Annotated in this window: 78 protein-coding genes, 2 tRNA genes and 2 rRNA genes (1 of these 82 running past the window's edge); 66 read left to right on the forward strand and 16 right to left on the reverse strand. The window is 37.7% G+C overall.

From position 1 onward, the window contains the following. A 23S ribosomal RNA gene (locus ACFO3P_RS05495) occupies positions 1–85 on the forward strand; the annotation flags it as partial. A gap of 132 nt (positions 86–217) precedes the next feature. Next, positions 218–333 (forward strand): 5S ribosomal RNA (gene rrf / locus ACFO3P_RS05500). A gap of 378 nt (positions 334–711) precedes the next feature. Here rrf and ACFO3P_RS05505 read toward each other — a convergent pair. Further along, positions 712–1,074, reverse strand: a complete 363-nt coding sequence (locus ACFO3P_RS05505) for a DUF1697 domain-containing protein (protein ID WP_319022592.1) — start codon at positions 1,072–1,074, stop codon at positions 712–714. A gap of 195 nt (positions 1,075–1,269) precedes the next feature. Between ACFO3P_RS05505 and ACFO3P_RS05510 the strand changes: the two genes are divergently transcribed. Beyond that, positions 1,270–1,644 carry a hypothetical protein gene (locus ACFO3P_RS05510; RefSeq protein ID WP_042532511.1) on the forward strand — a complete coding sequence of 125 codons (375 nt, stop codon included), beginning with the start codon at positions 1,270–1,272 and terminating at the stop codon, positions 1,642–1,644. After that, complete coding sequence (gene yidC / locus ACFO3P_RS05515) at positions 1,590–2,372, forward strand: membrane protein insertase YidC (RefSeq protein ID WP_042532513.1); 783 nt, start codon at positions 1,590–1,592, stop codon at positions 2,370–2,372. The genes ACFO3P_RS05510 and yidC overlap by 55 nt, the downstream gene beginning before the upstream one ends. 163 nt (positions 2,373–2,535) lie before the next feature. Here the strand turns inward: yidC and ACFO3P_RS05520 are convergent, their stop codons facing one another. Further along, positions 2,536–3,330, reverse strand: coding sequence for a hypothetical protein (locus ACFO3P_RS05520; RefSeq protein ID WP_379542232.1), 795 nt, complete (start codon positions 3,328–3,330; stop codon positions 2,536–2,538). A 315-nt stretch (positions 3,331–3,645) separates the two neighbouring features. Here ACFO3P_RS05520 and ACFO3P_RS05525 point away from each other — a divergent pair. From ACFO3P_RS05525 to ACFO3P_RS05560, 8 genes are all read left to right on the forward strand, one after another. Then, positions 3,646–3,722, forward strand: a tRNA-Met gene (locus ACFO3P_RS05525). 53 nt (positions 3,723–3,775) lie between these two features. Next, positions 3,776–3,852 (forward strand) — tRNA-Asp (locus ACFO3P_RS05530). A 216-nt stretch (positions 3,853–4,068) separates the two neighbouring features. After that, the gene (gene thiL / locus ACFO3P_RS05535) at positions 4,069–5,028 is read left to right on the forward strand and encodes a thiamine-phosphate kinase (RefSeq protein WP_042532517.1); all 960 of its coding nucleotides are present in this window, start codon (positions 4,069–4,071) and stop codon (positions 5,026–5,028) included. A 12-nt stretch (positions 5,029–5,040) separates the two neighbouring features. Further along, the gene (tsaE, locus tag ACFO3P_RS05540; protein ID WP_042532518.1) at positions 5,041–5,487 is read left to right on the forward strand and encodes a tRNA (adenosine(37)-N6)-threonylcarbamoyltransferase complex ATPase subunit type 1 TsaE; all 447 of its coding nucleotides are present in this window, start codon (positions 5,041–5,043) and stop codon (positions 5,485–5,487) included. A 10-nt stretch (positions 5,488–5,497) separates the two neighbouring features. Continuing rightward, positions 5,498–6,202, forward strand: coding sequence for a tRNA (adenosine(37)-N6)-threonylcarbamoyltransferase complex dimerization subunit type 1 TsaB (gene tsaB / locus ACFO3P_RS05545; protein WP_042532520.1), 705 nt, complete (start codon positions 5,498–5,500; stop codon positions 6,200–6,202). Continuing rightward, on the forward strand, positions 6,166–6,648 hold the full coding sequence (rimI, locus tag ACFO3P_RS05550) for a ribosomal protein S18-alanine N-acetyltransferase (RefSeq protein ID WP_306432763.1): 483 nt from the start codon (positions 6,166–6,168) through the stop codon (positions 6,646–6,648). Before tsaB ends, rimI begins: the two co-directional genes overlap by 37 nt. Beyond that, the gene (gene tsaD / locus ACFO3P_RS05555; protein ID WP_042532524.1) at positions 6,645–7,655 is read left to right on the forward strand and encodes a tRNA (adenosine(37)-N6)-threonylcarbamoyltransferase complex transferase subunit TsaD; all 1,011 of its coding nucleotides are present in this window, start codon (positions 6,645–6,647) and stop codon (positions 7,653–7,655) included. The genes rimI and tsaD overlap by 4 nt, the downstream gene beginning before the upstream one ends. A gap of 161 nt (positions 7,656–7,816) precedes the next feature. After that, on the forward strand, positions 7,817–8,989 hold the full coding sequence (locus ACFO3P_RS05560) for an FtsW/RodA/SpoVE family cell cycle protein (RefSeq protein ID WP_042532526.1): 1,173 nt from the start codon (positions 7,817–7,819) through the stop codon (positions 8,987–8,989). Positions 8,990–9,086: 97 nt separating this feature from the next. Here the strand turns inward: ACFO3P_RS05560 and ACFO3P_RS05565 are convergent, their stop codons facing one another. After that, positions 9,087–10,247, reverse strand: a complete 1,161-nt coding sequence (locus tag ACFO3P_RS05565) for a CBS domain-containing protein (RefSeq protein WP_212928806.1) — start codon at positions 10,245–10,247, stop codon at positions 9,087–9,089. Positions 10,248–10,364: 117 nt separating this feature from the next. Beyond that, entirely contained in the window at positions 10,365–12,299 is a 1,935-nt protein-coding gene (locus tag ACFO3P_RS05570; protein ID WP_042532528.1) for an ABC-F family ATP-binding cassette domain-containing protein, read from the reverse strand. Between the two features lie 357 nt (positions 12,300–12,656). On the opposite strand from ACFO3P_RS05570, the gene ACFO3P_RS05575 reads away from it, so the two are divergent. After that, complete coding sequence (locus ACFO3P_RS05575) at positions 12,657–13,292, forward strand: redox-sensing transcriptional repressor Rex (RefSeq protein ID WP_042532530.1); 636 nt, start codon at positions 12,657–12,659, stop codon at positions 13,290–13,292. Positions 13,293–13,410: 118 nt separating this feature from the next. Here the strand turns inward: ACFO3P_RS05575 and ACFO3P_RS05580 are convergent, their stop codons facing one another. Both ACFO3P_RS05580 and ACFO3P_RS05585 read right to left on the reverse strand, forming a co-directional pair. Continuing rightward, positions 13,411–13,605, reverse strand: coding sequence for a DUF4305 domain-containing protein (locus tag ACFO3P_RS05580; protein WP_042532532.1), 195 nt, complete (start codon positions 13,603–13,605; stop codon positions 13,411–13,413). A 1-nt stretch (position 13,606) separates the two neighbouring features. Further along, a complete protein-coding gene (locus tag ACFO3P_RS05585) occupies positions 13,607–14,311 on the reverse strand; it encodes a CPBP family intramembrane glutamic endopeptidase (protein ID WP_042532533.1) in 705 nt (234 codons plus the stop codon). A gap of 448 nt (positions 14,312–14,759) precedes the next feature. Between ACFO3P_RS05585 and groES the strand changes: the two genes are divergently transcribed. Both groES and groL read left to right on the forward strand, forming a co-directional pair. Then, positions 14,760–15,041: a co-chaperone GroES gene (groES, locus tag ACFO3P_RS05590; protein WP_042532535.1), complete on the forward strand. Its 282-nt coding sequence runs from the start codon at positions 14,760–14,762 to the stop codon at positions 15,039–15,041. A 61-nt stretch (positions 15,042–15,102) separates the two neighbouring features. Continuing rightward, complete coding sequence (gene groL, locus ACFO3P_RS05595; protein WP_379542234.1) at positions 15,103–16,734, forward strand: chaperonin GroEL; 1,632 nt, start codon at positions 15,103–15,105, stop codon at positions 16,732–16,734. Positions 16,735–16,811: 77 nt separating this feature from the next. On the opposite strand, the gene ACFO3P_RS05600 is transcribed toward groL, so the two are convergent. From ACFO3P_RS05600 to ACFO3P_RS05640, 9 genes are all read right to left on the reverse strand, one after another. Next, the gene (locus ACFO3P_RS05600; protein WP_379542235.1) at positions 16,812–18,014 is read right to left on the reverse strand and encodes a site-specific integrase; all 1,203 of its coding nucleotides are present in this window, start codon (positions 18,012–18,014) and stop codon (positions 16,812–16,814) included. Next, a complete protein-coding gene (locus ACFO3P_RS05605; protein WP_379542236.1) occupies positions 18,014–18,139 on the reverse strand; it encodes a hypothetical protein in 126 nt (41 codons plus the stop codon). Before ACFO3P_RS05605 ends, ACFO3P_RS05600 begins: the two co-directional genes overlap by 1 nt. Before the next feature lie 132 nt (positions 18,140–18,271). Further along, entirely contained in the window at positions 18,272–18,448 is a 177-nt protein-coding gene (locus ACFO3P_RS05610; RefSeq protein ID WP_379542237.1) for a hypothetical protein, read from the reverse strand. Positions 18,449–18,484: 36 nt separating this feature from the next. After that, positions 18,485–18,970, reverse strand: a complete 486-nt coding sequence (locus tag ACFO3P_RS05615) for an ImmA/IrrE family metallo-endopeptidase (protein ID WP_379542238.1) — start codon at positions 18,968–18,970, stop codon at positions 18,485–18,487. A 116-nt stretch (positions 18,971–19,086) separates the two neighbouring features. Next, positions 19,087–19,287, reverse strand: a complete 201-nt coding sequence (locus ACFO3P_RS05620) for a hypothetical protein (protein WP_339183235.1) — start codon at positions 19,285–19,287, stop codon at positions 19,087–19,089. A gap of 32 nt (positions 19,288–19,319) precedes the next feature. Further along, entirely contained in the window at positions 19,320–20,684 is a 1,365-nt protein-coding gene (locus ACFO3P_RS05625) for a tetratricopeptide repeat protein (protein ID WP_379542239.1), read from the reverse strand. 21 nt (positions 20,685–20,705) lie between these two features. Then, entirely contained in the window at positions 20,706–20,783 is a 78-nt protein-coding gene (locus tag ACFO3P_RS05630) for an SHOCT domain-containing protein (protein ID WP_379542304.1), read from the reverse strand. A 33-nt stretch (positions 20,784–20,816) separates the two neighbouring features. Next, positions 20,817–21,812: a hypothetical protein gene (locus tag ACFO3P_RS05635; protein ID WP_379542240.1), complete on the reverse strand. Its 996-nt coding sequence runs from the start codon at positions 21,810–21,812 to the stop codon at positions 20,817–20,819. A gap of 45 nt (positions 21,813–21,857) precedes the next feature. Next, positions 21,858–22,250 (reverse strand): helix-turn-helix domain-containing protein, encoded by a 393-nt coding sequence (locus tag ACFO3P_RS05640; RefSeq protein WP_339183240.1) that lies wholly within the window; start codon positions 22,248–22,250, stop codon positions 21,858–21,860. A gap of 161 nt (positions 22,251–22,411) precedes the next feature. On the opposite strand from ACFO3P_RS05640, the gene ACFO3P_RS05645 reads away from it, so the two are divergent. The 22 genes from ACFO3P_RS05645 to ACFO3P_RS05750 all read left to right on the forward strand — a co-directional run bounded on the left by ACFO3P_RS05645 (position 22,412) and on the right by ACFO3P_RS05750 (position 32,978). Further along, positions 22,412–22,636 carry a helix-turn-helix domain-containing protein gene (locus ACFO3P_RS05645; RefSeq protein ID WP_339183242.1) on the forward strand — a complete coding sequence of 75 codons (225 nt, stop codon included), beginning with the start codon at positions 22,412–22,414 and terminating at the stop codon, positions 22,634–22,636. A 166-nt stretch (positions 22,637–22,802) separates the two neighbouring features. Beyond that, complete coding sequence (locus ACFO3P_RS05650; RefSeq protein ID WP_379542241.1) at positions 22,803–23,045, forward strand: helix-turn-helix transcriptional regulator; 243 nt, start codon at positions 22,803–22,805, stop codon at positions 23,043–23,045. 210 nt (positions 23,046–23,255) lie between these two features. Next, positions 23,256–23,990, forward strand: a complete 735-nt coding sequence (locus tag ACFO3P_RS05655; RefSeq protein WP_379542242.1) for an antA/AntB antirepressor family protein — start codon at positions 23,256–23,258, stop codon at positions 23,988–23,990. Next, positions 23,990–24,310: a hypothetical protein gene (locus ACFO3P_RS05660; protein ID WP_379542243.1), complete on the forward strand. Its 321-nt coding sequence runs from the start codon at positions 23,990–23,992 to the stop codon at positions 24,308–24,310. The genes ACFO3P_RS05655 and ACFO3P_RS05660 overlap by 1 nt, the downstream gene beginning before the upstream one ends. A gap of 13 nt (positions 24,311–24,323) precedes the next feature. Next, positions 24,324–24,632, forward strand: a complete 309-nt coding sequence (locus ACFO3P_RS05665; protein WP_256705833.1) for a helix-turn-helix domain-containing protein — start codon at positions 24,324–24,326, stop codon at positions 24,630–24,632. A 115-nt stretch (positions 24,633–24,747) separates the two neighbouring features. Beyond that, positions 24,748–25,011: a helix-turn-helix domain-containing protein gene (locus tag ACFO3P_RS05670; protein ID WP_379542244.1), complete on the forward strand. Its 264-nt coding sequence runs from the start codon at positions 24,748–24,750 to the stop codon at positions 25,009–25,011. Continuing rightward, positions 25,008–25,250, forward strand: a complete 243-nt coding sequence (locus ACFO3P_RS05675; RefSeq protein WP_379542245.1) for a hypothetical protein — start codon at positions 25,008–25,010, stop codon at positions 25,248–25,250. Before ACFO3P_RS05670 ends, ACFO3P_RS05675 begins: the two co-directional genes overlap by 4 nt. A gap of 93 nt (positions 25,251–25,343) precedes the next feature. Further along, positions 25,344–25,562 carry a hypothetical protein gene (locus ACFO3P_RS05680; RefSeq protein WP_193065310.1) on the forward strand — a complete coding sequence of 73 codons (219 nt, stop codon included), beginning with the start codon at positions 25,344–25,346 and terminating at the stop codon, positions 25,560–25,562. Next, positions 25,562–25,741, forward strand: a complete 180-nt coding sequence (locus tag ACFO3P_RS05685; protein ID WP_379542246.1) for a hypothetical protein — start codon at positions 25,562–25,564, stop codon at positions 25,739–25,741. Before ACFO3P_RS05680 ends, ACFO3P_RS05685 begins: the two co-directional genes overlap by 1 nt. A 5-nt stretch (positions 25,742–25,746) precedes the next feature. Then, entirely contained in the window at positions 25,747–25,995 is a 249-nt protein-coding gene (locus tag ACFO3P_RS05690; RefSeq protein WP_193065311.1) for a hypothetical protein, read from the forward strand. Beyond that, positions 25,961–27,937 carry an AAA family ATPase gene (locus tag ACFO3P_RS05695; protein ID WP_379542247.1) on the forward strand — a complete coding sequence of 659 codons (1,977 nt, stop codon included), beginning with the start codon at positions 25,961–25,963 and terminating at the stop codon, positions 27,935–27,937. The genes ACFO3P_RS05690 and ACFO3P_RS05695 overlap by 35 nt, the downstream gene beginning before the upstream one ends. Continuing rightward, the gene (locus tag ACFO3P_RS05700; RefSeq protein ID WP_339236825.1) at positions 27,938–28,078 is read left to right on the forward strand and encodes a hypothetical protein; all 141 of its coding nucleotides are present in this window, start codon (positions 27,938–27,940) and stop codon (positions 28,076–28,078) included. A gap of 32 nt (positions 28,079–28,110) precedes the next feature. Continuing rightward, positions 28,111–29,064: a recombinase RecT gene (locus ACFO3P_RS05705; RefSeq protein WP_379542249.1), complete on the forward strand. Its 954-nt coding sequence runs from the start codon at positions 28,111–28,113 to the stop codon at positions 29,062–29,064. Continuing rightward, a complete protein-coding gene (locus ACFO3P_RS05710; protein WP_379542251.1) occupies positions 29,064–29,765 on the forward strand; it encodes an MBL fold metallo-hydrolase in 702 nt (233 codons plus the stop codon). The genes ACFO3P_RS05705 and ACFO3P_RS05710 overlap by 1 nt, the downstream gene beginning before the upstream one ends. Positions 29,766–29,783: 18 nt before the next feature. Beyond that, positions 29,784–30,647 (forward strand): DnaD domain-containing protein, encoded by an 864-nt coding sequence (locus ACFO3P_RS05715; RefSeq protein WP_379542252.1) that lies wholly within the window; start codon positions 29,784–29,786, stop codon positions 30,645–30,647. Further along, positions 30,580–31,461 carry an ATP-binding protein gene (locus ACFO3P_RS05720; protein WP_379542253.1) on the forward strand — a complete coding sequence of 294 codons (882 nt, stop codon included), beginning with the start codon at positions 30,580–30,582 and terminating at the stop codon, positions 31,459–31,461. The genes ACFO3P_RS05715 and ACFO3P_RS05720 overlap by 68 nt, the downstream gene beginning before the upstream one ends. Before the next feature lie 2 nt (positions 31,462–31,463). Then, entirely contained in the window at positions 31,464–31,634 is a 171-nt protein-coding gene (locus ACFO3P_RS05725; RefSeq protein WP_379542254.1) for a DUF6011 domain-containing protein, read from the forward strand. Next, entirely contained in the window at positions 31,624–31,788 is a 165-nt protein-coding gene (locus tag ACFO3P_RS05730) for a hypothetical protein (protein WP_379542255.1), read from the forward strand. The genes ACFO3P_RS05725 and ACFO3P_RS05730 overlap by 11 nt, the downstream gene beginning before the upstream one ends. Further along, positions 31,788–32,060 carry a hypothetical protein gene (locus ACFO3P_RS05735; RefSeq protein WP_339183266.1) on the forward strand — a complete coding sequence of 91 codons (273 nt, stop codon included), beginning with the start codon at positions 31,788–31,790 and terminating at the stop codon, positions 32,058–32,060. Before ACFO3P_RS05730 ends, ACFO3P_RS05735 begins: the two co-directional genes overlap by 1 nt. Before the next feature lie 12 nt (positions 32,061–32,072). Continuing rightward, on the forward strand, positions 32,073–32,333 hold the full coding sequence (locus tag ACFO3P_RS05740; RefSeq protein WP_339183268.1) for a hypothetical protein: 261 nt from the start codon (positions 32,073–32,075) through the stop codon (positions 32,331–32,333). A 104-nt stretch (positions 32,334–32,437) separates the two neighbouring features. Beyond that, positions 32,438–32,743, forward strand: coding sequence for a hypothetical protein (locus tag ACFO3P_RS05745; RefSeq protein ID WP_339183270.1), 306 nt, complete (start codon positions 32,438–32,440; stop codon positions 32,741–32,743). 1 nt (position 32,744) lies between these two features. After that, positions 32,745–32,978: a hypothetical protein gene (locus ACFO3P_RS05750; protein WP_339183273.1), complete on the forward strand. Its 234-nt coding sequence runs from the start codon at positions 32,745–32,747 to the stop codon at positions 32,976–32,978. 62 nt (positions 32,979–33,040) lie between these two features. Here the strand turns inward: ACFO3P_RS05750 and ACFO3P_RS05755 are convergent, their stop codons facing one another. Then, positions 33,041–33,325, reverse strand: coding sequence for a transposase (locus tag ACFO3P_RS05755; RefSeq protein ID WP_339183275.1), 285 nt, complete (start codon positions 33,323–33,325; stop codon positions 33,041–33,043). Between the two features lie 138 nt (positions 33,326–33,463). Here ACFO3P_RS05755 and ACFO3P_RS05760 point away from each other — a divergent pair, with 138 nt between their 5' ends. The 29 genes from ACFO3P_RS05760 to ACFO3P_RS05900 form a co-directional block, all read left to right on the forward strand. Further along, positions 33,464–33,703 (forward strand): hypothetical protein, encoded by a 240-nt coding sequence (locus ACFO3P_RS05760; RefSeq protein ID WP_339236860.1) that lies wholly within the window; start codon positions 33,464–33,466, stop codon positions 33,701–33,703. Next, positions 33,703–33,978: a hypothetical protein gene (locus tag ACFO3P_RS05765; RefSeq protein ID WP_339236863.1), complete on the forward strand. Its 276-nt coding sequence runs from the start codon at positions 33,703–33,705 to the stop codon at positions 33,976–33,978. Before ACFO3P_RS05760 ends, ACFO3P_RS05765 begins: the two co-directional genes overlap by 1 nt. An 81-nt stretch (positions 33,979–34,059) precedes the next feature. After that, positions 34,060–34,368 carry a MazG-like family protein gene (locus ACFO3P_RS05770; RefSeq protein WP_339183280.1) on the forward strand — a complete coding sequence of 103 codons (309 nt, stop codon included), beginning with the start codon at positions 34,060–34,062 and terminating at the stop codon, positions 34,366–34,368. A 204-nt stretch (positions 34,369–34,572) separates the two neighbouring features. Continuing rightward, on the forward strand, positions 34,573–35,109 hold the full coding sequence (gene recU, locus ACFO3P_RS05775; protein WP_339183282.1) for a Holliday junction resolvase RecU: 537 nt from the start codon (positions 34,573–34,575) through the stop codon (positions 35,107–35,109). A 60-nt stretch (positions 35,110–35,169) separates the two neighbouring features. Then, on the forward strand, positions 35,170–35,364 hold the full coding sequence (locus ACFO3P_RS05780) for an XtrA/YqaO family protein (RefSeq protein ID WP_379542256.1): 195 nt from the start codon (positions 35,170–35,172) through the stop codon (positions 35,362–35,364). A 31-nt stretch (positions 35,365–35,395) separates the two neighbouring features. Then, positions 35,396–36,277, forward strand: coding sequence for a hypothetical protein (locus tag ACFO3P_RS05785; protein ID WP_379542257.1), 882 nt, complete (start codon positions 35,396–35,398; stop codon positions 36,275–36,277). A gap of 112 nt (positions 36,278–36,389) precedes the next feature. After that, entirely contained in the window at positions 36,390–36,962 is a 573-nt protein-coding gene (locus ACFO3P_RS05790) for a hypothetical protein (protein ID WP_379542258.1), read from the forward strand. 84 nt (positions 36,963–37,046) lie between these two features. After that, positions 37,047–37,487, forward strand: a complete 441-nt coding sequence (locus ACFO3P_RS05795; protein ID WP_379542259.1) for a DNA-binding response regulator — start codon at positions 37,047–37,049, stop codon at positions 37,485–37,487. Positions 37,488–37,685: 198 nt separating this feature from the next. Beyond that, complete coding sequence (locus ACFO3P_RS05800; RefSeq protein ID WP_379542260.1) at positions 37,686–37,979, forward strand: hypothetical protein; 294 nt, start codon at positions 37,686–37,688, stop codon at positions 37,977–37,979. 12 nt (positions 37,980–37,991) lie between these two features. Continuing rightward, positions 37,992–38,321 carry a YjcQ family protein gene (locus ACFO3P_RS05805; RefSeq protein WP_379542261.1) on the forward strand — a complete coding sequence of 110 codons (330 nt, stop codon included), beginning with the start codon at positions 37,992–37,994 and terminating at the stop codon, positions 38,319–38,321. A gap of 79 nt (positions 38,322–38,400) precedes the next feature. Then, entirely contained in the window at positions 38,401–38,820 is a 420-nt protein-coding gene (locus ACFO3P_RS05810; RefSeq protein WP_379542262.1) for a hypothetical protein, read from the forward strand. Between the two features lie 103 nt (positions 38,821–38,923). Further along, positions 38,924–39,577 carry a phage terminase small subunit gene (gene terS / locus ACFO3P_RS05815; protein WP_379542263.1) on the forward strand — a complete coding sequence of 218 codons (654 nt, stop codon included), beginning with the start codon at positions 38,924–38,926 and terminating at the stop codon, positions 39,575–39,577. Next, on the forward strand, positions 39,574–40,899 hold the full coding sequence (locus ACFO3P_RS05820) for a PBSX family phage terminase large subunit (protein WP_379542264.1): 1,326 nt from the start codon (positions 39,574–39,576) through the stop codon (positions 40,897–40,899). Before terS ends, ACFO3P_RS05820 begins: the two co-directional genes overlap by 4 nt. A gap of 12 nt (positions 40,900–40,911) precedes the next feature. After that, entirely contained in the window at positions 40,912–42,372 is a 1,461-nt protein-coding gene (locus tag ACFO3P_RS05825) for a phage portal protein (protein ID WP_379542265.1), read from the forward strand. Beyond that, entirely contained in the window at positions 42,362–43,288 is a 927-nt protein-coding gene (locus tag ACFO3P_RS05830; protein WP_379542266.1) for a minor capsid protein, read from the forward strand. The genes ACFO3P_RS05825 and ACFO3P_RS05830 overlap by 11 nt, the downstream gene beginning before the upstream one ends. A gap of 178 nt (positions 43,289–43,466) precedes the next feature. Then, positions 43,467–43,643, forward strand: coding sequence for a hypothetical protein (locus ACFO3P_RS05835; protein ID WP_379542267.1), 177 nt, complete (start codon positions 43,467–43,469; stop codon positions 43,641–43,643). Between the two features lie 154 nt (positions 43,644–43,797). After that, positions 43,798–43,965 carry a hypothetical protein gene (locus ACFO3P_RS05840; protein ID WP_379542268.1) on the forward strand — a complete coding sequence of 56 codons (168 nt, stop codon included), beginning with the start codon at positions 43,798–43,800 and terminating at the stop codon, positions 43,963–43,965. A 417-nt stretch (positions 43,966–44,382) separates the two neighbouring features. Beyond that, positions 44,383–45,114, forward strand: a complete 732-nt coding sequence (locus tag ACFO3P_RS05845) for a DUF4355 domain-containing protein (RefSeq protein ID WP_379542269.1) — start codon at positions 44,383–44,385, stop codon at positions 45,112–45,114. Positions 45,115–45,129: 15 nt separating this feature from the next. Then, positions 45,130–45,489, forward strand: coding sequence for a hypothetical protein (locus tag ACFO3P_RS05850; RefSeq protein WP_339236890.1), 360 nt, complete (start codon positions 45,130–45,132; stop codon positions 45,487–45,489). Positions 45,490–45,502: 13 nt separating this feature from the next. After that, the gene (locus ACFO3P_RS05855; protein WP_379542270.1) at positions 45,503–46,561 is read left to right on the forward strand and encodes a major capsid protein; all 1,059 of its coding nucleotides are present in this window, start codon (positions 45,503–45,505) and stop codon (positions 46,559–46,561) included. Positions 46,562–46,626: 65 nt separating this feature from the next. Continuing rightward, positions 46,627–46,908: a hypothetical protein gene (locus ACFO3P_RS05860; protein WP_276540061.1), complete on the forward strand. Its 282-nt coding sequence runs from the start codon at positions 46,627–46,629 to the stop codon at positions 46,906–46,908. Between the two features lie 2 nt (positions 46,909–46,910). After that, entirely contained in the window at positions 46,911–47,264 is a 354-nt protein-coding gene (locus ACFO3P_RS05865; RefSeq protein ID WP_256705868.1) for a phage head-tail connector protein, read from the forward strand. Beyond that, a complete protein-coding gene (locus ACFO3P_RS05870) occupies positions 47,264–47,572 on the forward strand; it encodes a hypothetical protein (protein ID WP_379542271.1) in 309 nt (102 codons plus the stop codon). The genes ACFO3P_RS05865 and ACFO3P_RS05870 overlap by 1 nt, the downstream gene beginning before the upstream one ends. Then, the gene (locus ACFO3P_RS05875; RefSeq protein WP_379542272.1) at positions 47,572–47,952 is read left to right on the forward strand and encodes an HK97-gp10 family putative phage morphogenesis protein; all 381 of its coding nucleotides are present in this window, start codon (positions 47,572–47,574) and stop codon (positions 47,950–47,952) included. The genes ACFO3P_RS05870 and ACFO3P_RS05875 overlap by 1 nt, the downstream gene beginning before the upstream one ends. 9 nt (positions 47,953–47,961) lie before the next feature. Further along, on the forward strand, positions 47,962–48,351 hold the full coding sequence (locus ACFO3P_RS05880) for a phage capsid protein (protein ID WP_193062986.1): 390 nt from the start codon (positions 47,962–47,964) through the stop codon (positions 48,349–48,351). Between the two features lie 12 nt (positions 48,352–48,363). Beyond that, positions 48,364–48,933: a phage major tail protein, TP901-1 family gene (locus ACFO3P_RS05885; protein WP_193062988.1), complete on the forward strand. Its 570-nt coding sequence runs from the start codon at positions 48,364–48,366 to the stop codon at positions 48,931–48,933. A 114-nt stretch (positions 48,934–49,047) separates the two neighbouring features. Next, on the forward strand, positions 49,048–49,428 hold the full coding sequence (locus ACFO3P_RS05890; protein ID WP_193062990.1) for a tail assembly chaperone: 381 nt from the start codon (positions 49,048–49,050) through the stop codon (positions 49,426–49,428). A gap of 137 nt (positions 49,429–49,565) precedes the next feature. Then, positions 49,566–49,820 (forward strand): hypothetical protein, encoded by a 255-nt coding sequence (locus tag ACFO3P_RS05895; protein WP_193062992.1) that lies wholly within the window; start codon positions 49,566–49,568, stop codon positions 49,818–49,820. Positions 49,821–49,953: 133 nt separating this feature from the next. Further along, on the forward strand, positions 49,954–53,204 hold the 5' portion of the coding sequence (locus tag ACFO3P_RS05900; RefSeq protein WP_379542274.1) for a tape measure protein. It continues 1,309 nt past the right edge of the window; 3,251 of the gene's 4,560 nt are visible here — the first part of the coding sequence; its start codon is at positions 49,954–49,956; the stop codon falls past the right edge of the window.

Below are 53,204 nucleotides of genomic sequence, written 5' to 3' on the forward strand. Positions count from 1 at the left end.
AGAGACGATGAGGTTGATAGGTCCGAGGTGGAAGCGTGGCGACACGTGCAGCTGACGGATACTAATCGATTGAGGACTTATCTAAGTTTTTTCATGTCACGTTACGCTTATTTAGTTTTCAGGGTGCAAATCCCTGTACAAGATAAACATTGAAGGATGTTCGATTAAAACCGTCCACCTCCTTGTGGACAACATCGAACGACCTACATCGTGTAGGTCTGGTGGCGAGAGCGAAGAGGTCACACCTGTTCCCATGCCGAACACAGAAGTTAAGTTCTTCAGCGCCAATGGTAGTTGGGGGCTTCCCCCTGCGAGAGTAGGACGTTGCCAGGCATATTGAAAAAGAGTTAAGCATCATGCTTAGCTCTTTTTTGCATAAGTAAACATTAATTAATACACTAAAGACAAGCTCAGTATATATATGAGCTTGTCTGACTGGCTAAAAGTGTTGCAATTACTCGTATAATCAATATTTCGAAGTTTATCAAGTTTAAATGCTTTTACCTTAGCCTTTTTTATTCCGTTATTTTGGACATTGTTGCTAATTTATTAACTGTTTTCCAATTACGAGTTGTAGATTGGGTATCTAGTTTCTGAAGTTGATTTGCCAGTTTAGAGTTATGGATACTATCATAAAATAGAAGATAGATTTCTTTGTTTTGAATATGATATTTTTCTTTTTCATTTTGGAATTTTTGTAAACTTACTAAATTATCTTTCGACGGATTGCTTGGAAAAAAAAGCTACATAGAGACTCTCTCCTATAGAATCTGCTTCAGCTTTTGTGATCTCTTCTGCAGAGAAGGGGCAAGCTTTCATTATTTGTTCCCATTCTTCGGAGGTTCTCAAAATCACAGGAATGGAAAGTTGATAATCTTGCATTATTTTATATTCTATTTCCTCTTTAATAATTTTTTCCTGCTTATTGGATTGAAATAAGATATTTCCACTCTGTATATATGTTCGAACGTTTTTTAAACCTATTGCTGTAAGGGATTCTCGCAATTCCGCCATCTTAATCTTATTTTTTCCGCCTACATTAATACCTCGTAACAATGCAATATATCCTGTCATAGCCCGTCAACTCCTTTTGTATCAGTGTAGTCCAGTATTTTTTTTATTATTTTACTCTATTGACTGAAGCAATACAAAAAAGAAACCAATAATAAACTCTCTAGTTCTGAAAGCAGATGCAGATAGGAAATCGTTTGTTTTTTTGATATAATTATAATCAGCTTAAACATTAATATGTGAAGGAGGTGAGTAAGTATGTTATTGGAATTGTTTAATAATGCTTTCATAGATTCTTCCATCTTTTATATGTATTTTGGTGTTATTTTGATGACGATGGGAATTATGTATTTTGTTAATCTGCATCATAATACTCCGGTTATCTATGAATACTCTTTTGGCAGTAAACACCAAAATATTAAAATTAATATGAATCAAATGAGAAAGACCTTAATTATTAATGAACCCTTTCTGATTTGGCTCATCATCACATTTAAAAGAGTCGACCAAAAAGATGATAAAATGGACAATGTATCCTCTTATTTTAAAAATGAGTTTAAAATAAGAGGAGGAGAATTATGGGAAAACATGGCTTACTCACAGCCTTTAAAAAATACAGGTTTTTCTTTTTAGTAATATTGTTAGTCTTTGTACTTGCAGGGTGTGGAGGTAATAACACACCTATTGACAGTTCATCAACAGGGTTCTTTGATCATTATTTTGTATATACCTTTTCTCTGCTAATAAAAAAGATTGCTTCTTTATTTCAGGGTAACTATGGAATTGCTATTGTATTGATTACAATTATTATCCGATTTGTGTTAATGCCGTTCTTTATTCGCCAGTCAAAGAATAGTAAAGACTCGCAAAAGAAAATGGCAGTTATGAAGCCTGAGATGGATGAGATTCAAAAGAAATATAAAGGAAAGAGCAGTACAGAAGATCAGCTAAGCATGCAGAGAGAGCTTAGTGAAGTTTATAAAAAGCATGATTTTAATCCGGTAAAGATGGCTGTGGGGTGTTTGCCGCTAATCATTCAGATGCCTATTCTTCTGGGGTTTTATTATGCTATTATGCGGACTCCGGAAATAGCTGAGCACTCATTTCTATGGTTTAGTTTAGGAGAAACAGATATTTTATTTGTTGTTTTTGCTGTACTCATATACTATCTTCAAGCAAGAGTGAGTCTGATTGGTATGGATGAAACGCAGCGAAAGCAAATGGCTGTTATGAGCTTTATATCCCCGATTATGATTGGAGTGGTCTCTTTAAATGCACCTGCGGCTTTGCCTTTGTATTGGGCTGTCGGCGGAATGTTTATGATTGTACAGACACTGATTATAAAAAAATATGTGCATTAGTAAAAGAGACTGATAAAGGAATATAAAAAATATCAATTTCTTTTCCATACTGAAGTCAAGTTGATAACATGCTCTGAAAAACGCTTATTTTGTCTAATCTAATAGATGAAATAAGCGTTTTATTAATGTCTATTCATCTTTCAGGCATTATCAGATAAACGATTTATTTGCCTGATATCAACGCCTCAAAGGTTTCAACCTTTTGCTTTGTAGTAAAAGACTGCTCGTTCCACTCACTGGCCTGAAACGAATTTTTTCTTGTTTCGATAAGGAGCTGTTCAGAATTTGAACCAACGGTTACATCTTTAAACAATTTTACATCGGTAGTCTCATTATCTTCATTAAACAGTGTTAAGTAAATATTTCCGTTATATGGAGTGCTTCCGTTATTTCTTATGTGAAAATAATTATCATATGTTCTGCCGGTACGCGGCCGCGTTAATGGATCGTATGATGAGTCAATGAGTGCTACCATCATATTCTTATCTTCATCTGTCACTACACTTTTTTCATTTGGGTTTGCAAATAATTCCTCTTTTGTATCCAGCCTGTTCACATATAAATATTTATGTCCTAAAGGAATTATCCAAGTGAGAAAGAGTAATATGATGAGAAAGAGTAATATGATGAGAAAGAAAACAGCGACCGCTTGAATAGATACTTTTTTTGTTTTTTTTAATCTGCTGGAGATACTGTTAAAAATATAGAGGATGATCGTTACGCCTAATAGGATAAAAATCATCGTATTTAAATTTTTAGTATTTGGTAAAACATTCAAATTATAAACGTAATAATAATACATATGACCAATCGTTGTGAGCAATAAAATAGTAATAGCTTCCATTAAGTAATAAGAAAGTAATCTAAGCTTTTTTTCTTTATAGACTGAGAAAAAAACATATGCAATAAGTGGAAGTATGATTAGCAAAATCAGGATAAAAAGGGTTAAAAAAGTCAATTCAATATTCTCCTTATTTCTTATTTAATAATTTTTGAAGCTAGAAATGTATATAAGATAAATGTCACTTATTAACAAATTGTATCAGATGCTGTTTTAAATGATAATAACTGTTTTAAAGAAAACATATAACTGCTTGTAAACAATCTTTCATCATTCTCCAAAACAGTTATAAATAACGCTTCTACTGGATAAACTTATAGATAAGCAAATAAAAATGAAAAAGTTTTAAAAAGGTATTGCATTATTCTCTAAAAAGAGATATAATAAATCTTGTCCTTAAATAAGGCATTGAAAAAAATTGATTATTCACATCGCGGGGTGGAGCAGTCTGGCAGCTCGTTGGGCTCATAACCCAAAGGTCGCAGGTTCAAATCCTGCCCCCGCAACCAAATAAGATCCAGATTCACCATCGAAGTACTGGATAAGAGAGAATACATACTTAGGTCCGGTAGTTCAGTTGGTTAGAATGCCTGCCTGTCACGCAGGAGGTCGCGGGTTCGAGTCCCGTCCGGACCGCCATGATTTTTAAAAATAATAGTAATCAGCGACACATGGTTTCCGATGAGAAACATGTGTTTTTTTAATGCAATAAATGAAGCAAGCATGCTTAGGTGTGTGAAAATAAGAAAAACAGGCCGTCGGAATAATTTATATTGATTTGCATGACATAAATTTTTATTTTTTGCCGTTGATTTGCTATGATAAATAGTAGAAAATAAAGGAATTGGTGATAGCATGGATGAATTTTCATTTATTAACGCCATTAAACCCAATACATATAATCAACCTGCATTGATTAAAGGAATCGGGGACGATGCTGCTGTTTTCCGCAGCACATCTGATATTGTCACCACAGTAGATACGTTTGTGGAAGATATCCATTTTTCCTTAGAAACAATGGCTCCCTTTCATATTGGGTATCGTATACTGGCTGCCAATATTAGTGATTTAGCAGCTATGGGAGCAGAGCCCGCCTTTTATTTGGTGTCGATGTGTATCCCAAAAAAATGGAAACAATCAGCGTTAGAGGAGATTTATCAAGGAATGCATGAATTGGCATCGATGTATCAAATGGACTTGATTGGCGGAGATACGGTATCGAGTGAACGGTTGATGATCTCGATTACAGCAATGGGTTACGTGCCAGAGAATAAAGCAAGATACAGAAGCCATGCAGAGCCAAATGATATTGTTTTTGCGACTGGAACCTTAGGAGATTCCAGAGCAGGATTAGAGATATTGCTGCAAGGACAGGAATGTAAAGATAAAGACTACTATATAGAACGTCATCGCCTGCCGAATCCGAGAGTGGCATTGGCATCAGGATTATGTGAGATAGACCGTGTGGCTTTAAATGACATCAGTGATGGTATCTCAAGTGAAGCAAATGAAATAGCAGAGGCTTCCAATGTGGAGCTTACAATTATAGAAGAAAAAATTCCTGTTTCTAACAGTTTTCAACAGTTTTCCAAAGAGCAGCAGTATGACTGGAAGCTGTCAGGAGGAGAAGACTTTGAGCTCCTGGGGACTGTGTCAGAGGTGCATTGGCCGCGAGTACAGGAAATTGCTGTCCAGACAGATACGCCTATCCAGCAGATTGGCTATGTCCGTGAAGCAGAAGAGCCATGTGTTCTCATTCAGACGCATGGAGAGACGAAAAAATTAATGAAAAGTGGATATACACATTTAAAGTAGGTGAATGCGTTGATGCAGAGGCTATTAAAAACAGAAAAAGATACACAGGATTTTGCCTGCCGGCTGGCTGAAAAATTACAGCCGAACGATGTTTTGACGCTTGAAGGTCAATTAGGTGTCGGGAAAACGACGTTTACAAAAGGTCTGGCACAGGGATTAGATATCAAGCGGAATATCAGCAGTCCGACTTTTACAATTGTAAAGGAATACCGTGGGCGTTTGCCGCTTTATCATATGGATGTGTATCGTTTGGAAAATTCGATGGAGGATATCGGCTTTGATGACTATTTCTTTGGAGATGGTGTCACTGTGATTGAATGGGCAAGCTTTATTGAAGATTTTCTTCCAAGGGAACGGCTGGATATCAAACTGCATTATACAGAAGATGCGGATCAGCGTGAAATAACACTTACTCCTTTCGGGGAGCATTTTGAACAAGTTGTCAAAGCATTAAGTTAGGAGTTTTTTTATGAAAATACTTGCGATGGATACTTCCAATCAGGTTTTAAGTGTGGCATTATTAGAAGATAAACAATTAATCGGTGAAATCACTACGAATATTGCTAAGAACCATTCCGTACGTTTAATGCCGGCGGTGGAAAAGCTGATGCAGGATGTACATATCACTCCATCTGAATTAGACCGTATTGTCGTTGCGAAAGGCCCCGGTTCTTTTACAGGTGTTCGAATTGGTCTGGCTACAGCCAAAACAATGGCCTGGGCGTTAAACATACCGGTTATCGGTGTATCGAGCTTGGAAGCATTCGCTTACCAGGGGATTTTATTTGATGGAATCATTTGTCCGTTTTTTGATGCCAGACGCGGTTTAGTTTATACAGGGGCGTATCGATGGAAAAATGGAGAGCTTGAAACGGTAATGGAAGAAGAAAATATTTTAATGACAGAATGGCTGGCAAAACTGAAAGAAACGGGAGAAAACGTTTTGTTCTTAAGCCAGGATATCGAGGCATTTAAAGAAGTTATTAAAGAGCATTTACAGGATAAGGCTGTGATTGCTGATTCATCATTCCAGCTCCCGAGAGCAGCCCACTTGGCTTTGCTGGGAAGAGAAAGAGAAGCTGATTCTGTGCATGCGCTCGTTCCGAACTATCTTCGTTTGGCAGAGGCAGAAGCAAATTGGCAAAAACAGCAGAAGGAACAAGCAGATTCATGAGTGAGCTTGTTATTCGTCAGATGAATCTGGAGGATGTTCCGGGAGTAATGGAAGTGGAAGAAGCTGCTTTTACAGGACCGTGGGATGCAGAGATTTTTCATAAAGAGCTATGTGAAAATGATCATGCTTATTATTTTGTAGCCTGCCTAAGGGACAGAATTGTCGGCTATATTGGTTCATGGGTTGTATTTGAAGATGGGCAGATTACAAATTTTGCTGTTCATCCCGATATGCGCGGGCGCAAAATCGGGGAAAAGCTGTTTGGATATGTTACGACATTTATGACCGGTAACGGGGTGGAGCGTCTCTCCTTAGAGGTTCGTGTTTCAAATACCGTTGCACAATCTCTATACAAAAAATTCGGGCTTGTACCTGGCGGGATTAGAAAGCATTATTACACGGATAATTTTGAAGATGCTATTGTAATGTGGGTGAATTTAAAATGAAAAAAGATACAATGATATTGGGTATAGAAACAAGCTGTGATGAGACGGCTGCATCTATTGTAAAGAACGGACGTGAAATACTTTCAAATGTGGTTGCCTCACAAATTGAAAGCCATAAGCGATTCGGCGGTGTGGTTCCTGAAATAGCTTCCAGACATCATGTCGAACAAATGACGATGGTTTTAGAGGAAGCAGTGAATCAGGCGGACGTAACCTGGGAGGATATCGATGCAATTGCAGTCACAGAAGGCCCGGGCTTAGTAGGCGCCCTTCTTGTCGGGGTCAATGCTGCGAAAGCTCTTGCCTTTGCAAAAAATAAACCGCTTATTGGTGTTCATCATATTGCCGGGCATATTTATGCAAACCGTTTAGAAAATGAATTTGCTTTTCCGTTATTGGCCCTGATTGTTTCTGGAGGGCATACAGAGCTGGTTATTATGAAAGATCATTATGATTATGAATTAATTGGTGAAACAAGAGATGATGCGGCTGGAGAAGCCTATGATAAAGTAGCAAGAATGCTGAAGCTTCCTTACCCGGGAGGGCCGCAAATTGACCGTTTAAGTGCAGAAGGGAAGGATACGATTGATTTCCCGCGTGCGTGGCTGGAAGAAGGAAGCTATGACTTTAGCTTCAGCGGCTTAAAGTCAGCAGTTATCAATACGCTCCATAACGCTGAACAGCGCAGGGAAACCCTGAATCCCGCAGATGTTGCTGCGAGCTTTCAACAAAGTGTAATTGACGTATTGACTGAAAAAACATACCGGGCAGCACAGGAGTATAAGGTGAAACAGGTCATTGTTGCGGGCGGTGTTGCAGCGAATAAAGGCTTGCGGCAAAGCTTGAAAAATCGTTTTAATCATACAGATACGGAATTGTACATTCCACCGATTCATTTATGTACAGATAACGCCGCTATGATTGCGGCGGCCGGAACGATTTTGTATGAAAAAGAAAAATTTAAAGCACTTGATTTAAACGCAAATCCTTCTTTAATGTTAGAATAGAAATAGTAAATAATGAAAGCTTGTGATTTGCAAGAATGCAGATTGATTTTTATGTAACATAATGGATTATGTTGAATTTATCATTAATGATAACAGCTTATCTTATGAGGTTGGCTCATGAAAATCAAGGGTAGCGACAGGAGAAATTTGGTGGGAATCCGATGAATAAAAAACAAAATTATTATTTTCAAACCGATTTAATCTTATTATTGATTGCTTTCGCAATAATAAGCTTTCTGGCCGTGTACAATGCACAGCAGCTGGAACAATATAGTACAAACTTTCTGATACGGCAAATGCTCTTTTACGCAATTGGAGTCGGTATGATTGCTGCTATTCAGTTTTTAGACTTAGAGCAGTTATATAAAACAAGCCTCTACATTTATATAGGCGGGGTTGTGCTGCTGGCGCTTATCCCTATCAGTCCAGACTTTATTGCGAGAGAAATAAACGGTGCGAAAAGCTGGTATACCTTTATACCAGGATTGACGCTGCAGCCGGCAGAGTTCGTTAAGATATCAACTATATTATTTTTATCGGCAGTCATCAGCAGACATAAAGAAAAATTTGAAGTAAGTACGTTAAAGACTGATATACAGCTTCTTGGTAAGCTATTACTGTATACAGCTATCCCGGTATTTTTAATTATGCTGCAGCCGGATTTCGGTACGGCCATGGTATATTTATTTATTGCCGGCATGCTGATTATTTTATCCGGGATTAATTGGAGAATCATCTTTTCTCTAATTATTGTAGGAGTTGCTGTTATAGCCAGTGCTTTATTCGTTATCATTGAATTTCCGGAATTTGCGGAAGAGACAATTGGAGTAGCGCCCTATCAAATTGATCGTGTAATGACATGGTTTGACCCGTCACAGCAGTCACCAGATGCTAATTATCACTTTGAACGCTCACATATGGCGCTCGGGTCAGGGCAATTATTTGGTAAGGGAATAGGAAGCGTGGAAGTAAATTATCCGGAAGCCCAAACTGATTTTATCTTCTCTGTTATTGGAGAAAGCTTTGGTTTTGTCGGCAGCGCTTTTGTTGTTCTGCTTTATTTTATGCTTTTATATAAACTGGTAACGCTCGGCTTAAATATTTATAAGCACTCGCCATTTGGCGCTTATTTCTGTTTTGGTTTTTTGAGCATGATGCTTGTTCACGTCTTTCAAAACATTGGCATGACAGTAGGAATCATGCCAGTTACCGGGATTCCTTTGCTTCTGATAAGCTACGGAGGAAGTTCGGTGATGTCGACCATGCTGGGTATGGCGGTCGTTTATCGCGTTGCTGTGGAAGAAACGATACAGAATGACTATTTATTTAAATAAAAGGATGGCATCAGGAACAAAATTTGAACATGTAATTAAAATAGAAAGAAGTGCTTGGAATACCATATCCAAGCACTTCTTTCTATTTTATATAAAATCAGCCGGTAAATTGCTGTCCCATCAAATCCTCATCATATACTGTAACAACCACAGATTCAATAGGATTGTCCTTTGCAGAATGTACAGTAAATAATAAATGCTTATAGTGTATCGTGTTTGGATTGTCAGGCTGCTGTTTCATTAATTCCGATAAAAAGCTGTCCAACGTCTGATGCGGTGTATCGATTGGAAAAGTGATTCCAAGTGTTCCCTCTAATATAAACAGGCTGACCGACCCGTTAATCAGATAACGATTACCGGAAAGCGGCAGGATGTCCTTTGACTCTGTTGCCATTGACTTCTGTTCTCCTAACAAGTCTTTCGCTATGTCTCTGATAATATCTTCCAAAGTAATTAACCCAAATGTTCCTCCAAATTCATCGAGAACAATGGCGATGCTGTAATCTCTTTCCCTCATATCCTTAAAAACTTCATCCATTTCTTGATTCATTCTGATGTATACAGCAGGGCGAATAATATGATGAAGAGTAAAGAAAGCAGGAGATCCACCTGATTTCATACTTCGAAAGAAATCTTTTACATGTAATATCCCAGCGATTTCGTCAATATCTTCATCATAAACTGGTATTCTTGTAAATTCGGTTTCTTGCACAGCAGCAAATACTTCTTCCATGGTTGCATCTATTTGCAGAACGGTTAAATCCGTACGATGCGTTGCAATTTCACCTACATCCTTGCCGCTGAATTCGATAATATTTTGAGCTTCCTGATGATTATCTGACCATGTTGCTTCCTCACTCATTTTATTCGTAAAGGTATGGGGAATCAGCCGAGATAATCCTTGTGCAATAAACTGAGAATGATGATTTGCCAGCCATTTAGGCAAAAGTTGTCCTAAGCTGACCCACAAGCCAAATAAAAGCAGACTGGAGCCAAAAAGAATCATAAACTCATTTAGATTTTGTGAAAAAGGTAAAACCGAGTGAAAGAAAGCCTGACCAAGCGGAAGAGTGACAGCCGCAGTAAGCCATACACTGCTGAAAAGGCCGATAAATATCACGGCAAAGCGAAGGAAACGAAGAAAGGAATGGGAACGTACTTCTGCTGCGGTTGATTGAGACAGCATTGTTTCTTTGATAGCATAGTACATCAAACTGGCAAGAATGAAAACTAAAAAAGTAACGATGGGTATCGCCACGGGATAACAACCTCCGTTTATCGAATTGAATAGTTTACTATGTTGATTTAAGTAAAAAAACAGGCATTGGTTCTGCCTGTTTTCAGTATACAACAATCTGAAAATTATATCAATTGCTTAATTCTCTTCTAATTCTGCCCATTCCTCCATGAACTGATCCAACTCTTCTTTTAAAGCCGATAATTTATTGGTTAGTTCCATTGTCTTTTTATGGTCATCAAAGACGTCTGGCTTGGTCATCTCCAGTTCAATGGCTGCAATGGTTTCTTCCTGCTGTTCAATGCTTGTTTCCAGCTCTTCAATACGGCGCTTGCGTTTGCGTTCCTCCCGCTGACGCTGTTTTTCTTCCTGAAAGCTGCGTTTTTTTGCTGAAGCTGCCGGTTCTTCTGTTACCTTCTGCTGATTTTGCAGCTGTAACAGCCTTCGTTCCTCTTCCTCTGCTTTTTTCTCTAAATAATAATCATAGTCACCAAGATATATTTTTACACTGCTTGCCTGCATTTCTGCAACTTGATCGGCAATCCGGTTAATAAAATAACGGTCATGAGAAACAAAAAGAATAGTTCCTGGAAAATCAATTAAAGCACTTTCTAATACTTCTTTGCTGTCGATATCCAAATGGTTGGTCGGCTCATCAAGGATAAGCAAATTTGCTTTTTGCATTTTTAATTTTGCCAGAGCAAGCCTTGATTTCTCACCGCCGCTTAAGGCGGACACAGGTTTTAAGACATCCTCGCCAGAGAATAGAAAATTCCCGAGGATTGTACGAATGTCTTTCTCATTAATCAATGGATAATCATCCCACAGCTCCTGCAGAACAGTTTTATTTGAGTGAAGGTTTGCCTGCTCCTGATCGTAGTAGCCGATTTGAACATTCGTCCCGAGCTGGATCTCACCTTGATTTGCCAGATACTTGCCGACAATATTTTTTAATAAGGTGGTTTTGCCGACACCGTTTGGGCCTACCAATGCGATACGGTCGCCCCGGTTAGCATGCAGCGTGATGTTTTTGAAAATCGGCTGATCCGTATCAGGATATTGAAAGGTTAAATCTTTTATTTTTAATACATCATTTCCGCTCTGCCGGTTCACTTGGAAGGAAATTGATGCGGAGGATTCATCACCGGCTGGGTGATCAAGACGATCTATTTTTTCAAGCTTTTTCCGTCTGCTCTGGGCACGTTTCGTCGTAGAAGCGCGTGCTAAGTTACGCTGAATAAAATCTTCCATCCGTTTAATTTCTGTCTGCTGTTTTTCAAATTCTTTTTTCTCCTGCTCATAATCAAGCGCTTTTTGAGCTAAGTAGTTACTGTATGTTCCGTGGAACTTTTTAGAATGATGTCTGGAAATTTCATAAACAATTGATACAGTTTTGTCTAAAAAGTAGCGGTCATGGGAAACAATAATGATAGCACCTGGATAGCTTACTAAATAGCCTTCGAGCCATGTAAGTGTGTCAATATCTAAGTGGTTCGTCGGTTCATCGAGAATAAGCAGCTGCGGTTTTTGCAGTAGAAGCTTACCGAGGGCAAGTCTTGTTTTCTGTCCGCCGCTTAAATCGGTAATTAATGTATCGTAATCATAATCACCAAAGGACAACCCGGTGAGCACAGATTTTATTTCCGCTTGATACGTATATCCGCCATTTGATTGATATTCATTTTGAAGCGTATCATATCTTTCGAGCAGCTGTTGATAATCAGATGCTTCCATATTGGAGGCGTCTGCCATCTGTGCTTCCAGTTCACGTAATTTTTTCTCCATGGCAAGCAGAGGCGAAAATACATCCAGCATCTCTTGCCAGATGGTTTTTCCGGACTCTAACGTCATATGCTGTGAGAGATAGCCGAATGTCAGGTCTTTCGGCTGGAAGATCTCACCGCCGTCATAAGGCATTTCTCCTGCCATGATTTTGAGAAGTGTTGACTTTCCGGCTCCATTGCGGCCGACTATTGCAATCCGTTCATTATCTTTTATTTCCATTTTTATATTAGCTAGAATCTCTTCTGCTCCAAAGGATTTAGAGATTCCATTTAGTTGCATTAAAATCATCGTTGCCATCCTTTCTGACTCGTAAAAAAAGCTGTTCAAAAAGCACATGAAAATAAGGTGACGAGCATGTTATTGCTTATCCTGTCTTCTTGAACCATCCTGTAAAAGGAAAGTAATACCTTCTATCAGTGTAACGTATCCAAATAGAAGCTACAATAAAATTATAATAAAGTTCGCTATGTTGGCTGTATTTCTGTTAAAATTATATAATAGAGTGTGTACTATTGAATAAATGCGTTATTTACAACATAATGAAAGCGAACGTGTAAAATTATGGCAGTATCCATGTACAAAAAATGAAATAATTTAACATGTAAGTTTTCCTATACATTAGTAATTGAAGAGAGGCCGTTTCAAATGGAACAAAATAAAATCCCGCAGGCAACAGCAAAGCGTTTGCCTTTATATTACCGATTTTTAAATAATTTATATCAGCAAGGGAAGATGCGTGTATCTTCCAAAGAGTTAAGTGAGGCTGTTAAAGTAGATTCTGCAACGATCCGCAGAGACTTTTCCTATTTTGGTGCACTTGGGAAAAAAGGATACGGATATAATGTGGAGTATCTATTAGGGTTCTTTAAAAGTACACTGGACCAGCATGAGATAACGAATGTTGCTTTAATTGGTGTTGGAAACCTGGGAACTGCATTTTTGCATTATAACTTTTTAAAGAACAATAATATTCGTATCACGATGGCGTTTGATACGGATGATTCCAAGGTAGGCACGGAAGTTGGCGGTGTTCCCGTGTATCATGTGAATGAATTAGAGGATAAAATAAGCGGAATTGAAGTTGCTATTTTAACAATACCTGCAGAAGAAGCAGATGCCGCTGCGAACCGCCTTGTGGAGCTCGGTATTAAAGGTATTCTTAATTTCACGCCGGCACGTATTACCGTTCCAAACTATATTCGTGTCCATCACATTGATTTAACAGTAGAATTGCAATCACTTGTATACTTTTTGAAGCATTATTCCTTAGAAGAGGAGTAGGATATGCACAGAAGCTCCATAATGTTTTCTTAACCAATCTTCTGCTTTCTAATTGCAAAAAACTAGCTCTTTACAGAACTTCTAAATTTAAGAAGCTTCCTGCCTAAGAGCTAGTTTTTTATTTTTTATTCTTTACTTTAAAATAGAATCGCAGCATCCGGAAGCCGGCATAGAAGGTTAAAGCTGCAAATCCGGCGAATATAAGGGGAACTGTATCCCAGACGGATTCTCCCTTGCTGAGAACCCCGACATAAATAAATAAAACACCGAATAAAACATAAAGAATGGCTTTTATTAAATAAGGCTGATGCATGTTAACCTCCAAAGAATATGAGTTGTAATTGGTCAAGTCGTTTTTGAATTTCTTCTGGATCTAAGGAAAGCTGAGCCAGCACGACAAGGGTGTTCATCCCGGCATGTACGATGATAGGTACAAGAATTCGTTTTGTTTGTACATAAAGGAATGCAAAAACAAAGCCCATCGCAGCATATACTAGTATATGCAGAAAATCTGTATGAATCACGGCAAAAATAAGAGAAGAAATTAAAGCCGCAAAGAAAAAGTTCATTTTTTTATACAGCGAACCAAATATAATTTTCCGGAAAATGATTTCTTCTAAAATAGGCGCCAAAATTGCCGGAAGAACAATAAAAATTGGCACAGCCCGTGCCATGTTCATAATGCCTTGGGTATTCTCTGAACCGGGATCGATTCCAAATAGCTCCATTTCAATGGTGGCAGCCAGCCCTTGTGAAAGAAGGGCCATAATAATTCCCAGAACAGACCAGACAATAATACCGCCGATCCCGACAGCATCGGGATGAGCCCGGACCTGCATATCAGGCTTTAAGAGCCAGAGAACAATAACAAGGCCAAGAGTGAAACTAAAGACAGACCAATAAATACTGGCAAGCGCAAGGTTTACACCAAATATGGATGTAATCAGCGGGGCCATAAGTAAAACAGAAAATTGCATAATGATATATGTGAGAATGACATATGTATATCTTCGAGTCATAAAAACGCTCCTTCAACTATTATCGCCATAGGATATATTCTAACACAACTGTTACTGAAAATTATAATCAAAAATACATCAAATCATGCATGAAACATTGAAAAAGAAAATAAACAAGGGTTAAAATAAGAAAGCAGAAAGTGAAAAGTAGAAGTTATCTTCAAAAAGTAAACGAATACAAGTTTTTCTAACACGATGGAGCAGTATAAAAAAACTGAGGATTCACTGAAAAGCAAGCGAATCTAAGTTTTTCTAACACGATGGAGCAGTATAAGAAAAACGAAGGATTCGCTGAAGAACAAGCGAATACAAGTTTTTCTAAAAATTTATCATCATCGTGCTTGCATTTTTTCCAAGAATTAATTATTATAATAATTGGAGTTAGCACTCAAGTGTATAGAGTGCTAATAAAAAATAAAATGATTTGGGATTAAGGAGGCAATTCTACATGATTAAACCATTAGGAGATCGTGTTGTTATCAAACTTGTTGAACAAGAAGAAACAACAGCAAGCGGAATCGTACTTCCAGACTCTGCAAAGGAAAAACCGCAAGAAGGTGAAGTAGTTGCAGTAGGATCTGGACGTGTGGAAGATGGGAAAAAAGTGGCACTGGAAGTTTCTGAAGGAGACCGCATTATTTTCTCTAAATTTGCTGGTACCGAAGTGAAATATGAAGGTACAGAATACTTAATTCTTCGTGAGAATGATATTTTAGCGATTGTAGGCTAATCAAAAATATACGATGAATCTTTAATGAAACCGTGAATCAATTTGAAGGAGGAAGATTAACATGGCTAAAGACATTAAATTTAGTGAAGACGCACGACGCGCAATGCTGCGTGGTGTCGATACCTTAGCAGATGCAGTAAAAGTAACCTTAGGACCAAAAGGCCGCAACGTGGTTCTAGATAAAAAATTCGGTTCCCCGCTGATTACGAATGATGGCGTAACCATTGCAAAAGAAATCGAATTAGAAGATGCATTTGAAAACATGGGTGCACAGCTTGTATCCGAAGTAGCATCTAAAACAAACGATGTTGCCGGTGACGGTACAACAACAGCAACTGTACTTGCTCAAGCAATGATTCGTGAAGGACTTAAAAACGTAACTTCCGGCGCAAATCCAGTTGGAATCCGCCGCGGTATTGAAAAAGCAGTAGCATTGGCTGTAGAGGAATTAAAAGGCATTTCTCAGCCAATCGAAAGCAAAGAAGCAATTTCCCAAATTGCAGCTGTTTCTTCAGGCGACGGCGAAGTAGGTCAATTGATTGCAGAAGCAATGGAACGTGTAGGCAATGACGGTGTTATCACCATTGAAGAATCAAAAGGCTTCAACACAGAGCTTGAAGTAGTAGAAGGGATGCAATTCGATCGCGGATACTCTTCTCCTTATATGGTTACTGACCAAGATAAAATGGAAGCTGTACTAGAAGATCCATATATCTTGATTACAGATAAGAAAATTGGAAATATCCAGGAAGTACTGCCAGTGTTAGAACAAGTTGTTCAACAAGCCAAACCGCTTCTTATGATTGCAGAAGATGTTGAAGGCGAAGCACTTGCTACCTTAGTAGTAAACAAATTACGCGGTACATTCAACGCGGTAGCTGTGAAAGCTCCAGGATTCGGTGACCGCCGTAAAGCAATGCTTGAGGATATCGCTGTACTGACTGGTGCAGAAGTAATTACAGAAGACCTTGGACTGGATCTTAAATCAACAAGCATTGAGCAATTAGGACGTGCTTCTAAAGTTGTCGTAACCAAAGATGATACAACAATCGTAGAAGGATCAGGAGACCCAGAAACAATCTCCAGCCGTGTGGCACAAATCCGTGCACAAGCAGAAGAAACAACTTCTGATTTCGATAAAGAAAAATTACAAGAGCGCCTGGCAAAATTAGCTGGCGGTGTTGCTGTCGTTAAAGTTGGTGCAGCTACAGAAACAGAATTGAAAGAACGTAAACTTCGCATTGAGGATGCACTGAACTCTACGCGTGCAGGTGTAGAAGAAGGAATGGTTCCTGGTGGCGGTACTGCCCTTGTGAACATCCACGGAAAAGTAAGCGAACTTAGCTTAGAAGGCGACGAAGCAACTGGTGCGAGCATCGTACTTCGTGCACTAGAAGAGCCGGTTCGTCAAATCGTTCATAATGCTGGACTGGAAGGTTCTATCATTGTAGAGCGTCTAAAAGGCGAAAAAGTAGGCATCGGCTACAATGCAGCAACAGACGAATGGGTAAACATGGTTGAGGCTGGAATCGTAGACCCAACGAAAGTAACTCGTTACGCGCTTCAAAACGCAGCATCTGTTGCAGCAATGTTCTTAACTACAGAAGCTGTCGTAGCAGATAAGCCGGATGAAAATGAAGGCGGCGGAATGCCTGATATGGGCGGCATGGGCGGTATGCCTGGGATGATGTAAGTCATTCGCAGAACGCTGATACAGCAATGGTTTGAACGGTATACTAATAAAAATGACCGCATTTTGACCACATTTCATTAAAAATCAAGCAAATTATTCATGAGACTTCCGAATTTTTCGGAGTCTCTTTTTCTTACTTCTTCAGTTGTGTGCAAATATATGTTGGTTGTTGTTTTATCATCAGAATGACCTAACCTCTCCATAATTCTCTCTAACGGAACGCCAGCCTCTGCTAATAAGGAAGTATGAGTATGTCTCAATGTATGTGGAGATAACTCTTGATTCAATTCCTTTGTTTTCTTTAAGATTCGTTTCATTCGAGAATCGATTAATTTAGGATAGATAGGATACCCATAATTCTCATTCCGATTAACAAATATAAAGTTTTCGTCATGATATTCTTCTCCAACTTCATTTTTTAATTGATGATTTAATTCTATTACTTCTTTGAGGGCTTTAACAACTCTATTGTCAATATCAATAGTTCTGACAGAGCTTTCTGTTTTTGGCGTGAGAATTTGATAATCAATAATATTATTTTTAGGATTGTAATAAGTCTTGGTTATTTTTAGAAAATAATGGCCGTTTTCATTTATCAAGTCTGTTTCTTTTAAAGCACACATTTCTCCAACGCGTAACCCTGAATAGGCTAATGTTAAAAATACCTCAAAATCAAGATCGAGACCTTCACTGTTTGCAGTTAATAAAAAGTATGCTAGTTGTCCTTTCTCCATATATTTTGGTAAGTAAGCCGTTGTTTCTAATTCTTCAACGGTTTTCTTTTTTCTTGTTAAATATGCATATTCTGTAGGGTTTTTCTTAATCACTTCTAATTGCATTGCTTTTTTAAATATCATTTTCCCGGTAGTATGGATACCGTGCACAGTTTGATAAGCGAATTTTTCTTGTAGATCATGCAATGCTTCTTGATAGACATTCCAAGTAATATCAATCATGCGTATATTTTCGAAGTGCGTATTAAGATTATTGATTTCGTGTTGTCTTATGCGTCTAGTTCCCGGTTTAACACTTCGTTCTTTTTCATAGATATCCAGCCACTTCATTGCAAACTCATTAAAAGTAATAGGGTTGTCGTAAACTGTTTTTCCTAAATCAAGGTCATTTAACAGTTCCCTTGCAGCTCTTTCTGCCTCCGGTTTAGTATCAAAACCTCTCCTTGTAGTTTGTTTCTTTTTGCCGGTTATTGGATCGTGTACAGTTCTAAGTTTAAATAACCATTTTTCACCACTCTTTGTTTTGTACTTTTTAAAGCTTGCCATTATAAATCACCTTCATCCTCTAAAAAGTATTTAGGAACTTCTTTATAAGTAACTATGTCCCCGATTAACTCTCCATCATCAAGATAGATGGAACCATCAACAGGTATAACCACTATTTCTTCCATAGCTTTCTATTTTCTCTTCTAATGATGTGATTTTCATATCATCCATCCTTTTTTCTCTTTTTCTAAAATCATTTCGTTAAAATGCAACGTGTTTAATAATTGGTAAGCCATAATTTTCGAATCTTCTCGTGATCATTCCATGCCATCATTTTCATAATTGTTACCCATAAAATAATGACCGATTAACATTTCCAGTATTCTATTCAATTCTATAAATACTCCTCGCTGGTTGGTTTTCTTTGCAATCTCAAGCATTTCTTCTAAAAAGATTCCGACCTCTCCATTTCTAATTTCTCTATCTCTTATCATAATGATGCACTCCTTGTAATTAGTTTTGATAATTATTTAATAGTTTCTGTTATTTTGATTTTCCGCTATTTGATAAGTAGCATAATTCGGGCTATAATCGATTTGTTTATTTTCGTACATTTCTAATCGTCTTAACGCAAATTCACAATCTACATTAAAATGTTTCATAATGTCGGCTACACAATTTACTTTTAAATCTTCCAGCATAAATGTAGGGACGCAAAAATGATAAGCGAAATAGTCCGCCTGATATTCCTGCAGGTCAATAAACAATCGGTGCATGTTTAATTGGTTGCCGCAATGCCTTAGGTAGTGACAAATTTCATGACCAAACTCCATCCATTGCTCTCTAGTTGTTCCAGGCTCTAAAAATATTTCACCATCCAGCATGTATGCTTTCCTTTTATACAAAATCTCTATTTCTAATTTTTTAGCTATTACTTGCATGTCCAACTCACTTGGTTTGGTGATGCCAATTTTTAAATATAATTCATAAATGTAATCTTCTAGGTGAGAATACAAACTAAAACCCCCGATTGTAAGAATGTATGTTCGTTTCAAGGTTAAAATAGAAGACGTACCTAAATACGCCCTCAGTTGATTTATTAAATTTTATAGTTTTTTTGTCTAAATGTTAATTACTTAAACAACGAAAAAATTCCTTTTTTCTTCTTTTTTGAAAGTGGTTGTCCAAGCACTTTTTTCTTAACATATTTTTTAGGATTGCTTATAGCAGTTGCTCCGCCTTTACCATAACCAGGTGTCACTGATTTTTTAACTTTTCTTTTTACACTAGATTTCGCTTTAGAAATAGGAGACCTTGGTTTTTTGAACTTCACTATTACCACCTACTTTTCTCTTTTGACATATTTTAAAAAAGGTAATAAATCGAACTCAAAACGATTCCGGGTACAGAAATTAATAGTAATGCTGTTGAAGCGCAACCTGTTTTCTTCTTTGTTTCTTTTTTAGTAGTTTCTATTGGTGGTTTTTGTTCAGTATCAATTTTTATAGTAATATTATGAACATGATTTCTTTCGTGTAATGACTTGTAATAATTTGAATTTTTATCAATTTTGTTAGGTAAATCATTCAATACAGCCATTATTTTTTTATAATCAAAAGCAGGGCAATGATGATATATTTTTGCTCTTTCATCAATTTGCTTTCTCATGGATTCTTTATCTATGTATACATACTTGTTATCTTCTCCTCTTTTCCACTCATACCATGGCCGTTGTCCAGAATGAATCATTAATCTGTGACAACCAAAAGGGTTTTCTGTAAACATAGACGCTCCATAACAAAAAGAGTCGCTGCCTGTCCTTATTTTGTCCCCGTAGCAATAATTTATTTGCCCTAGCACCTTTCTATCCATCATTTCTCCATCTTTAAATACAAAAGTTGACTTCCAGTTACCTATTAACTCATATAGTGTAATGAAATTTAAATAGTTATCGTGATGAAACAGTGCTTGATAGATTTCTTGATTTTTATGAGTTGAGATTTCAAACTGATCAGCCTGTTGCGCAAGAGATAAAGCTCGTTCAAAATTTTTAGAAGTTGATTTAGAGAAAGTAATCATAAAGCCTTTTTGATTATTCATATGCTGTTTACTAACGATATTAGTAGATGCTGATTCTAATTCTGCTTGCTTTTTAATAGCTATGTCTGATGGAGGTTTTACTGGTTTTGGTGGATTTTTAAGTTTCTTTTTTAATCGATCTATCCTACCTTCAAAACCACCTTGTGTGCCATCGCTAAGCCCATATTCCAAACCTAACTTAGATACTTCAATAGCTTTTTCGTATTCTTTTTGTTTTTCATAAATAATAGCTAATTTACTAAAAGAAGGGATAAAAAAATCAGGATATACAAAGTTTTTAATTTCTTCCTTTGTTTCAGCTATTCTCGACGTCATATCTAAACCCATATCTGATTCCATTTCTTCATAAACGCTAATGGCTTGTCGCAATTTTTTGAGTTCGCTATCAATATAATTTTCCTTGAACAATGGATATAATTCTATATCTTTCTTACAAATCTCAATGCATTTATTTAGGAAAAATTCGTCATCTCTTCTTTTGTAATAGATTTTAATCATTTCGTTGTATGCATAATGCAAATTAACCGGATATTTTTTTGAATTGTTTTCGTATCTCTCTAACTTTTCAATAGCTTGTGAAGGATCGGACTCCATTAATTTACTAATGTCTCTAAAATAATCAAAATCCATTTAGAAACGCCCCCTACAAATCTAGTAATTGCTTTTTTTTTGGTTATATTCTTCTTCAGTGATTGCTCCTGCATCTAATAGATTTTTATATTTCTTGATTTCATCTGATGCTGATGTGGTTTGTTGTTTTAATTACTCTTTTTCAAACCAAACTGATAATGTCAATTCTGATGACTGATTTTCTAATTCATTAAAAATCGTAACTTTATAACCTGATTCACTGAAATTATATTGATTACGTCTTTCGTCAAGTGTTTCTGACATAGCAACTACTAAACTATCATTATTTATTCCCAAGACTTCTCCAACAAAAAATAGAGAAGAAAATGCATTTCCTGATTCATTATCAACTACCCCTACAGCAAAGCTATTTATTTCATTGTCGCTGTCATAAGCAACTCTTATCACATAATCATCCGAAGAGTGTAATACTTGAGATGTTCCGAATTCAGTTTCTTGTCTATCTTCAAAGGAATTTGGATCGAGTAATTCAAAACCATCTAACTGTGAACCGTAGCGGTTATATTCTTCGATGAAATCTTCTAACTCTTCATTTACTTGTTTATCTAATTGACCTTTATCATTACTTTCAGATTCATCTACTTCACTAAAATCTTCTGATACTCTTGCTATTGTAGGAGGGAGTTCTTTATCAAGGTAATTACGGGCTATTACACCTACCATATATCCAATTTCTCCAGATGCATTAGAAAGAGCTTCAAAATCATTATCATCAAGATACTTCTCAGAAGCCTCTTTCACAAAATCGGCAACTTCTACAACTTCTTTAGTTAAAGGGTCCTCAGAATTAAAATTTTTCTCTATATCTTTAATGGCAGTATCTATATTATCTATTCCTTCTGTCAAAAGTTGTTTTATCTCAGCTTCTCCGTCACCATCAGTAAGGTAAGAAATATTTAAAGAACTCTTTGTAATCTCCTCTAAATAATATAACGCATCCCTTTTACCCATTTCCTCTGTATTCGCTTCTTCACTATTTATTTCTGCAGCAACCTCTTCGGTTCGAGATCCGTTATTTTCTTCCTCAGAAGTATCACCTTCAGAACTATCATCGCAAGCCGCGAGAAGCATCGCCATTCCTATCAATAAAAATAAGTATTTCTTCAAATAATCGACCCCTCAATTAAATATTATCTATATCAAAGCCATTCTCTATTTCTTTTGGCTCTTTTTAAACTTAATGTATTCATATACTTCTTTCATTTCCTCAGCAGTGAATGATTCTAAATCCTTGAACATTAAATCTACATCCGGATATTCTGTGGCTATTTTGTCTTTATAATAATCAAGTCTTCTATTCGCTCTACCGGATGCTTGTAAATATTGGAATGATTCTGGAGTGTCTGTTCTTCCCAGTAAGTAATCAGTAGTTACTTCCAAATGATCAGCTATATCAGCTATTAAATCAGGGTCAGGTTTAGTTTTTCCTGTTTCATATCTCGATAATTGATAAGGAGTCACCCCAAGTACTTTCGCCAATTCATTTTGTTTTATATTCTTTTTGTCTCTTGTCGCTCTAATTCTTTTTCCTAATATATTATCCAAAGCCTTCTCCTCCAAGCTTTAAGTTATACCTAATATATCATTTTTGCAGTTATTGCAAATATAAATTGCAAAATATGCATTAAAACTATTGACATTGCAAAAAATGCAATATATAATTTGGTTAACGAATTGCAAAAAGTGCAATAGAAAGAGGTGATTAAATGAAGAAAGTAAATCTGAAAAAAATAAAAGATATACGTAAAAATAAAGGTTTATCCCAAGAAGATATGGCGAATTTATTAGGATTAAAATCTCTTTATCCATATCACAGAAAAGAGTCAGGAGCGCAAAAATTTTCCGCCGAAGAGATTCACGCTATAGCCAATTACTTCGATTTACCAATTGAATATTTTTTTGATGATGAACTTGCAATTAATGCAATTTAACACATCGTCATCACATCCAAGCAACAACATCTAAAGGAGCGGAGCATGCCACGACGTATCAAAAGCGATACTGAGCAGCGCCAATAGGTAACGCCATAACGTTAGGTGCTGTTGCTTGGGTGTGATAAGCCAAAGCGATGTGAACAAATCGTATAGGAGGTGCAAAATGAAAAAATCAAAACCACCAAGTCTTGAATATCACAGTATCAAAGGTCCGAAAAGAACCAGATTGATTCAAGAGAGAAAGAAGAAAAAACTTTCTCAAAAGGAATTAGCTAAGATTATCGGTTGTTCGGAAGCGACTATTTCATATCTAGAAAACGGACGAATGAAACCGGGATTAGAAATATCACTTTCATTACAAGAAATATTTGATCTGAATTATGAAGAAATTTTTCCTGATTTATAAAAAGTGCTTGACAAGCATTTGTTGCTAAATATCCATTTATGGAAATATTTTCTGGGAGAAATACAACTGAATAAAACTGTATGAAAATAAAATTGAAAATAATGGTAAATGCAAAAATCAAATAAAACTAGATAAAACAATTTGTAACGCAAATTGGAAAATACCCCATTTGTTAAGTTGTAAATAGAACAAAAAACAGGAGGTAATTTTATGAACCAATTAAAAACAATCGCAAATGAAATGTTGCCTGTGTATGAAAATGAATCCGGTGAAAAGTTAGTGAGTGCAAAAGAGTTGCATACTCAACTTTTTAGCAAACAGAAATTCACAGATTGGATTAAACGCCGCATTGATAATTATGGATTTGTTGAAGGAGAGGACTTTTTCATAACTTTAGGAAAAAGTACAGGTGGTAGACCTTCAACTGAATATTTACTTCTTATTGATACCGCAAAAGAAATTGCGATGGTCGAGAACAACGAACAAGGGCGAGCAATTAGAAAATACTTCATTGAAGTTGAAAAACGTTCGAGAGTAAAACAACCAAAATCACAAGCTGAAATGATGTTAATGTTCGCTGAACAATTTGTGAATCAAGAAAAAGAAATCAAGCAAATTAAACAAGATAACCAAACTTTAAAACATCGGATGGACAACTACGATAATTTGGATACTGTCGGTGATTTACAACAAAGATTAAATAAGATGATACAAAAATACGCTGGTCAAAATGGAATTTCTTATTCAACTGCATGGAGGGATTTTAGAAAATCATTCAACACAGCGTACAGAACAAACTTAAAGATGTTAATTACCAATTATGCATTAAAACACAATTTGAAAAGCTTATCAGCACCACAATATCTATCTATAGTCAATCGTTTAGAGGACGGAGTAAGAGTTGCTGATAAGATGTTAAACCAATCAAAAAGAGAGGTTATTTAATGTCAAAAATCAAACAATTTAATTCATTTCAAACTAGTTATAAAAAGTTGCAAGAAAGCCTGGATACTATCACTACTAAAATAAATGTTGAATATTATCACTATGATTTCCAAAGTGAACCATTTCTTCATATAGAAGCATTTGTTGGCATGGTGAAGTTAGAGTTTGTTGAAGACTACGATCAAGTAATATCTATCTTTACACCAGAAGCAACGCTAGTTTTTACAGAAAACAATTATCATACAAACCTATCAAATGATGCTGTAGTATTCGCATCTAAAAACGATGAAGAAACCTACTGCACCATTACATTCATATAAAGGAGTGACCTAAATGACTCAAGAAATCCAAGAACTTGAAGCCAGACTATTTGAGGAAAGATTGAAAGAACTGTGCAGACGAGCTTATAACCAAGGTCTTGATGATGCACGTACTAATCAATCTTATCCTCCAATGTTCAAAAAAGAAGATGTTGCAGACTATTTTCAAGTCTCTAAAGCATCTGTGGAAAACATCATTCGTATGAGTGGTTTCCCGAAATCAAAAATTGTGAACGCAAGATACCCAAGAGATGAGGTGATCAAGTGGGCGAATGCGTCCGAAAACATCGAGCGTGTAAATCTATTAAAACAAGCAAACTAGAAACCAACTGAGGGATTGGTTAATTACATTATAACTCTATTAACCTATCAATGCGGTTCGCTATCGGAACATTCTGTATATGTTCGTATTGCGAACATGAAGGGAGGTGTGAGAAGTGGAGATACCTGCAGCTTTAACCAAGATGCGTAAAGAAGCCAAATTAAAACAGACTTGCATGGCTAAATTAATGGGGATGACCCGAAGCAATATAGCCAAATTAGAGACTGGGAGGATTCAAACGAAGGCCGAGGATTTACTCAAATGGTGCAAGATAACCAATAATCCGGAAATGCTTATGGTTTTATATGCAGCCGTCGATATTGCCACAACATCAGCACCGTTAATCACAGGTTTTATCAAATTAGGAGGGTTTATATGATAAACATTTTCGAAAGATTCCAAAAAGAAAAGGATTGCTACAAGTATTGCCGAGAACAAGAAGCAGCGGCTTTGAAAGAGTGCGATATTCCATCAGCTATTGCTTATGCAGAGAACGCAACTAGATCACTAAGAGAAATCAACAAGATTGAATCATACATCAAAGAATTAGAACAAATCAAAATCGTAGTTGTGGCTATTGAGCAAGATCATTACGATTTCATGGAGTCCCGGATATGAGCGAACGCATTATCAAATGGTTGTACAGGATAGGTTTTGTAGGAGCAATGACGTTTTTGTACTACATGATGATTAACGTATAGGAGGTTGGTTATGAGAGCTTATATCAATGTTTGGGATAAGACGTACCCAGTTGGAGTGATTAGTTGGTTTAACGACGGAAAAATTTCGAGCGTAGCGTTCATCGAAGAAAACGGTGTGGCCATAACTATTTTCCATTCGGATGATATCAGCACAGAAAAAGAAATGGTATTGATTGATGGTGTCTACCACGCAGATTTAAACAAACGCATTACATGGGAGGAATTATGATGAAAATCAAAGCAGGAGCTTGGCTATCACTTAACAGCCGGCAAAAACAAATCGTTTTGAAGTTATGGAATGAAAGAAATGAAAGACGAACAAAAGAAAAAAGCACCTCTGCCAAGGCGCTTAAAAAAATTACATTCAAAAAATATCTATACGCCTATTATAAGGCGTTCGGGAGGTAAATGCAATGAACCGTTTCGTACAGATGTACAAGAACAAGATTGCAGAAGGAAAAGACATTGACCATGCGTTCGTCTCTGTGGCAAGTGATATCGCTTATTTAGGAAGCATCGAGGATTTACAGAAGGTTGAAGAAGCCCATTCAAAAGATTTCATAGAAAGTGTTGATCTTGCAATAGAGGATTTAAGGAAAGCAATTAAATATACAGGAGGTACAAAAAATGAAAACAATCAAATTAATCTCATTAATGCTTAGGAACTTTAAAGGAGCCAAAGATGTCACTATCACGTTTGACGGCAACACAGACATCTATGGAGCAAATGAATCCGGAAAAACCACCACTGTAGATGCTTGGACATGGCTCCTATTTGATAAAGACAGCCAGAATCAAAAAAAATTCGATATTAAAACGCAAGATGAATCAGGTAATACAATTCATGGACTGGAGCATGAAGTTACTGCAGTGATTGAAGTTGATGGTAAACGAACTGAATTAAGCAAAATCTATATGGAAAAGTGGACAAAAAAGCGCGGTCAAGTAACCAAAGAATTTACCGGTCACACAACTGATTATGCAATTGATGGCGTTCCGTCCAAGAAAGGCGAATATGAAGCATTTATCAAAGATTTAATCGATGAAGAAAGCTTTAAAAAGATTACTAATCCAACTTATTTCAACGAGCAATTGCACTGGAAAGAACGCCGGGAAACACTTTTAACAATCGCCGGCGATGTAAGTGATCAAGAGGTTATTGCTTCAAATGAAAAACTGGACAGACTGTCTGAATTACTCGAAGGAAAATCCATTGAAGATGTCCGGAAAATCATTGCTGCCAAAAGAAAAGAAATCAATGAGGAACTAGAACGCATTCCGGTGCGCATTGATGAAATCAATCGAAACATGCCCGACACAAGCGATTTAAAGGAATCAGATATTAATAGTCAGCTAGAGCAATTAAACGCTGATATCGAAGCTAAAAACGAGCAAATCAACAGCATTCAGAGTGGCGGTGAAGTCAGTAAGTTAAAAGCGCAGATTAGCGACATTGATTTGAAGCTATCACAAGTCAAAAATCAGCATGAACAAGATAACCAACAGCTGGTGTACAAGCATAAAGCAAGTCTGCAAGAAGCTGATTCAAACGCAAGTATCGTGCAGTCAAAAATCATTAATGCCGAAGCGAGAAAGGCATCAAACGATGACCACATTAAATCTTTGAATGAGGATATGAAGCAATGGCGTGAAGATTGGACAGAGGTAAATAAAAAGCAATTTGAGCATACGGGAGACTGCAACTGCCCCGCATGTGGTCAAGAACTGCCGGAAGAACAAATCAATGAAGCGAGAGATAAGGCAGAAAAGCAATTCAACGCTAAAAAATCTAGTGATCTTGAATCTATTGTTAAAAAAGGTTCTGCTGCAAAAGACAAGGTAGCGACATTAAGCCAAGAAAACGAATCAATAAACAATGAATTGGAAAATCTTAATAAGCAACTCGAAACAGCAAAAAAAGCAATTGTGACTTATAAAAGCAAGGTTGAAAGTGCAGAAGAATTAGCTATTCCATTAACCGAAAACAGCGAATATAAGAAGCTGTCAGAGGAAAAACAACAGCTGTCTGAAAAGGTATCTCAATCGCAAAACAGCGTAATGGATGAAGTGGAAAAGGTACGACAAGAGATTACTCCACTGAAAGAAAAACAGAAAGAATTACAAGAGCAATTGAGCAGCATCTCGCTTTCTCAAAAAGCGAAGGATCGTATTAAAGAACTGGAACAACAGCAAGAACAACTGGCAGGAGAATTCGAACGCCAAGAAGAAAAACTTTATCTATCTGAGGAGTTCATTAGAACCAAGGTCAACTTACTTGAGGAAAAGATCAATAACGAATTTTCCATGGCGAAATTCAAGCTGTTTAATCAGAACATCAATGGCGGCTTAGAAGAAACGTGTGAAGTGATGTATAAAGGCGTGACCTACAGCAATTTAAACACTGCTGCAAAGGTTAATATCGGCTTGGATATTATTAATCGTTTGTCAGAACAGTACGGCGTGAGCGCTCCAATCATGTTCGACAACGCTGAGGCTGTTACGGATTTAATCGACAGCCAAGCGCAGATTATCAGATTAGTAGTATCTAAAGCAGACAAAAAATTAAGGGTTGAAAATACCAAAAAAGAAAGTGTGGCTGTTTAAATGATGAATTGCAAAGATTGTGATGGCGAAGGGATTATTTATGAACTGATTGTTGTACCAACTCCCAATGGGCCGTTAGAAACATATGAAGAAGCCGAATGCGAAACGTGCGAAGGCGCTGGAGAAGTTGAATCATTATAAAAAATAAATATTAGAAATGGAGATTGATACTCATGGCAAATAATAATCAATTAGCACTTATAAAAAAAGATACAGTCGATGTAGTGGCAACAAAAGTTAAACAATTCCAGGAGGCAGGGGAATTACATTTCCCTGCTAACTACAGCCCGGAAAACGCAATGAAGAGTGCTTGGTTAATACTGCAGAACACGGTAGACAGAAATAAAAAGCCGGCTTTAGAGGTTTGCACAAAGGATTCAGTTGCTAACGCTTTGTTAGACATGGTAGTTCAAGGTCTAAATCCAAATAAGAAACAGGGGTACTTTATCGTTTACGGAAATCAACTGACATTCCAGCGTTCTTATTTCGGGACTATGGCTGTAACAAAACGTGTAGCAGACGCCAAAAATATTGATGCAGCAGTTATCTATGAAGGCGATGAAGTGGACTACGAAATGGTGAACGGACGTATTAAAAACCTTTCTCATAAACAGAAGTTCGGAAACATTAACAAAGAGAACGTCATCGGAGCTTACTGCATTATCGATTTTGGAAATGACGATGTTTATACCGAATTAATGACAATTGATGATTTACGTAAAGCATGGAGCAAAGCGCAATTCTGGGGAAAAGATCAAGCCAAAGAGAAAAAAGGCTCCACACATGATGAATTCAAACAAGAAATGGCAAAGAAAACAGTTATAAATCGTGCTTGTAAAAAGTATTTGAATTCAAGTGATGATAGCAGTTTGGTTATGCAGCATTTCAATAAACAGGATGAACGGATCGATGAAGCGCAGGCTCAACAAGAAATTTCAGAGAATGCCAATAAAGATTATATCGATGTTGAATACAGCGAGGTTCAGGAAGAATCGCAACAAAAGTCAAAGCAAGCTGTAGAACCAGCTCCAGAAAAAGAAACAGAATCTAATGCAGAACAATCACAAGAAGAACCAAAGCAAATGACGTTAGATGAACAACCGGCAGATAACGGAGTGCCATTCTAATGATTGAAATAAAGACACTTGCAACCGGCAGTAAAGGAAATTGCTATTACGTAACAGATGGCGAAACTCCCTTGCTGTTGGAGGCAGGGATAAATTTCAGGGATATACGGATTGCATTAGATTTTAAAACTAGAGATTTAGCAGGTTGCTTGGTAACACATGAGCATGGTGATCATTCCAAGTGCGTTAAAGATGTTGCCAGAGCAGGCGTTGATGTTTATATGAGCCATGGCACTGCAGATGCTTTAAATATTGATAACCACCGAATCAAACCAGTAAGAGCGAAGGAATCTTTTCAATTAGGAACATGGCAAATCATGCCGTTTGAAGTAGAACATGATGTTTCTGAACCAATGGGATTTCTGCTTGCAAATAAGTCGGGGGACAAGCTTTTGTTTGCCACTGACACTTATTACATTCGATACAAATTCAAAGGGCTTACGCACCTTCTTATTGAGTGTAATTACAGCAAAGAAATATTAGACAAAAATATTGCTGCTGGAATAGTACCAAAAGTAATGAAGAAAAGACTTATTCAGTCGCACATGAGCCTTGAAAATTTAAAGGATATGCTGGCAGCCAATGACCTATCAAAAATACAGGAAATACACTTGCTGCATTTATCGGATAGTAACAGTGACGAAGCGTTATTCAAGAAAGAGATACAAGAACTTACTGGAAAATTAGTTTATATAGCTTAATAAGGAGAAGTGATCCAAATGACTAAGGGGGCTTTCCAAGTCAGTAGGGAGATATTCGAAAATGAAATATGGTCAGATGTCGTGAAGTTCAGGATATTCTTTTACATTCTTGGGAAGGCAGTCTTCTCTCAAGACGGAATAGAACAAGCTGGAATCCACCTTGAGAGGGGGCAATACCTGCGGTCATTAAGAAACCTGCAAGATGATTTGTCTTACCGAGAAGGTAGAGGAAACGCCGTTAAAAAGTATCCTTTAACGACAATTCAAAGGAAGATTAAATCACTTGAAAAAGAAGAGAGAATAACAACGAAATCAACAGAATATGGAACACTCTTCACCGTCGTCAATTACTCGTTATATCAAGGTTTAGAGAACTATAAAAAAGGTTCAGTGGAACAGCAACGGAACAGTGATGGAACAGCAATGGAACAACGATGGAACAATAATAAGAATGTTAAAGAATGTAGTAAGAATGATTTATTTAGTAGTAGTAGTAGCGAAAACGACTTTTCCGAAGTGATGAATTTCTATCAACAAAATTTGCAAAAAGGAATATCAGATACTCCATATAACTATGAGCTGATTAATCAATGGTTTGATGAATGGGATAAAGATGTCCTTCTTGCTGCAATGAAGGTAGCTGCCAAGGCAGAAGCAAAGGGTGTCAATTTCACAGAAGGTGTCTTAAAGAAATGGAAAGATGCTGGTGTGGAAACCATTGAAGATGCCAGAAGATACGAAAAAGAATTCAAGTCGAACAGTAAACAATACAAAAATAACGTGGTCCAAATTCCTAATTATGGTGGTGATGACGATGGACAAGGTAGCAAAGGAGATGCAAAACCTTCTGGAGAATTCGGGGATGTCCAACTCTATAAATAAACCGGATCCGTTAATCTGTGAGGACTGCAAAGAAGAAAGGCCGATGACGCAAGTAAAGCATCCATTCAAAGATGAATTGCGCTGGGTGCATTGTGCCTGTCCTTGCAAGATAAAACAGATGGAGGACTTTGACCGGGAGCAGAAAACCAAAGAAAGGCGCATTCGAATCAACAAGATATTGCGTTTAAGCAGCTCCATGGAAGATATCAAAGCGATGACCTTCCAGAATTACAAAAGGCGTAAGGGTTCCGAGAACGCTCATGAAGAAATCGCAAAAGCCCTTAGAAACTTTGGAGACAGCAAAGAAGGAGTATTCATCTTTGGTGAAACAGGTAACGGAAAAAGTCATTTAACTGCTGCAGGAGGAAATGAATTAATCAAGCAAGGCTATGCAGTCATATTCATTACTGAAAAAGACTTGTTTAGTAGATTGCTAGCTACAAAGAATTTCAAAAATGAAGAGTCCTTTCACGAGATTATGGGAGCCTGCTTGGATGCAGATTTACTCATTTGGGATGATTTCTTGAGCAGCCAACGATTAAGTAACGATGAAAAAGACTGGATGTTTCAGATTATCAATGGCAGAGAGCGTGCTAATAAGCCGATTTGGTACACATCAAATCTAACACCAGCAGAATTCGAAAGTGATGCTACAGCATACAAATTTGATGACAAAGGCAGGACTTGGTGGCGGATCATCGGAAATAATAATTGCGTATTCAATAAAGCAATGAACTATCGTAAATCGCAAGCCTTGGCTAAAGCAATGGGAATATCGGTTGAAGAATACGAGCGAAAAGCAGGAGGGTCTTAAGCATGAACCAATGCACACGCTGCAACCGAAAGCTGATTGATAAAAAGAGCATCGAACGAGGGTATGGATCTGTCTGTTATAAAAGACATTTGAAAGAGCAGGCGGATGCAGAGTTTGAACGGAATCAATTAACCATAGATGAAATTCCAGAGGAGGCGCAATATGTTTCATGACATGAAATCAGTAATGATATTTGACACAAACGATACGGACGAGCAGACAAACGCTGAATGGGCTAGATGGTGGCAGGATAACAAGAGTGCTGTTGGGGATAAGGCAGTGCCAGGAGTACAGGAAACACAAAAATATCTTAGGAGGTATGCGTGATGCTGAAAATGTTTGTATTCGGTGAAAATGACGATGTTATTACATGGGTTGCTGCTGAAACCCAAGGACAGGCAATTGATTTATATGAAAATATAATAGGAGACGAGATTGCTCATTGGTTTAATGATCTTAATGAATATGCAAGAGAAATGGATCCGGATGAAATGATGACCTATTATCATGACGGCAAAACTCCAGAAAAAGATACAATTCAGAACTTAATCAATAAATATTGTGATACTCCAGATATATTTGCAACTAGTGAATTTTAGGAGGTGCAACTAATGGGAGTAGTTAAGTTCAAGACGAACGGTAAGCATGTGCCGATGCTGAAACAAACAGGAAACGTAAGGATCGTGCACGAGGATAAGGAATTCGCATTTTATGAAGATCAATTAGACCGAATCGCTAATGATTGGAACAACGGAATGCGTATGGAGGATTTAGCGGAACAAGAAGGTCGGCTGCCACTTGAAATATTATTTGCCCTAACAGAACTAGCAGAGGAAGACAGGATAACTCGACCGATGGGTTATATCTATTGAAATTAGTAACGAGAGATACCTTATTTAAAGAGATTAATAGATTTGAGACTAAATATATACAAATATGTAAAACGTCTCAAATTAACCAAATGGAGGGTTATTTCATGACAACCAAAGAAAAGAAAGAATCACATGTTTTCATTCAAATCGATAACTGTCGTGTTGTTGGATATGACGAAAGAAATGTACTGGTCGAGAGGAACGAATTAACAAAAGACCCACGCACAAAAGAAGAAAAGTACAGATGGAGAGTTAAAGGCTATTATGCCTCTATCAGACAAGTGTTGTATGGAATCTTAAATAAAGAGAAAGAGTGGCTGATTGACGAAAATGCAGTGAGCGACTTAAATAGCTACTTAAAACAGGTAGAGGAATCAAACCAAAAGTTACTGGATGCATTGGAGGGATAGCATGAAACAAAAGATATTAGATGCAGGGTTAGCTGTTTTATTGGTTAGTGCTGTTATTGCAATGTTTGTTATGGCTAACGAAGTCAAAGAAGTACATGCAGAGAATGAACAATTAAAGCAAGAGAACGCAGATTTGCTGCTAGATAAAATCAATCTGGAAATCGATTTAGAAAATGCTTTGGATGCTTATTGGCAGTTGAATAATCAGTTAGAAAGAAAACAGGGTGCTGATTAGCATTAAACATCTAACTTCATAAATGTTCGAGGGATTAATCAAATTAGGGGAAAGATAAATTACTATCTTTCATCTAATGTCAAAATCAATAATCTGTAAATAGTGAATAACCCAATGTAAGCACCAGTTATTAGGAAAAATGGATTAAGAAAAACGCTATGAATTGCAGTCATGAATACAGTGTCATCAATTAAAACTTGCCGAATGGATACTGCTGCAATAACACCGAAAATAACTGCTGATATTGCAGCAATGGCGTTAAAAGCTATTTGAAATTTCTTGCTTCTATTCTTTAGATAAAGCATAAGAATCGGGCAAATAATGGATCCAGTTAATATAATTACCAAAATGTCACTCCTTTAACGATAGATATATGATGCTGTGTTAGTTAGTTTTGCCAAAATATATAGGATTAATCAAATATAGGACAATACGTTTGAATGGAAGTGAATCGTGATGGAGGAAGCGTTGAGAGGAGAATCGGAATGATACCACTAAAAAAATACGGGCGATTAGAAGTTGGGATGACAATTATTGATTCAAACGGGATTGAAGCTACTGTGGAATCAATTGGAGAAGGTGGTCTAGTTAAAGTTAACGGTCAGATGTTTGTGTGGGATTGGGAAAGGTTGCATCCTGATGTGATGGTTAAAGAGACGGCGGCTGAACGGGATGAGAGATTGAGAAGCAAGGTTGTTGAACAGCCACAAGCGAGTTGGTTCTGATGGCAAGAGGAAGACCAAAAGGATATAAACTGCAGAAAGTAACAGAGTACGCCATTTATATCGGTGATGAATTTCAGTTTACGGGAACAGCAGAGGAATGTGCTGCAAGATTAGGTGTCAAACCGGAAACAGTACAATGGTATGCAACTGAAAGTTATAGAAAGCGAATGGAAAATGCGAAATTCGGCGATCCGATTGTTGCTGTGAATGTAGGAAGGTGGGAGCAAAATGAAGAAAATTTATGTCAAATAAACCACCAAGAAAACGCACGATGACAATGTATTGATTATTGTCAAAACGTATCACAGCAAGGTTCGTGATTATGATTATGTGATTTTTAGATAGGGGGAGAAGGAATGAATTTAGACGATTTAACAGGATTAATTGCAGTATGGGCATTGGATAAAGGGCTAGAGGTCGCTGAACCAGAAAAGCAAATGCTTAAGTTGATGGAGGAAGTAGGAGAATTGGCGCAAGGTTTAGCCAAAGGAGATGATTATAAGATAATCGATTCTATAGGTGATGTTTATGTAGTCCTTACAATTTTGTCAATGCAGTTAGATTTAAGAATTGAGGATTGCATCGAGCAAGCTTATGTGGAGATTGCGGACAGAAAAGGAAAAATGGTAAACGGCGTATTTGTTAAAGAGGAGGACTTGCAATGAGCGACATTATACACGCTGGAATGGACAAATATATCCGTAAGGTATGGACTTGCCAATGAGAGCTATTAGCATTGTTAAACATGTTGATAAATTCAAATGTCTGGAAATGTGCCGGAACAAGGAAGATGAGGGGTTTATCTGTGTTAGACCTATGCAGCACAATTTTAGCTGGTATGAGGCTGTTTATGTAAAAGAGGTGGTTAAGTGAACCAAGGCAAACGAGGAATGGCGTTAGAAAACATGATTGAGTATTCCAACAAAATTTATAAAAACAAGGGTATCGCTCTTATTGATAAAGTACCTACGCCATGGAGTGTTAGCTACAACAAGAAAAACGGCAGAGTAGCCAGAGCATTCCCGCAAAAGAAAGGTACAGTTGATTTTATAGGAGTAAGCCATGGGCGATCAATTGCATTTGATGCAAAAAATACAAAGGAGCGTACACGATTCCCTTTATCGAATGTCGAACAGCATCAAGTAGATTATTTAACTAGGCATCAAGACCAAGGCGGAATATCATTCTTCATCATTTATTTCGAGAAGCACCAAGAAGCTTATTTAATGCCGATAGACAAGTTTGTTGAGTGGTGGGAGGGTCAAACCCAAGGAGGCAGAAAAAGCATTCCCTACGACTGGTTTGCAGTTAATGTGAATGTAATTCAGACCAAGAGGGGCGTTCCGTTGGATTATTTAGGAACGATAGATAAAGAGATTAACAGGGCATTGGAAGGTGTTAAGTAGTGGAAACAAGCAAAGTAGAAATCAATCTGAGGGAAGATGCAGTTCTAGGGGGTAAAAATTATGTCGCAAAATATTGATATATCTAGTACAAATAGACTGGAAGTTGATATAATGGAAATACCAACCAATTGTGTAATTGTTGTCAGTGGAGGAAAGGCGAAAATTAGAGAGCTTCCTTTACACGGTGAATATAAAATCATCACACATCAAGGGAAAATCAAAAGAATGAGAAAGGAAGAAGGTGAAGTTTTTTAGTATTTTCTTCCTGACTTAATGGGGGAGAAGTATGACTGATAATCAAATTTTAACTTTCAAAATTAGTGGAGAAGAATTTAATAAAGGATATAACTTGTACCATCTTAATAAAGGATTGAGTAATTTCCATGCTTTAATAGATAAAGCCTATTTAATAAAAGAAAATAAAAGTAAGATGACTGACAAAGATAGGGATAAATTACAAATAAAAGCTTTTAACATTAGAGAGGGATCGTTTGAAGCTGACTTAGCTATACATCTTGTAGGGATTAGTATGTCATTATTACCAGCGTTTCCTACATTAAGTCCGACAGAATTATGGGATCTTGTTACAAGAGGATATAATTATTTGAAAAAGATACTTGAGTTAAATGGTCAAGGCATAGATATTAATGTAAATACCACTGGTGATCAATATGGAAATATAAAGGTAAATGTTTACAATGGGAATGGAGAAATTTTGATTGAAGAATCTCCTCAAGTTACAGCATACGCTTCTCGTTCACAAAAAACTTTTGAAGAAATATCAAGGAGTATTAATCCGAAAAGAGGAATAGACTATTTGACAGTTTTTGATAAAAACAATTTTGAAAATAGTATAAGAGTGGGAGCTGAAGAAAAAGTGATTTTTGAAAACCATAAAAGAATAGAGCCAAATGCCATAGAATTTAAGGGATTTATAACAAAAAGTAACTCCGAGAACTTTACAGGAAAGCTTAAAGTTTTAAGTACTTCAGATGAATTAGATTTAGGAGATTATAACTTTGAGTTTGCAGTAAAAAATAATCCTGATAAATTAAGAGAAACATATTTAACGGAAAAAACCTTTTATGCATATAAGGAAACATCTTTAAATGCAGGAACTCTAGAAAGAAAGGTGTCAAAATTAAAAATAATTGAAGTTGCTGATTAATAATAGGAATTGTTTTAACTGCAATTAGAGAGCTTACTACTTTTAGTGAGTTTAAGATAGTTACACATCAGGAGCAGGTAAAGACAATGAGGAAGGAAGAGGAGGAGGAGATTTGAAAAGTTATTTTTTAAATTTGATTACCGATTCTAGTTTTATAGGAGCTTTATTAGGTGCCGTTATAACCGGTTTGATTGCAATTTATGTTATGAATAGAACTAATGTAAATAATAGGAAACAAGATAAAAAGAAAGCCTTAAATGAATTTCTAAAAGAATCGTACTTTTTACTATATTCAGTAGAAGGGCTAATTAAACATACTAATGCCTATGTTAAGTACCAAAAAGAAGAGGAAGCGATAAAGAGAGCAGATACTGGACCTGATCCTAATTCAGAACTAGTGGATATCCGACACGCTAAAAGATTAAATGAAGCAGATATTGCTGGTTTTTTAAGTAAGATTAAAAATGTAGATAAAAATTCATTCACGAGAGATACTTTTGATATATATTTGGAGATTTTAAGTGTTACAGAAGGTCAAGTAGAGTATTTTTGGAAGCGAAGTCTAGAAATAAATGTTGGTGGAGTTGGAGATATTTTAGAAGAAGCAATTAAGGAACTAATTGCACTTAAAAATACTCTTGAACAAAAACATAAGGAAAAAGAAAAGGAGTATAGTTCTTTATAGTTCTACCAGCTAACTGGAGGACATCAAGTAACGCAATAAAGCGTTATTTGGTGTCTTTTTTATTTTAATGAGGGGGGCATTCATATGAACAGCAAGCAAATTGAAGAAACACTGAGGGATTATAGCTGGATGTTGAATGAGATTAAAAGACAAAGGCAGCTGATGGATTATGAGGGTGGTAATATGGTGGCTCAATCCGGAATCGAATCAACTATGCCAAAATCGAAAGGAGGTACCAGCGATCCGATTGCACTGGAAGTGATTAGACGTGACAAGAATAGCAAATGGCTGGATAAGTTAGAAACTAAAGTGTTGTTTATTCAAAAGAGAATCCACCTTATTACCGATGAGAGGGAAAAAGCAGTGTTGGAATGCATGTTGGATGGGCTGAGTATGAGCGCAATTAGTCAACATATGGGACTATCACGCAGGCACATTTATAATATCAAAGAATCTATCGTGAACAGGATTGCACACTTTGCACACTCTGCCCAACATATGACAAATAATAAGCAGTGCGTGTAGAATGGGAGGCAGGACGGCGTGGCATACAGTAACGGTATTAAGATTTGCTACGCCATAAGCACTTACGTGCTCTTATTTGGGACCAGGCGCATTTCCTTACGAGGGATGCGCTATTTTATTGAGCAATATAAATATTATGTAGTATATTAGCAAACATGCCTTTTTTCAGTGTATTATAGAGTTGAGGAGGCGAATTGGATGTATAGAAAATTAAAAAATGCTTACAGCATCTCTGATGAAAAAGAAATCCCCTTTATAGATGGATGGCTTGAAGTGAATAATAATAGAGAAATTAAATCATGGAAAGTAACGTTAGTTATCATTGAAAATGGGAAATTCTTTTCTGCACATATGAGAAATAGAATAGAGCTAAATTTTAAATTTTTAACTGATGAAGAAGAAGAATTGCAAGGAAGAGTCTTTGTGAACCATATTACTACTGGTAATGCAGGTGTCTACATAGAATTAATTGGGAAAAGTCCATTAGATTAGGGGGTTAGATAAATGAGTAAAGGCAATAAAGATATCATTTTGGCTATACTAAAATACTTAAATGATTCAATGGATGAAGAAAAAATAGATTTTAGCAAAGTTAATGAAAAATCTTTAGATGTTTCGTACCCAAGGTATTGCCGAGTGTTAACGATGATGGTGGATGAAGGATTAATATCCGGTTTAGCTCCTATCACTTTTATGGAAAGTACTTATACCGAGTACAAACCGGTCAGTCCGATAATTACATTAAAAGGTATTGATTATTTAGAAGAGAATAAATTGACCAAAAGAGCCTATGCGTTTTTAAAAGAAAAAAGAGAATGGGTTCCAGGTATGTGAAATTCTAAAATAATAAGAAGTAAGCAGGAATACCGTCTCCTTTTGGCGAATTAAGTTATTAAAAAGGGGGCATAAAATTATGAACGAAGCATGGTTAGTTGAATTGAATGGTTCTGTTAATAATATCGAAAGAAGAAATGGTGTAAATGATACAGATACTCTTGGTTTTATAGAAGATTTTAAAAGAATGAAATTGGATGAAGGGATTAAATGTTATTTTTTCAAAGGAATTGGTGAAAAAGCAGAATTAATTTTGTACTTCTTTTATGATTCCAGACTAATTCAAGTGAGTTTTGATGAAGGGGATTATATATTAAAAGCTACAAATTATAATCAAGTATCCTCAATTGAGCTAATAGCTTCTTGGCATGATAAAAATGATAAGAAGCTAAATATATCTTTAAATAAGGAACCGATTATTTTGGATTCCAATAAAAAAGAAAAACAAGCTAAAAATATTGAAGAAATATATCTTCAATTATGTAATCAAGCAATATGAAAAACATAAATGAATACTAAAAAATAAATGGCATCCTTCCGAGGGTGCTTTTTCTTATGTCCAAAACAAACTTAATTACAAATGGAGGCGGTGAATATGTGATATGCAAAACGAACCCCATGCAAACAATTTGTGTGGAGCAAAAACAAGAAGTGGTGAACCATGTAAAAATAAAGCAATGGCTAACGGTCGTTGCCGAATGCATGGAGGAAAATCAATTGGAGCTCCACCGGCTAAATTAAAAAAGAATACCAACTCCAAAAAGCATGGTCTCTTTGCTAAGTATTTACCGCAAGAAACAATGGAAATAATGAATGACATCGAATCCATGGGACCTGCAGATATATTGTGGATGAACATTAAAATGCAATTTGCTTCAATTGTTCGCGCTCAACAAATTATGTATGTCGAGGATATAAATGATCGAACGGAGACCCTAAAAAAATTAAAGGTTGAGAACATCGAGACAAGAGAAGGTCATACGCAAATACCAATCGAAAAAGAATATGAGATAGAACAGGCGTGGAATAAACAGGCTACCTTCATGCAGTCGCTCAGTCGTTCAATGGCAGAGTTGAGGAACATGCTTAAGCAATTCAGAGACATGGCTTATGAAGATGATATCCGACTTCTTGAAATCGAGAAGATGGAAGTAACAATCGATAAAGCTAAGGCTGAAACGGAAAAGCTATCCAGTGATGATGGAAGTAACCAACCAATTCAAATCATGATTAAGCGAAAAGGTGATACATCATGAGCGCAGCACCTTTTGAACAAGTGGAAAAAGAAGTTAATCCTCATTTCGAGGATTTTTTATTTGATTGGAATCAAAAGTTTCAATTGCTGGTTGGTGGATATGGATCCTCTAAAAGCTACCATGTTGCACTTAAAATCATTTTAAAGCTAGTAGAAGAAAAAAGGACAGCATTGGTTGTTCGTGAAGTCTATGAAACTATCAGGGAATCATGCTTCTCTTTGTTTGAAGAAATCATTGAAGAAATGGAGTTAGCCGATAAAATAAAAATGGTTGTTTCTCCAATGCAAATACGCTTTCCGAATGGCAGCAAGATAATATTCAAAGGGATGGATAAACCAACCAAATTGAAATCAATAAACAACGTATCACTTATATGGTTGGAAGAGTGTTCGGAAATTAAGTATGCAGGGTTTAAAGAATTAATCGGTCGCTTGAGGCATCCGACATTACCATTGCATATGATTTTATCTACTAACCCGGTGGATGAAGGTAACTGGACTTATTCACATTTTTTTATCAAGAACAAAGGCCAAAGTGATGAAGTGTTGTTCCTGGATGATGAAGATTTATATAAAGAGCGCACAATTGTTGTTGGAGATACTTATTACCATCACTCTACAGCTGATGATAATTTATTCTTGCCTGAATCCTATGTGCAAGAACTTGAAAATACAAAAGTTTATGATCTAGACCTTTACAGAGTAGCGCGTGAAGGTCGTTTTGGTGTGTCCGGAACCAAAGTATTACCTAAATTCGAAAGCATGCCACATGACGAGGTTATGAAGCAAATTAACGCTATTAGAAAGCCGATATATAAAGCTGGTATGGACTTTGGCTTTGAAGAATCTCACAATGCTTTGTTGAGAATGGCCGTAGATGATAAAGAGAAAATCTTATACATCTATTGGGAATATTATTCCAACCATAAAGACGATCCGGAGATATTTGATGATTTAAAAGAGTTTGCTAGAACAAAGGAAAGAATCAAGGGTGATTCCGTAGAGCCTAAAACCATTTACTACTTGAAAAAGAAGGGCTTGAACATTACTGGGGCATACAAACCAAAAGGTTCAAGGCTTCAAAATACCAAGAAGGTTAAAAGGTTCCATAAAATCATTTGCTCTGATAAGTGCAAGAACACCATCAGAGAATTAAAAAGCCTTACTTACAAGAAAGACAAGCAAGGCAATACGATATATGACGAATTCAACATTGACCCACATACTTTCAGTGCTATTTGGTATGGGTTGGATGATTATGAAGTTGTTGATTTGAAAGACCACAAGCAAACTTACAAAGCGATTCAGTCGCTTGGATTGTAAAGGAGGGATGACATGGCAAATAAATCAAAACAACGTTTCCCTGATGAAGCAAATGAACATTTCACTTATGAGAGTGCAGAGAAATTACTTGATAATATGGAACACTTACAACAGATGATAGAGCAGCATAAAAAAGTGCAGCGTCCAAGGCTCCAAACGCTGCAAAACTATTTTAAGGGCAACAATGAAACAATTTTGAAAGACAATCGGCGTAGAGAAGAACACCTTGCTGACAACAGAGCAGTGCATAATTTTGCGAGATACGTTAGTACATTCATTCAAGGATATATGGTCGGTATCCCTCTTAAAACAATACATGATGATGAAGATGTATCAGAGCGTATCAGAGATATGAACCGTATCAATGATGCTGACGAACATAACAGTGAATTGGTACTTGACCAATCTATTTATGGCCGAGCCTATGAATTACTCTATCGCGGTACCGATGATGAATATCACTTCACGCATGTTGATGTATTGAATACTTTTGTCATCTATGATGAAACAGTGGAACGTAAATCAATTGCTGGGGTTCGTTACTTTAAGAGTAAATATTCAGATGAAGAGACGATATTACTCTATACTGATGAAAAAAATCTTAAGCTAGGTTATGAGGATGGCAGTAAACTTCAAATCGTTGAGCCTCAGACGGATGAAGAAAGGCAGCGAGAAATTAATAATTTCCAAGGCATCCCAATCATCGAGTACGAGAATAACAAGTTTAGGCAGGGCGATTTTGAGGACGTGTTGGCTCTTATCGACATGTACGATGGAGCGCAGTCTGACTTAGCCAATTACTCACAGGATTTAAATGATGCCATGCTAAAGATTATAGGGAATTTGGATTTAGAAGTAGAAGAAGCGAAAGAAATGAAAAAGAATAATATCATTTTCCTTAAAACAGAGCCAAACGCAGATGGTAGAGAATCGACTGCTAACGCTGATTACATCTACAAGCAGTACGATGTACAAGGATCTGAATCATATAAAACGCGCATAGCCAACGATATTCATTTATTCACTGCTACCCCTAATTTAAGTGATGAAAACTTTGCTGGCAATATGTCGGGAGAGGTCATGAAGTACAAGCTATTTCTCATGGAGCAAAAGCGTGCAGCTAAAGAACGACGTTTTAAGCGTGCTTTGCGTGAACGTTATCGATTGATAAGTAACATGATGAAGACAGCTAGTGAAGGTGAGATTGATGTATCCAAATTAAATATTACCTTTACAGAAAACTTACCGAAGAATATCGAAGCTGAAATGAAATGGTTTACCGATGCTGGTGGTCAGTTGTCTCAAAAAACAATGATTAGCCAGTTATCATTTATCGAGAACGCCGATGAAGAAATAGAACAACTTGAGGAAGAAGAAAAACAGCGCCCTATCAATCAACCGCAATATGATTTTGAAGAGCATCAGCATCAGAATTCACAAGAGCATGAAGAAGTGACCGGCGATGGCGAATAATTATTGGCGCCGCAGAGAACAAGAACACATCCGCAACCAAATCAGGAACGATGCTGCAATTGCCAGGCGAATCAGAGCCAATCAAGAAGCCGCGCTGGAAGAAATAGAACTACTCATACAAGCCTTCTATTCTCGATATGCGAGTAAAGAAGGTATTTCTATGTCTGATGCTAGAAAACGTGTCAGAAAGGCTGATGTTGAACGATACGCTAAGAAAGCGAAGCGATATGTGAAGGAAAGAAATTTTACTTCAACTGCCAATGAGGAAATGCGCCTCTATAATGCCACAATGCGCATCAACCGTCTTGAAATGTTAAAGCATGATATTCGTTTAGAGATTATCGCTATGGCCAGTGAAGAGGAAAAAATAATAGATGAAACATTGACCGAGGCGGCAAGAGCGGAGTATGAAAGGCAGTCAGGAATTTTAGGTGAGACAGTAACAGCAAACGCTAAGAAGATTGATACGATTATCAATACCTCTTTTCAGAATGCTACATGGTCAGAACGTTTGTGGAGCAATCAAGATGCACTACGATTGGAAGTTGAAAGGCAATTGAACCGCGGAATTGTTCAAGGATTGAATCCAAGGGAACTTGCCAAAGAACTTAGGAAGACCATTGATTCCAGTATCAGTAATTCTGAGCGTTTAATGCGGACTGAAATGGCTAGAGTACAAAGTGATGTATTCAAAGATAGCCTTGATCAAGCTGATTTCGAGCAATATGAGTTCATTTCGGAACCAGATGCTTGTCCTGTTTGCATAGCGTTAGATGGCCAGGTATTCAATAAGTCTGAAATGGAGATCGGTACAAATATGTACCCAATGCATCCAAATTGCCGTTGCTCTACTGCTGCATACATGGACCGAGAAGCTTTGTGGGAAGAAATCGAAGGGAGAGAGGAGCAACAATGATGTGGGAATTTATTTGGGAATTTATAACTGAGTTTCTGATCCCTGTAATCATTATGACGTTTATACTCTATTCAAGTTGGAACGGAATGGAACTTAGAACAGGGAGATTTGAAGTGAAATTACACCCTCTTAAACGTTTCTTCAAGAGAAAACAGGATGATGATGGGAGATAAAATATATGGATAAGCAAGAAAGATATTTAAAAAGTATTGCTGATAGCTTGAGCAAGCTAGTAAAACTGAAGGAAAAAGAAGTTAAACTGAACACCATAAGAGAGCATCATAAATTTGGTGATATTGACCCAGAAGCCTTGACAGTTCTTTCTGAGGCGATTAAAGGAGGAGATGCGAAATGAAACACAAGTTCAAATTATTCTCATTAGACGTAGAATCTTTCTACCATAACCAGATGTACAAGATTAAAAGTAGAATATACGGACCGTTTCACGGTAAGCCATTGAAACATTTAGGGCATTTGGTTCGCATTGGAATGGTGAAAGGGCTGATTAAATGAAGTATCTAGTCACTGTAGCAAACGGTGAATGGATGTCAGAAAGAACGGTTTCGGAAGTGGATACAGTAAAGGTAAGAGATGGTGTATACATCTTTTTTGATAAAGACGCAACAATACTATTCAGTTCTCCAATAGATTCCACAGTATGTGTTGAATTAGCTTAAGAAAGGAGGGGCAACGTGGCACAATTAAAAAGAATACCTTGCCCTTATTGTGAAGCGACAGGTAGGAAGTTAAATAACTTTGACCACCTTCTGATGCTATTTTTGGAGGAAATGAATCAATTTATCAAAATGACAAACGTAGGACACCGAGAGGTAAGGAGATTTTATCGGGTGAATGCCCGAATTGTAATAGCATGTTAGAAGTATTAAATATCTAAATATCATTTGTCTTTAGCCAACAGACGTTAAACAGGGCTTTTTATTATGCCAAAATTAAGACTGTGTGGGCTTTAAATATCAATTGAATAGTTTTTATAAGGGTAAGCACTGAACGGGCTGTAATGGACTGTGCGGGGCTTGTTTTTATGGAATGAAAGGTTGATAGGCAATGACTACATGGGATTAGGAGGAAACAAAATGAATGAATTAATGGATAAAGTTAAAAAGTTAGCGAATGTAATGCCTTTTACAGAAGGTCAGATTGCATCAAGTTTGACACATCGTGCGCAACAAGGATTACCACTTGATTTGCAATTCTTTGCTGAGGGTGAAGGTGACCCTGGGCAAGGTGAAGGCGCAGAAGGCGGTCAACAAGGCGGCGACGGCAATGGTAAAGGCGGAGAAGGAAATGAAAAGACGTTCACTCAGTCCGAAGTGGATAGCAAAATTAGCAAGGCAGTCGCTGCCTTTGAAGAGAATCAAAAACCAAAGCAGCAAGAAGCTATCAATCAAGCTGTCAAGGATGCATTGGCAGAACAGCAGCGCTTATCCAAGTTGTCTGAAAAGGAACGTCAACAAGAGGAACTGACACAGCGTGAAAAGGAACTTTTAGAACGTGAAGAAAAAATTAAGCGATCAGAATTGCGCTCTGATGCAGTAGCAGATTTGCAAGAAAAGAAACTACCTTCTGATTTCGCTGACATCTTACTTGGTGAAGATGCAGAAAGCACGTTAGCAAATATCAAAACATTTAAAGAAGCATTCGACAGTGCCGTGAATGATGCTGTTAAAGAAAAATTGCGACAGGACACACCACCAGCTGGCAACGGCGGGAAATTGAAAGCTGACAATTTAGGTAAACAGTTAGCGAATCTGAACAAGCAAAATAGTGTTGACGTTGAAAAAGCACAAGGAAATTATTTTAAATAATGGAGGTTATGAAGAATGAAATTTACAAAAACACCATTTGGTGGACCGCAAAAACAAATTTTAAAGTTTGCTGACCATTATGTCGCATTACCTGTGACTGTTGATGATGCAGGAGTGTCGACAAATGATAATGGAAAGAAGATTGTACCTGCAGGAACTGTTATTGGTGGAGGTTTTATTGATGATAGATCAGCCTTTGCAGTTAAATCAAATGATGAAAATGCAGAGGGTGTTTTATTTAATGATGTGGATGTAACGTATGGTCCTGCAGCTGGTGCTGCGCTCATTCATGCATTTATCGAAACAGATAAGCTACCAGAAGCGCCGGCATCAGAAGCAAAAGCAGCATTAAACCAAATTAAATTTATTAAATAAAGGAGTTTTGATGATGGATAACATTTTTGATTTAGTGAACGCACCAAATATCGCAACTTATTATCAAGAGAATGCCTCAGAACGCATTCCGTATTTAGGAGAAACGCTATTCCCTGCTCGAAAGCAAATGGGATTAGATTTGTCGTGGATTAAAGGGAGCAAAGGGCTTCCAGTAGCATTGAAAGCATCTGCATTTGATGCAAAAGCTGATTTACGTGATCGTATTGGCGTTACGAAAATCGAAACAGAAATGCCGTTCTTCCGTGAAGGCATGCGAATTGGAGAAAAAGAACGTCAAGAAATTTTAAAGGTAATGAATTCAGCGAATTCTCAGTATCTCATGCCTTTGATTAATCGTATTTATGATGATGTCGCTAATCTAGTAGATGGTGCAAGAGTTGTGCCAGAACGAATGATTATGCAGCTATTATCAACTGGTCAAATTAGTATTGAATCCGGTCGGCAAGTTTATGATTATGATTATGATCTTTCAGATAACAATCAAGATACACTGACAGGTTCAGATCAATGGAGTAATCCAGATTCTAATCCGATTACTGACATTAAAGAATGGCAGGATGAAATCGAGGATAGAACTGGCACGCGTCCTACGAGAGCGATTTGTACACGCAAGACATGGAACTATCTTGTTAACAATAAAACAATCCGTTTAGACATGAATCCTCTAGGAGGTCAGAACATCATTCTAACTGATGCGATGGTGCAGCAATACCTGTCAAACAAATTAGGTCTAACCATTGCTGTCTACAACAAAAAGTACAGTACAGAAGTTGGTGGAGATTCTAATTTATTCTTTCCGGACGATGTGTTTACTCTGATTCCAGAAGGTAATTTAGGTAACACCTATTTTGGGACAACTCCGGAAGAAGCTGATCTCATGAGTGGAAATACCGATGCCGAAGTATCACTTATTGACAACGCTATCGCTGTAACATCGGTAAAAGAGCCGCATCCGGTCAACGTTTATAACATTGTGTCTGAAATTGTACTGCCGTCCTTTGAATCTATTGACAATATCTTTATCGCAAAGGTTGCTGACGGTACTCCCTAATGGACCCCTATCAATAGGGGAAGCCACAATTGGTGAATCTTTTGAAATAGGATAGGAGGCTAAAAATGGCTACAAAAGAAGAATTAAAAGAAATGTTCAGCACTGGTAAAAAACCTACTGGTGAGGATTTCGCAGAGTTAATTGATGGAGTGGAAGGACCGCAAGGGGAACAAGGCCCTCAAGGACAACGAGGAACAAAAGGTGATAAGGGAGATAAAGGCGATACCGGCGAACAGGGTCCACAAGGTCCTGCTGGCTCTGACGGTGCAGATGGCCAAGACGCCGAACCTCAATTTACCGAAGAACAAGTGGCGGCGTTATTGGCATTGATTGAAGATGGTGAATAATCATGGATGAAATTAAAAAGAATGTGAAAATCGTATTAAATATCCAAGACAATCTACAGGACCCTGTCTTGGATGTTTTGATTAAAAATGTTCGCAGTCTGTTGTTAGGTAAGTTACGCAAAGTTAACAAGTCTATCAAAGAAATTCCAGAAGAATTGGAGTATATCATCGAAGAAGTAACCTTGCGTCGCTTCAATCGTATTGGCTCAGAAGGTATGAAGTCTGAATCGGTAGAAGGCCATAAAATCGATTTCTATGATTTAGATAAGGAACTGGATCCGTATCTTGATATCATCGATGATTATGTGGAGGATGAAGAATCTAAGCCGAAGCGCGGAAAGGTGCTGTTCTTCTAATGCGCTTTGATAAAAGAGTCACCTTCGTTAGTGAAACCGATGGATACTATGATCCGGAAAAAGGCGAATGGATACCTGGAGAGAACATTGAAAGAACACTCCCTTGTAACGTATCTAAATTAGGCATAGACCGAACCAATCAGATATTCGGACAGATTGACAAAGTGATGTCTGTCATTCGTTTGCAACAGCCTTATTATAAAGATTTTAAGCATCTATATTTAGATGATGACAACGAACAAACTTACCAACCAAAACGCCAATCCAATTACCGGAAAGGCGTTATTTTTGTTGAGGGTGAAGTGTAATGGCTAGGGGCAGTTTTGGTATCAAAGGAACTGGGCCATTAATAAAAGCTATGCAAAAGAAATCGGATTTGAGCGCTGTGAAGAAGGTTGTTCAATTGAATGGTTCGGAGATGCAAAGAAGGATGCAAAGAGAAGCATCGTTTAAAGGCCATTATCATAACGGGAAATTTATTCCGCCAACCGGTGCCACAAAACGTTCTATTGGTATTTCATCACCTATGGGGGATAGAGGTTATTCAGTGATGGTCGCGCCGAATACTCACTATTCATCTTACTTGGAGTACGGAACGAGGTACATGGCGGCGCAACCATTTGTACAACCGGCTTTCTTGGCTCAAAAAATGCAATTTATCAGGGACTTAGAAAGACTATTAAAGTGAGGTGGTTGAGTGAGAAAAACGCCCGACCAATCTATTTATGATGCCATTTATAAAATAAGCATGCAATTAGGATACGCGACTTTTAACTATCTACCAGATGGTAAAGCTCCGTATCCTTTTGTTTATGTCGGAGAGACATTCAACACCAGCAGACGAACAAAATTCAACAGATATGGTGATTACGTGGTGAGAGTCCATGTCTATTCCAACGAACCAGAACGAAATCGGAAAACAGTAACAGAGATGCGGAATGCCATCGAGAACGCTTTTTATGGATTGAAAAGAACAGATGGCTATCAAGTATTAAATCATAATACAACCGGTCAGATTATGGATGATAATTCAACCGGAACACCATTGCTTCACGGCGTTTTAAGCTGTGAAGCTACTTTAAATTAGGAGGGAAACAACATGCCAGAAATGTTACAAGGTAAGGATAAAATATTGCTATTCAGAAAGTATACAGATCGAGATAAAGCCGCAGCTAAATTAGTGTTTCAGACGGAGCATACGTTTAGTTACAGCCGTGAATTAGAATCTATCGTCACAAAAGACGGTACGGTTGTTCAAGTCGGAGAATTAGAATCTGCTGTTAGTATCTCAGCAATCCAAGCGAAGGACGACCCTGTGCGAGAAATGTTAGAAGATGCAGTTAAATCCGGATCTAGACTGGAAGTTTGGGAAGTCACTGTGGATGAAGATTTAAGGGATGATGATGGAAAATACCCAGCAGTTTATTGCCAAGGATATCTTGATTCATGGGAGAATCCAGCGAATGTGGAAGAGCAGTCCAACATCGAATCCAACCTTGTCGTAGAGTTAGAACCGCAAACAGGTATGGCTACACTAACAGAAGAACAAGAGCAAGCAGTGCAGTATGCATTTACTGACACTGTGCCTGAAAGTGAAAACGACAACGGAAATGACGATGGAGGAGAAGGTAATGAAGGTGAAGACGGAGATGGGGATACTCCCTCATGAGCCCCAAGCGATTGGGGAAGCGGAAATCGGTAGTACGTTAATCATTGACTAAGGGCGCTGAAATAGCGCTCTTTTTTTGTACTTATTTTTATTTATATTAGGAGGAATTTTATTATGGAAATTCAAATTGGCGAGAAAAAATATGAGTTAGCTTTTGGTTTAGGATTTATTAGAAAGATGGATGAATTTCATACAGTAAAGGCGCAAGGAATTCCGTTAGGGGTCGGGGTAGAGACAGCTATCACTCACTTAGGAACAAGGAATCCAGTTATTTTGGTAGATATTATCAAAGCGGCAACTGATCACCTTAAATCTAAGCCATCTAATAGTGGTATCGATGAGTACATCGAGGGACAAGCTGCAGAGGGAAAATTAGAAGAACTATTTAAAACCATTACAGAGGCTATGGAAGAATCGGTTTTTTTGAAACCAAAAATGCAAGAGTTCAAAAAAGGCGTTCAACGAGCTCAACGGGAACAGAAACAAGCCCAGTAAAGAATGAAAATCCTCCATCAGAAGAGGCCTATGAACAGATTGTAATAAATTGCTTTCGTTATTTAGGATTTACAAGCCTTTATGACATCAAAGTGCTCTCACTGCGTGAATATTCACTGCGGATGAGGGCTTTTAATTTGGCTCAAATCGACAAGCAATATGACATGCATATGCAAGCGTGGCTTAATCATCAAGTTACCGCAAATAAAAATGTCGGCAGTAAAGACAAGCCGAAAATGGAGCCTGTTTTCAAAGACTTCAAGTCTTTCTTTGATTATGAAAAAGCTATTAAGTCATTAGAAGGTCCAAGCAAACCGAACAAAAGCAATTTAACTGATAGACAAAAAAGAATGGTAGAAGCAGCAAAAATCCTTAATAAGAAGGGAGGTTAATATTATTTCTGAACAATACAGTGTGGAAGCATATCTGAGAGCGACCGGTATTGAAGAATTTATTAGATCATTTCAACGAGGCACACAAAGCATAATCGATTTCGATAGTGCAGCCAGCAGTTCTGGAAGCGGAATGAAGTCTGTTGAATCCGGTCTCGAAGGCATCACAGGGGCAACTGGTGGTGCTGAATCCGGAATGCATGATGTAGGCGACTCTATGGATTCACTTCATGATAGTGGAAGCAGTGCGGGTGTTGGCATTGATACGGTAGATGCTGCGTTGGGAGGTGTGATGGATTCAAGTTCATCAGCATCTGGCGCGATAGACAACACAGGTTCCTCTCTTGATGATTTAGGATCCAGTGGCGATAGCGCAAGCAGTGGGTTAGATGTTCTTGATTCGTCATTAGACGGCATGTCTGACAGCGGTTCCCAGGCATCAACAACTGTCGACGGTGTAACCGATGCGATGGATAATTTGGGAACAAGTGGTGACGGTGCCGGCGCTGGAGTAGATATTGTCGATGCAGCACTGGATAGTGTTGACGGAAGCAGTGACAGTGCTACGACTAGCGTTAGTGATGTAGGGTCTGCACTTGAAGAAGCAGGGATGAGTGGCGAAAGCGCTGGAGCCGGTATTGATGGCGCATCCGATTCGTTAGAAGGCGTCAGTGGAAGCAGTGATCAGGCGAAAGATGGATTAGACGGCGTGGCCGACTCAGCTGACGAAACAGATATATCCATGAATAAATTGATTAAAACAATCGCAGGTATCGCTGCAACAGTTGGCGTTTTCAAAGTATTACGCAATGCCGTTGACTTAGCGTTTCAACGCATCGACACCATGGAGCAGTTTGAGCGAGTCATGACAGAAATGACAGGAAGTACAACGGATGCCAATGAAGCACTCGATAAAACGAATGACATTGTAACTGGTACAGCTTACGGTTTGGATGTTGCGGCATCCAGTGTACAGGACTTTGTAACGCGTGGCGTTGAAGTTGGAGAAGCAACTAAATATATAGAAGCGTGGGGCGATGCTGTAGCTTTTTATGGTGATGGATCAAATGAGCAGTTTGCCAACGTAACAAATGCTCTCCAGAACATGCTGACAAAAGGTAAAGTTGGCATGGACCAATTAAATCGATTATTTGAAGCTGGTATTCCGGCGGTTGATATATACGCTCAGGCAACCGGAAGAAGTGTTGATGAAGTATCTAAAGCATTGTCTGATGGTGAAATCAGCGCAGAGGACTTTGTAAACACTGTAACCACAGCCATGATGGAAGGTACCAATGGCGTTACCAATATATCCGGTGCAGCAAAAGAAGCTGGTGCATCTTGGTCTGGTGCATTTGCCAATATGGGCGCAGCTGCTGCCCGTGGTGTAACTGCAATCATTGAAGCAATCGACGGCATGCTTACAAATAACGGATTGCCAACAATGCGTGATATGGTTAGTGAATTTGGCTCCTTCATGGAATCAAGTATGAAAACAGCAGCTGCAGTAATTGAACCGGTTGGAAATGCATTGTTTGGTTTGTTAGATGTATTTAGTCCTTTGCTGACTGTGGCTAAACCGTTTGTTCCTGTTATTGGTGGAATGGCAGCAGCGTTTGCAGGGTTGATGGTGGTCAAATCCGTTGGTACAGCACTTCTTGCTTTTAAAGCAACTCTAATGGGAATCCCAGTGATTCAAGCAGCTGTCACAACAACTACAACAGCAATGTCCTTAGCTTACAATGCTTTAAGAGGCAGGGCGATAGCAGTAATTGCTGCACAAATGGCACTTGGAGTAGCAACAACAGGTCTAAGGACGGCGATGTTAGCACTAATGGGTCCCGTTGGCTGGATTATTACTGGAGCAGCTGGATTAGCCGCAGGAGCATACGCTGTATGGAATCATTTCAACCAAACTAGCGAAGAAACCGAGCGCTTAAAGGAAGAAACAGATGAACTGGGAGAATCTACTGATACATTAATAGATTCTATGAATGAAAGTGCCGGAGTTTATAAAGATAGAGTTAATGATATTGATGCAACCAGAGAAGCGAATAACACATTACTGGGAACGGTCGAAGAACTATCAGAAAAAGAAAACAAATCTGCTGAGGATAAACGTAATCTAAGCATCGCAGTTGAACAATTGAATGGTAATGTTGATGGTTTAAACGCTTCATATAACGAAGAAGCAGACATGTTGAGCGAATCAACTGAAAAAATGCAAGCGCGTATCGATCTTATGGCGGAGCAAGATAAGGGTAACGCTGCCCAAGAACGCCTAACAGAAATCTTAAAAGAGCAGCAAGAAGTAGAACTACAACTCGATGAAGTTATAGCGATGCGTAAAGAATGGAACTCAACTATTCAAGAAAGTGGAAACGACACTGCTGACGCTCGAATAAAAATACAAGAACTTGACGAACAAGAGCAAGAGTTACTGGCAACACTTGATGAACTAGGTATTCAATATGAAACAACGAAAGACACAATGGTTGAATCCAGTCAGAATGCTAAAGACATTATCGCTGACAATAACCATGACATCATCATATCTTATGAGGATTTAGAAGGAGCTGCAAAAGATGCTTTTGATTCGCTTGCTGATAAATACGGAGAATTAAAAGATGCTGCAACCAACGCTTTCGAAGAAATTGAAAGCAAGACTGACCACACTATGGACAGCATGATTGAAACCATGCAGCATAACCAAAAAATGGTGGAACAGTGGGGAGAGAACCAAGCCACATTGATGGAATGGGCAGGAGACAATAGTTATGAAAGCTTTATTCCATTCATTGAAGATATGGGGATTGACCATGCGGCTGTCTTGCAAGAAATGGTTGATGATTTAGAAGGAACTGAAGGCACTAGTGGTGAGAAATTAAAAACGTTAGCAGACACTTACCAAGAAGGTGGAGAACTATCATCAAATGCTCTTAAAGATGCTTTAGGTGAAGGATTCGAAGAAGTTGTAGATTTGATGACAACTCTTGTAGAACGTATGGAAACAATCCTTCGCACGCAAATCAATGAGGCGGATTGGGAGGCGTATGGTCTTCAAGTTGGAAATGAGACAGCAAGCGGGGTTGATGAAAGCGCCGAGGAAGTTGAGGAATCCACAACCAGATTAGGTGGAAGACTTTGGGAAGGGCTTGATATAGCTTTAGGAAACCATGATTTCTCTGCAAAAGGTGAAGAAGTTCCTGTTGATATATCTGCTGGAATGGAAACCGGATCTCCTTATGTAAAGGCTGCCTCTGAAATGTTAGGTAGAGAAGCGACTAATCCAGCGATAGAAGAAATGAACAATTCTGATATCGAAGGAGCGGCAGATGGCGTTCCAACCAGACTTGCAGGATCGCTTAACAACGGTAAAGAATC

This window comes from Oceanobacillus aidingensis, assembly GCF_042654105.1.
GTDB classification, from domain to species: Bacteria; Bacillota; Bacilli; order Bacillales; family Amphibacillaceae; genus Oceanobacillus; species Oceanobacillus oncorhynchi.

What these genes read in the sequence shown, in the direction of transcription:
- ACFO3P_RS05505 (WP_319022592.1), bottom strand. Translation starts at nt 1,074, where the DNA reads ATGACAGGATATATTGCATTGTTACGAGGTATTAATGTAGGCGGAAAA.
- ACFO3P_RS05510 (WP_042532511.1), top strand. Translation starts at nt 1,270, where the DNA reads ATGTTATTGGAATTGTTTAATAATGCTTTCATAGATTCTTCCATCTTT.
- yidC (WP_042532513.1), top strand. Translation starts at nt 1,590, where the DNA reads ATGGGAAAACATGGCTTACTCACAGCCTTTAAAAAATACAGGTTTTTC.
- thiL (WP_042532517.1), top strand. Translation starts at nt 4,069, where the DNA reads ATGGATGAATTTTCATTTATTAACGCCATTAAACCCAATACATATAAT.
- tsaE (WP_042532518.1), top strand. Translation starts at nt 5,041, where the DNA reads ATGCAGAGGCTATTAAAAACAGAAAAAGATACACAGGATTTTGCCTGC.
- tsaB (WP_042532520.1), top strand. Translation starts at nt 5,498, where the DNA reads ATGAAAATACTTGCGATGGATACTTCCAATCAGGTTTTAAGTGTGGCA.
- tsaD (WP_042532524.1), top strand. Translation starts at nt 6,645, where the DNA reads ATGAAAAAAGATACAATGATATTGGGTATAGAAACAAGCTGTGATGAG.
- ACFO3P_RS05560 (WP_042532526.1), top strand. Translation starts at nt 7,817, where the DNA reads ATGAATAAAAAACAAAATTATTATTTTCAAACCGATTTAATCTTATTA.
- ACFO3P_RS05570 (WP_042532528.1), bottom strand. Translation starts at nt 12,299, where the DNA reads ATGATTTTAATGCAACTAAATGGAATCTCTAAATCCTTTGGAGCAGAA.
- ACFO3P_RS05575 (WP_042532530.1), top strand. Translation starts at nt 12,657, where the DNA reads ATGGAACAAAATAAAATCCCGCAGGCAACAGCAAAGCGTTTGCCTTTA.
- ACFO3P_RS05580 (WP_042532532.1), bottom strand. Translation starts at nt 13,605, where the DNA reads ATGCATCAGCCTTATTTAATAAAAGCCATTCTTTATGTTTTATTCGGT.
- ACFO3P_RS05585 (WP_042532533.1), bottom strand. Translation starts at nt 14,311, where the DNA reads ATGACTCGAAGATATACATATGTCATTCTCACATATATCATTATGCAA.
- groES (WP_042532535.1), top strand. Translation starts at nt 14,760, where the DNA reads ATGATTAAACCATTAGGAGATCGTGTTGTTATCAAACTTGTTGAACAA.
- groL (WP_379542234.1), top strand. Translation starts at nt 15,103, where the DNA reads ATGGCTAAAGACATTAAATTTAGTGAAGACGCACGACGCGCAATGCTG.
- ACFO3P_RS05600 (WP_379542235.1), bottom strand. Translation starts at nt 18,014, where the DNA reads ATGGCAAGCTTTAAAAAGTACAAAACAAAGAGTGGTGAAAAATGGTTA.
- ACFO3P_RS05605 (WP_379542236.1), bottom strand. Translation starts at nt 18,139, where the DNA reads ATGGAAGAAATAGTGGTTATACCTGTTGATGGTTCCATCTATCTTGAT.
- ACFO3P_RS05610 (WP_379542237.1), bottom strand. Translation starts at nt 18,448, where the DNA reads ATGATAAGAGATAGAGAAATTAGAAATGGAGAGGTCGGAATCTTTTTA.
- ACFO3P_RS05625 (WP_379542239.1), bottom strand. Translation starts at nt 20,684, where the DNA reads ATGGATTTTGATTATTTTAGAGACATTAGTAAATTAATGGAGTCCGAT.
- ACFO3P_RS05645 (WP_339183242.1), top strand. Translation starts at nt 22,412, where the DNA reads ATGAAGAAAGTAAATCTGAAAAAAATAAAAGATATACGTAAAAATAAA.
- ACFO3P_RS05650 (WP_379542241.1), top strand. Translation starts at nt 22,803, where the DNA reads ATGAAAAAATCAAAACCACCAAGTCTTGAATATCACAGTATCAAAGGT.
- ACFO3P_RS05655 (WP_379542242.1), top strand. Translation starts at nt 23,256, where the DNA reads ATGAACCAATTAAAAACAATCGCAAATGAAATGTTGCCTGTGTATGAA.
- ACFO3P_RS05660 (WP_379542243.1), top strand. Translation starts at nt 23,990, where the DNA reads ATGTCAAAAATCAAACAATTTAATTCATTTCAAACTAGTTATAAAAAG.
- ACFO3P_RS05665 (WP_256705833.1), top strand. Translation starts at nt 24,324, where the DNA reads ATGACTCAAGAAATCCAAGAACTTGAAGCCAGACTATTTGAGGAAAGA.
- ACFO3P_RS05675 (WP_379542245.1), top strand. Translation starts at nt 25,008, where the DNA reads ATGATAAACATTTTCGAAAGATTCCAAAAAGAAAAGGATTGCTACAAG.
- ACFO3P_RS05680 (WP_193065310.1), top strand. Translation starts at nt 25,344, where the DNA reads ATGAGAGCTTATATCAATGTTTGGGATAAGACGTACCCAGTTGGAGTG.
- ACFO3P_RS05685 (WP_379542246.1), top strand. Translation starts at nt 25,562, where the DNA reads ATGAAAATCAAAGCAGGAGCTTGGCTATCACTTAACAGCCGGCAAAAA.
- ACFO3P_RS05690 (WP_193065311.1), top strand. Translation starts at nt 25,747, where the DNA reads ATGAACCGTTTCGTACAGATGTACAAGAACAAGATTGCAGAAGGAAAA.
- ACFO3P_RS05695 (WP_379542247.1), top strand. Translation starts at nt 25,961, where the DNA reads ATGAAAACAATCAAATTAATCTCATTAATGCTTAGGAACTTTAAAGGA.
- ACFO3P_RS05700 (WP_339236825.1), top strand. Translation starts at nt 27,938, where the DNA reads ATGATGAATTGCAAAGATTGTGATGGCGAAGGGATTATTTATGAACTG.
- ACFO3P_RS05705 (WP_379542249.1), top strand. Translation starts at nt 28,111, where the DNA reads ATGGCAAATAATAATCAATTAGCACTTATAAAAAAAGATACAGTCGAT.
- ACFO3P_RS05710 (WP_379542251.1), top strand. Translation starts at nt 29,064, where the DNA reads ATGATTGAAATAAAGACACTTGCAACCGGCAGTAAAGGAAATTGCTAT.
- ACFO3P_RS05715 (WP_379542252.1), top strand. Translation starts at nt 29,784, where the DNA reads ATGACTAAGGGGGCTTTCCAAGTCAGTAGGGAGATATTCGAAAATGAA.
- ACFO3P_RS05720 (WP_379542253.1), top strand. Translation starts at nt 30,580, where the DNA reads ATGGACAAGGTAGCAAAGGAGATGCAAAACCTTCTGGAGAATTCGGGG.
- ACFO3P_RS05725 (WP_379542254.1), top strand. Translation starts at nt 31,464, where the DNA reads ATGAACCAATGCACACGCTGCAACCGAAAGCTGATTGATAAAAAGAGC.
- ACFO3P_RS05730 (WP_379542255.1), top strand. Translation starts at nt 31,624, where the DNA reads ATGTTTCATGACATGAAATCAGTAATGATATTTGACACAAACGATACG.
- ACFO3P_RS05735 (WP_339183266.1), top strand. Translation starts at nt 31,788, where the DNA reads ATGCTGAAAATGTTTGTATTCGGTGAAAATGACGATGTTATTACATGG.
- ACFO3P_RS05740 (WP_339183268.1), top strand. Translation starts at nt 32,073, where the DNA reads ATGGGAGTAGTTAAGTTCAAGACGAACGGTAAGCATGTGCCGATGCTG.
- ACFO3P_RS05745 (WP_339183270.1), top strand. Translation starts at nt 32,438, where the DNA reads ATGACAACCAAAGAAAAGAAAGAATCACATGTTTTCATTCAAATCGAT.
- ACFO3P_RS05750 (WP_339183273.1), top strand. Translation starts at nt 32,745, where the DNA reads ATGAAACAAAAGATATTAGATGCAGGGTTAGCTGTTTTATTGGTTAGT.
- ACFO3P_RS05760 (WP_339236860.1), top strand. Translation starts at nt 33,464, where the DNA reads ATGATACCACTAAAAAAATACGGGCGATTAGAAGTTGGGATGACAATT.
- ACFO3P_RS05765 (WP_339236863.1), top strand. Translation starts at nt 33,703, where the DNA reads ATGGCAAGAGGAAGACCAAAAGGATATAAACTGCAGAAAGTAACAGAG.
- ACFO3P_RS05770 (WP_339183280.1), top strand. Translation starts at nt 34,060, where the DNA reads ATGAATTTAGACGATTTAACAGGATTAATTGCAGTATGGGCATTGGAT.
- ACFO3P_RS05780 (WP_379542256.1), top strand. Translation starts at nt 35,170, where the DNA reads ATGTCGCAAAATATTGATATATCTAGTACAAATAGACTGGAAGTTGAT.
- ACFO3P_RS05785 (WP_379542257.1), top strand. Translation starts at nt 35,396, where the DNA reads ATGACTGATAATCAAATTTTAACTTTCAAAATTAGTGGAGAAGAATTT.
- ACFO3P_RS05795 (WP_379542259.1), top strand. Translation starts at nt 37,047, where the DNA reads ATGAACAGCAAGCAAATTGAAGAAACACTGAGGGATTATAGCTGGATG.
- ACFO3P_RS05800 (WP_379542260.1), top strand. Translation starts at nt 37,686, where the DNA reads ATGTATAGAAAATTAAAAAATGCTTACAGCATCTCTGATGAAAAAGAA.
- ACFO3P_RS05805 (WP_379542261.1), top strand. Translation starts at nt 37,992, where the DNA reads ATGAGTAAAGGCAATAAAGATATCATTTTGGCTATACTAAAATACTTA.
- ACFO3P_RS05810 (WP_379542262.1), top strand. Translation starts at nt 38,401, where the DNA reads ATGAACGAAGCATGGTTAGTTGAATTGAATGGTTCTGTTAATAATATC.
- terS (WP_379542263.1), top strand. Translation starts at nt 38,924, where the DNA reads ATGCAAAACGAACCCCATGCAAACAATTTGTGTGGAGCAAAAACAAGA.
- ACFO3P_RS05820 (WP_379542264.1), top strand. Translation starts at nt 39,574, where the DNA reads ATGAGCGCAGCACCTTTTGAACAAGTGGAAAAAGAAGTTAATCCTCAT.
- ACFO3P_RS05825 (WP_379542265.1), top strand. Translation starts at nt 40,912, where the DNA reads ATGGCAAATAAATCAAAACAACGTTTCCCTGATGAAGCAAATGAACAT.
- ACFO3P_RS05830 (WP_379542266.1), top strand. Translation starts at nt 42,362, where the DNA reads ATGGCGAATAATTATTGGCGCCGCAGAGAACAAGAACACATCCGCAAC.
- ACFO3P_RS05835 (WP_379542267.1), top strand. Translation starts at nt 43,467, where the DNA reads ATGGATAAGCAAGAAAGATATTTAAAAAGTATTGCTGATAGCTTGAGC.
- ACFO3P_RS05840 (WP_379542268.1), top strand. Translation starts at nt 43,798, where the DNA reads ATGAAGTATCTAGTCACTGTAGCAAACGGTGAATGGATGTCAGAAAGA.
- ACFO3P_RS05845 (WP_379542269.1), top strand. Translation starts at nt 44,383, where the DNA reads ATGAATGAATTAATGGATAAAGTTAAAAAGTTAGCGAATGTAATGCCT.
- ACFO3P_RS05850 (WP_339236890.1), top strand. Translation starts at nt 45,130, where the DNA reads ATGAAATTTACAAAAACACCATTTGGTGGACCGCAAAAACAAATTTTA.
- ACFO3P_RS05855 (WP_379542270.1), top strand. Translation starts at nt 45,503, where the DNA reads ATGGATAACATTTTTGATTTAGTGAACGCACCAAATATCGCAACTTAT.
- ACFO3P_RS05860 (WP_276540061.1), top strand. Translation starts at nt 46,627, where the DNA reads ATGGCTACAAAAGAAGAATTAAAAGAAATGTTCAGCACTGGTAAAAAA.
- ACFO3P_RS05865 (WP_256705868.1), top strand. Translation starts at nt 46,911, where the DNA reads ATGGATGAAATTAAAAAGAATGTGAAAATCGTATTAAATATCCAAGAC.
- ACFO3P_RS05870 (WP_379542271.1), top strand. Translation starts at nt 47,264, where the DNA reads ATGCGCTTTGATAAAAGAGTCACCTTCGTTAGTGAAACCGATGGATAC.
- ACFO3P_RS05875 (WP_379542272.1), top strand. Translation starts at nt 47,572, where the DNA reads ATGGCTAGGGGCAGTTTTGGTATCAAAGGAACTGGGCCATTAATAAAA.
- ACFO3P_RS05885 (WP_193062988.1), top strand. Translation starts at nt 48,364, where the DNA reads ATGCCAGAAATGTTACAAGGTAAGGATAAAATATTGCTATTCAGAAAG.
- ACFO3P_RS05890 (WP_193062990.1), top strand. Translation starts at nt 49,048, where the DNA reads ATGGAAATTCAAATTGGCGAGAAAAAATATGAGTTAGCTTTTGGTTTA.